Here is a 56,214-nt window from a genome sequence, read left to right as displayed (position 1 = left end):
CGGTTGGAGTAGCTCCTTGTCGCGATCACCCGGTCCGGGTGGATGCGGGGCCGGCCCGGCCCCGGCGGCCGGAACCGCACGGCTGTCAGCGCGGCCTCGACCATGGTGCGGTCGTTGACGTTGCGAGCGGTGGACACCACCGGTAGCGGCCGACCGTGGCCATCGCAGGCGATGTGATCGTCGTGCCGGGTCCACCGCCGAAGTGGCCGATGGCGTGATCAGTTGGCTCACCGTGCCCGCCGCCTGGTGCGTCCGCCCCCTGTGGGGCACGCGCAGGGGCCACGTCGGCGCGCGTGATCAAAGTGACCCGCGGGGAGTGCTCGCCGAGTTGGAGGTCGGTCCCGGTGACTGTCCAATGTGGACGTTTCGTCCCACGGGATCGGGTCCGCCACTGTTGTCGTCCCCAGGTTGCGCCGGCTGGCCATCCGGGAGGGGTTTCGCGCCGGCCACCTGCACCAGGACCGCGCCGGCGAGCAGTGTCGCCGCCCCGGCCACCTGCGTCGCGCCGAGTGCCTGGCCGAGCAGCAGCCAGGCCAGCACGGCGGCGACCACCGGCTCCACCAGGGCCAGCACACTGGCCACGGCCGAGGACAGATCACGCAGTGCCCGCAGCCCGGCGAGGTAGGGGAGCACGGTGCCGACCACGGCCAAAGCCAGCAGCACCAGCCACGCCGGGGCTCCCAGCCCGCCGAGGTTCGCGGGGGCGGTGAGCAGACCCGAGGGCAGAGCCCAGGGTGGGCTGACCGCGACCATCACCACCGCGCCGACCACGAGCCCGGCCGCGGTCAGACCGAACGAGTCATGCCTGCTCGCGCCGTGCTCGCCGAGCAGGAAGTACCCGGCGGAGCAGATCGCCGAGGCCAGCCCGGCCGCGATGCCGAGCACGTCCAGCCGGGTGCCCTGCCAGACTTCCGCGACCAGGGCCAGGCCGGACACGGCCAGCCCGATACCCAGCCACACCAGCCAGGGGAGCCGCGTGCGCCGCACCACTCGCACCCACAACGCCACCAGCACGGGCGCCAGGTTGACCAGCACCATGGCCACCCCGACCGGAACCCGCGCCACAGCGAGGAAGAAGAACATCTGCACCCCGGCGACGCCGAGCAGACCGTAGCCGAGCAGCAGCCACAGGTCGCCACGGCGGAACCGCAGCGCCCGGGGCCGCAGCACCGCGACCGCCGGCACCAGCAGCGCGGCGGCCAGCGCGATCCGCACCGAGGTCACCGTGGCCGGGGACCAGCCCGCCGCCATCACCGCCTTCGCCAGTGGACCCGAACCCGCGAACAGCACCCACGAGGTCAGGCTCAGCCCGGTCGCCCGCGCCCGGCTCGACGCCCACGCGCTCTTCTCCACTACGGCCACACTCGCAGTCTTCCTACGGGATCACCTGTCCGAACAGCGGTTTTCCGTTGGCGGGACTGACGGTGCGTGGGATCTCTCGCCCCCAGGGTGGAGGCGGGTGTCGGGGTGCCGGGTGTCGGGGTGCCGTCGGTGTCGTCAATGTCGGTGATGGCACCTGGCGCGATGCGGGCCCGGCCTGTGTCGCGGCCGATTCCGCGGCTTGGTGAAAGATGGACGCGTGGGAGGGGAAGACGGCGAGATCGCCCTGAGCAAGCAGGACCTTCGTGAGGTCACCGCATTCGCGGCCGAGTGCGCGGAGACGGTACTCGGGATCTTCGAGGCAGATCAGCCGGAGGACGCGCGGCCTCGCGCCGCGATCGACACCGCGTGGGAGTTCGCTCGGGGTGGTGAACGCGGGAAGCCTCTGCGGGACACGGCCTGGGCGGCGCTCAGGGCAGCCAAGAGCGCGGACAGCGCGGCCGCGCGTGAGGCGGCGTGGGCGGCGATGTCCGCCGCGGGCGCCGCCTACCTGCATCCGTTGGCCAAGGCCACCCAGGTCAAACACATCCTCGGGGCAGCCGCTCACGCGGCGAGAGCGGCCGAGCTGGCCGCTGATGATGACCGGTCTGTTGGCGTTCAACACCTTGAACGGGCGGCGCGTTGTGCGACACCCCTCGTCGTCGACGTTCTCCAGCGCTTCCCGGCGGCACCGGGTGGCGGCGGGCGGGTTGGCGAGTTGATCCGGATTCTGGACGCTGCCCTTCGTGGCCGCGGTTGAGGAATCGAGCGGTCACGGCCGGTCGGCGAACTCGTCGAGCGCCTTCCTGAGTTCGCGTCCGAACGCCGCGTTGCCGGTGTGCCCGGCGTCCTCGATCACGACCAGGCGCGCGTTCGGCCAGCGCCGCGCGAGTTCCCAGACCCGTTGAACTGGGCAGCCCATGTCCTGGCGGCCATGGATCAGGACGCCGGGAATGCCGGCGAGCTTTCCCGCGTCGCGGATCAGAGTGCCCTCCTCCAACCACCCTCGGTGCGCGAAGATGTGTGCGCAGATCCGGACAAAAGCGATCTGCTCGTCTCCCGCCCTGTTGGAATAGGCGCCGGGTGTGCCGTTCACCTCCATCGAGATGACGGCGTCTTCCCACCTCAACCAGTCGAGCGCCGCCCGGGACCGGACCTCGACGTCAGGGTTCTCCATGAGACGCGAGTACGCCATGACGAGGTCGCCGTCGCGCTCGCTGTCGGGCACGCCCTGACGGAACCTGTCCCAGGCCTCAGGAAAGAACTGCCCGACGCCCCGATACAGCCAATCCACGGCCGAGGGACTCGTCACCATGGCGCTGACCAGGAGGAGTTCCGACACGTGGTCCGGGTGTCGTTGGGCGTAGGCGAGGGCCAGCGTCGCGCCCCACGACCCGCCGAACATCAACCACCGCCCGACGCCCAGATGGGCACGGAGTCGCTCGATGTCGGCGAGCAGGTGCTCGGTGGTGTTGAGGCTCATGTCCGCAGCGGGGTCGCTCGCGTGCGGCGTGCTCCTGCCGCAGTTGCGCTGGTCGAACTGGATGATCCGGTAGCGCTGCGGATCGAAGCTGCGTTTGGTTCCCTTGGGCATCCCGGCGCCGGGACCGCCGTGCACGATGACAGCGGGCTTGCCGTCCGGGTTTCCGTAGACCTCGTAGTAGACCTGGTTGCCGTCGCCGGTGTCGAGGTATCCGGTGTCGTAGGGATCGGTGACGTCGTACCGGTCAGCCATGTCATCGCTTCCTCACGGCCAAGGGGCGAACGGCCAGACTAGACCGACCCGGCCACGCATCCTGCCGCCAGGCGCCGCCCTACCCTGGTTCCAGTGCCCACAAGGCCGCTTGACCAGGCATCTCACGGGTTCACGGATCTCCTTGCACGGCTGTGGCGCGAGCGTGGGTGGCGCACACCCCACCACACGGAATGATCTTCTCGTGCTACTCCCTCGGGAGACCCCTGATCGAGATCAGGGGGGCTCCTCCCTTGTAGACGAGAAGAACGGCTCTGAGTTGGCGATGAACAGCGTGGTCACGGTACGAGGGCTTGCTCACCGGTACGGCAGATACCCGGCGTTGGAGCGGCTGGATCTGGAGATCCGGCCGGGTGTGACGGCGGTGCTGGGACCGAACGGTGCCGGCAAGAGCACCCTCCTCGGGTTGCTGTCCACCGGGCTAACGGTGCAGTGCGGGCAAATCCGTCTCGATGAGCTGGACAGCCGACGGGACACCACGCGTTATCGGGCCGCGTTGGGGTTCCTGCCGCAGACCTTCACCCTGCCCACGAACCTCACCGTCGCCGAGTTCCTCACGCTGACCGCCTGGCACCGCCTCGTTCCCCGGGCGGAACGTGCCCTCGCGGTGCGGGCGGCGTTGGAGGCGGTCGACCTCCTCGACCGGGCCGACACGAAGATCTCCCGGCTGTCGGGCGGGATGCACCGGCGAGTCGGCATCGCGCAGGCGATCGTCAACCAGCCTCGGTTACTGGTCCTGGACGAACCGACCGTCGGGTTGGACCCGCGACACCGCCGCGAACTCCGCACCCTCGTCCGAACACTCTCCACGGACCGGGCGGTGGTGGTGAGCACCCACCTCACCGAGGACGTCGCCGCGATCGCCGACGACGTGGTCGTGCTCGACGAGGGAACGCTGCTGTTCGCGGGAAGTCTGACGGAACTCACCGGGGGCGGCATCGAGGCGGCGGACATCGACGCCGCCTACGACGCGCTGACGATGGGGGAGGTGCGCCGGTGAGCGTGCTGCGCGTCGCGCTGCTGCGAGGCAGCGCATTGTTCGGTGTGCCCGTGATGATCGTTCTCGGGATCATCGCGGGCCAGCGGGGCGCGGACTCGTGGTCGGTGGACTGGTTCTGGGCCACGGGCCAACTCCAACAGCACGGCGTGCTGTTGGTCCCGCTCACCACGGCGCTGGCGGCGTGGGACGCCTCCCGGAACCGCCGGCTGGGGACCGCCCTGCTGTATCGGACCTACCCACGGTCTCCGCTGGCATCCGCGCTGCTGGACGCCACAGGCGCCCTGCTCGCCGGGCTGGCGGGATGGGCCACCACGTTCCTGGTCATGGCCCTCAACGTGCGCGGAGGCGGACACCCCTACTGGTCCGTGGTGCTGCTCGGGGCGTTCGGTTTCATCCCCGCCGCCCTGGTCGGTGTGGTCGCCGGCCGGTACCTGCCCCGCTATCTGGCGCCCCCGGTGACCGCCGCGCTGGTCTGGCTCGGCCTGGCGTTCGGCTCGTCCAGCACCAAAGATGTCGTCGCCCGGCTGAGCACAGTGGACCGGCAGTGTTGCGACGTCTACACGGAGCCCGTTCCGACGACGATCGCGGGCCAGTGGCTCTGGCTGGCGGCGATCGGACTCGCCGCCGTCGCCGTGCTGTCCTGGCCCCGCCTGCCGCACCTCGTTCCCGGTGTTCTCGGCTCTGCCGCTGCCCTCGCCACCGCGCTCGTGCTCATCTCCTCCACCGGAGCCCAGTTGACCCGACCCCGCCCGCCACAGGGGGAGGCGTGCCGCACCGAAGGGGAGGTGACGGTCTGCATGTGGCCCGAGCACGCCCACGACGTGGACGCATGGGTCGCTGCGGCAGCTACGTTCCGCGCCCGGTTCGCCGACCTCGGGCAACTACCCACACTCTTCATCGAGAACGGACTCCGGTCACCGTCCTCTGGTGCGGTTTCGATCGGGCCGGTCCGGGCCTACCAGTCACCGGAGGACCTGGTCGCGTCCCTGGCGTACAGCCTGGTGCCGCCTGCGCCGGAATGCGCGGCCATCGGCAACGGCGGCTACGGCTTCTTTCCCGCCGCCACCACCAGATCCCTGCTCAACGGCTGGATCAGGTACCGGCTTCAGGCCACCGCGCCATCGGTCTCGCTGGTGCCACCCGAGGACGTCCCGGCCCTGGACCGTCTCCGGGCGCTCCCCGCTGACCAGCAGGCCCAGTGGTACCACGCCGTAGTCGAGGCTCACCGCGACTGCTCGACCAATCCGCCGAGGGTGCCGTGAACATCCTGTGGTTGTGGCTGCGTGCCCATCGCTGGCCCACCCTGCTCGCCGTGTGCCTCGGGGTCGCCGTGCTCAACGTCCTGGTGGGCGGTCAAGGCGTTCCCGTGCCGACCCTGACGAGCATCCGCCGGCTCGACCTTCCCCTGCGCCAGTTCCTCCCGCTGGTCATGGCTTGTGCGATCGGGCTCCACAGCCGGAATCCCAGCCAGACGTTCACGGTCACACCCCGCCCGGCGCTGGTGCTGCGGGCCGGGCTGGCGGTGGCCCTCCACGTCCCGGCGGTCGTCGCGTGCCTGGCGGTACTCCTCGGTGAGGGAATGCCGGAGACAGCGGGATCCCTGCGGAACACCCTCGCCCTGACCGGACTCGCACTGATGACCTCGGTCATCGCCGGAGCGACGAGAAGCTGGACAACACCCCTGTTCTTTCTGATGGTGTGCCTGCTGTTCGGCCCCCGCTACGACTACGCGCCCACCGGTGGGCCGTCGGCAGAGCTGTGGGCGATCGTTCTCGCCCCACCTCACGACCTCACCGCCGCAGTGCTCGCCGGCATCGTGTGGCTGCTCGGCACAGCGTTGTTCATTCTCCGAGGAGCACGCGCCGAGATCAGCACATGAACCCCACCCCCGCGTGCGCGGGGACCACGTCGACTTGCGAGTTCGGATCAGCTCGCCGATCGACTCACCCCCGCGTGCGCGGGGACCACCCTTCGCGACCTGCGTTCATGGAGGGACGTTACCGTTCCTTGATCTTGCGGGATGCATGGGGTGGGCCCTCCACGTCGCCGTCGGCTTCTCGTCGAATTCCTGACCCAGGCGACGCGCCAACAGTGTCTTCCGTGAGTGGGCCGTGCCGTGAGGGAGGGCACGGCGCACTCGCGGTCACGGCGTGACGACCACGCACTCTCGCCGCGCCCCGGCGTCGAGGGACGGCGAGGTGGTTCGGGCGAGGGAGGCCCCGACCAGGATGAGTCGCAGGGCGTGCTCGGCGGCGTCGGTGAGGAGTTCGGGTGCGCGTCGGATCGCCTCCGGCAGGGGGAGCGGGGCGTCGAGGATGCCGGTGTAGGCGTCGATCCCGCTGGCGTACGTGTTCTGGGCGCCGTCGCCGATCGTGCCGGCCAACGCGATCACGGGTTTCCCGTGGCGCTTGGCGAGGCGGGCGACCTCCGCGGGGACCTTGCCGCGCGGGGTCTGGGCGTCGATGGCCCCCTCGGCGGTGACGACGAGGTCGGCGTGGCGCAGCCGGCCCTCCAGGTCCAGGTGGGGGAGCAGGACCTCGAAGCGTGGCACCAGCCGGGCGCCGAGGGCCGCGGCCAGGCCCGCGCCCAGTCCCCCGGAGGCCCCGCCCCCGGGGACGCGGCGGAGGTCGGCCCCGAACCGCTGGTGGAGGACGGCCGCCCAGCGGTCCATCGCGGCCGACAGGTGCTCGACCTGTCGGGGCGTCGCCCCCTTCTGCGGGCCGAAGACCCTGGCGACGCCCCGTGGGCCGGTGAGGACGTTGTGCGGGTTGCACGCCACGAGGACCTCGACCTCCCTGAGGCGGGGGTCCAGCCCGCCGGGGTCGACGTCCGAGACGTCCAGGAGCGCGTGGCCACCGAGCCCGATCTCCCGGCCGTGGCTGTCGCGGACGTGCGCGCCGAGGGCCTGGAGCGCTCCGGCCCCGCCGTCGCAGGTGCCGGAGTCGCCGCAACCAACCAGAATCCGCCGCGCGCCCTCGTCGAGCGCGGCCCGGATGAGGTCGCCGACCCCGCGGGTGGTCGTGGCGCCGGGGTCCCTGGCGTCGGCGGGGACGAGGCGCAGGCCGGCGGCGGCGGCCATCTCGACGACGGCGGTTCGTGGTCCCGGGCCGCCCAGGAGCGCCAGATGGGCGGTGACGGGCCGACCGACCGGGCCGGTCACCGTGACCGGGACCAGGCGGCCCCCGGTCGCGGCGGCCATGGCGCGGGCCGTGCCCTCGCCGCCGTCGACCAGGGGAACCTCGTCGACGGTGGCGAGCGGGTCCACGCGCCGGATGCCGGCGGCGATCGCCGAGGCGACCTCCGGCGCCTCCAGGCACTCCTTGAAGCCGCTGGGCGCGACGATGACACGCATTGGTTCCTCCACAGTGGACGGTCAGTGCCACGGCAGGCCGAGCAGCGGCCAGACCGTGACGGCGAAGAGGACGACGAGCAGGGCCACCAGCGGGCCGAGGACCGCGGAGAGCCGCAGCAGGTCGGGGCGGCCGTAGGTGGGCGCGCCCTCGACCCTGGCGAACATCGCGACCGGCTTGGCCGCGGCGGGCATCGAGTGGCAGAAGCCGGCGGCGGCCGTGGACGCGAACGCCAGCGCCGTCGGGTTCAGGCCGGCCCCGACCGCGAGCGGGATCACCAGGGGCACCAGGACGGACGAGCGGGCCGACCGCGACTGGATGACGACGTGGGCCGCGGTGCTGACCAGCACCACCCCGGCCAGGACGGCGAGGGGGGACCCGGCCAGTGGGGCCAGCGCCTCCCCGGCGAGCCAGGCCGCCGCGCCGGACGAGGTCAGCGCGTCCGCCAGCGCGGTCGTGGCCGCCATGAAGACCAGCAGCGACCACGGGACCTGGGCCAGAGCCGCGCCGAGGTCCGTCGTGCCCGTGCGAGGGGCGGTGATCACCAACGCGCCGGCGAGCGCGACCAGGGCGGGCGGCAGGCCGTGCAGCGGCTCGGCGCACCACAGGACCACCACGGCCGCCAGGAGCCAGCACACCTTCTGTTCGTCCCGCCGCAGCGGGCCACGGGGGACGCCGGTCCGCTCGGCGAGCGCGGCCGGGTCGACCCGGAGCGGGCGCCCGCGCTCCTCCCGTGAGAGGAACAGCAGCAGCACGACCTCGGTCGCCAGGTGGGAGCTGACCAGTGCGAACGGCAGACCCCACAGCAGCCACGCGGCGAAGGAGACCGGGGCTCCGGTGGCGGTGGCGAGCATCTGGACGGTGATCAGGTGCGCGCCGGCCCCGATCAGGCTCGCCACGGCGGACAGCAGGATCACGGTCGGGAACAGGATCGCCAGCGCGCGGACGAGCGCTGGGCGATCGCGGAGCACGTGGGCCAGCGCCAGGAACACCGGCAACGCCAGCGCGGCCCGCCCCGCCGTGGCGGGGATGACGAGTGCGCTGACGACGACCGCGAGCGTCACGAGGTGTGCCAGCCCGCGCACGGACCGGGCCCGTCCCACCAGCAGGACGGCGCCCCTGGCGGGCAGCCCGGTGGCCGTGATCCCGGCGGCTAGGACGAACGCGGCCACGAGCAGCCAGATGGTCTGCTCGCCGAGGGCGGCGAACAGGCGGTCCGGGGGGAGCGCGCCGACCAGCACGGCGGCGACGGCCGCGGCGAGGGCGACGAAGGTGTCGTCGAGCTGGGTCAGCGTCCACGCGCTGACCGCGACCGCGAAGACGACGAGCGTGCGTTCGCCGACCGGGTTCAGCCCCGGGGCGAGCGCGGCGATCCACGCCGTGACCGCGCCCACCCCGACCACCGCGGCCGCCCGGCCGAGCCGTCGGAACCGTTGCCGGCCCCGCACCGGCAACGGCTCCGTCGCCAGGGCGCGGGTCGGCAGTGGTCGGGTGTGTGGCCGTGTCGCGTCGGATCGCGTCGCATCAGTCCGTGTCGCATCTGTCCGTGTCGCATCAGTCCGTGTCGCATCAGTCCGTGTCGTGTCGGGCCTGGCCGCACCTGGCCTGGTCGTGCCGTCCACCTGCATGTCCCCAGGCTGTCCAGCCCGCCTGAAATGATCATGAGGTTCGGATGAGGACGCCTTCATCCGGCGGGGGTGGCACAGTGACCACCAGTGCGGCACGAGTGGGCGTGCCGTCGCCGCTCACGGTGCCGCTGCTCACGGTGCCGCTGCTCACGGCGTCGCCGCTCGCCAGGCCTCGCATCGAAGCCGGGCGGTCGCCCACCCGCCCGACCCCAACGGAACCGACGGGACTTCCCGCCGACCCGCTGAAGGGACCGTCACCCGGACATGTCGCTCGGGCGCGTCTCACCGGGGAAGCAGCCCGGTCTGCTCGGTCGTCTGACTCCGACGATTCGTCCTGGGCTGGCGACTCTCAGTCCCTCAGGCGGTACCCCATGTTGCGCAGCGTCTCGATGCGCTCGGCGCCCAGCTTGCGGCGCAGCGCCCGGACGTAGACGTCGACGATGTTGGAGCCCGGGTCGAAGTCGTAGCCCCACACGTGCGACAGGATCTGCTCGCGGCTGAGGACCTGGCCGGGGTGCCGCAGGAACAGCTCCAGCAACGCGAACTCGCGCGCCGTGAGGTCCACGGTCCGGTCGCCGACGCCCGCCCGGCGGGTGCGCAGGTCGAGGGACAGGTCACCGTGGCGGAGCACCGTCAGCTCGGCGGCCCGCTCGGACGTCCGCAACCGCAGCCGCACCCGGGCCAGCAACTCCTCGAACCGGAACGGCTTGGTCATGTAGTCGTCGGCCCCGCCCTCCAGACCGGCCACCGTGTCGTGCACGGAGTCCCGCGCGGTGAGGATCACCACGGGAACGTCCACACCGGACTCGCGCATCTGGCGCAACACGGAGAACCCGTCGCGGTCGGGAAGCCCGAGGTCCAGCACCACCAGGTCGAACCCACCACCGCGCACGGAGGACAGCGCGCTGGCCCCGTCGCCGACCACGCTGGTGGCGAAGCCGTTGGCGCGCAGGCCCTTCTCCACGAAGGACGCGATCCGCGCCTCGTCCTCCACGATCAGGATCCTGGTCACGTCGTCCCTCCTGGCCGGTCCGGTAGGTCAAGTGCGAAGGTGGCGCCCTCGCCCGGTGTCGAGCGGACCCGGACCCGGCCGTGGTGGGCGTCGGCGATGGCCCGCACGATCGCCAGCCCGAGCCCGGCCCCGCCCCGGTCGCCGCGCGCGGCCGAGCCCCTGGCGAACCGGTCGAAGATCCGGTCCACCTCGTCGGGCTGGACACCCGGCCCGGTGTCGGTCACCCAGAACGACACGCGGTCGTCGACCCGCGCTGACCCGAGCCTGATCTCGTCGCCCTGGTTGGTGTGCTGCACCGCGTTCTGCGCGAGCTGCGCCATCGCCTGCGTCACGCGCTGCTCGTCCAGCCACACCTCGCCCTCGCCCATGGCCTCCAGCACCCACCTGCGGTCGGCGAGCGCGCGCACCTTGGCGTCGATGTCGCTGGTCAGCTCCGGCAGCGACACCGGGGCCAGGCGCACGAAGTCCGGGCGCTCGGCCTTGGCCAGCAACAACAGCTCCTCCACGATGCGGTTCATGCGGTCCAGCTCGTCGGTGCACAGCCGGACCACCTCGGCGCGCTCGGCCGGGTCGTCGCCCATCAGCTCCAGGTGCCCCCGCACGATCGTGATCGGGGTGCGCAGCTCGTGCCCGGCGTCGTCGACGAACCGGCGCTGCGTCGCGAACGCCTCCTCCAGCCGGTCCAGCATGGCGTTGAACTGCTCGGCCAACGCGGCGATGTCGTCACGGCCGCGCACGGGGATGCGGCGGGTGAGGTCGCGTTCGCCGATCTCGGCGGCGGCCTGCCGGACCGCGCGGACGGGCGCCAGGATCTCGCCGGCCACCACCCAGGCCACGGCTGCCGCCAGGAGCAGGCCGACGGCGCTGGCGACGACCAGCACGCGGACCGTGGCGAGGGCCGGCGCGCGCATCCCGTCGACGAAGAACCCGGTGACGAACCAGGTCGGGGTGGTGTCCGGCACGCCGGGCGGCGGCAGCGCCCGCACCTTCGCCCACCGGAACGGTCCGGCTGGCGTGTCCACCTGGCCGGTGGTGGCCTGGTCGTCCACGATCCGGCCGAGCAGGGCGGTGTCCCGGCCGACGTCGTGCGGTGGCTCGCCCTGGCGCACGCCGTACAGCCGGTCCGGCCGGCGGACCACGCCCAGGTGCACCTCGTGGGTCTCCGGGTACTGCGTCCGCAGGTGGCTGCGCACCACGTCGTACGGGTCGGTCAGGGCGAGGCCCGTGCGCGGGTCGACCGCGGCGACGGCGAAGTCGGCGAACTCCTCGGCCTCCTGCTGGAGCCCCGCGTCGACCCGGTGGTCCACCTCGGCCAGCAGGAACCCGCGCACGATCAGCACGACGCCGGTGAGGACCGCGCACATCACCACGAGCAGCCACAGCATGATGCGGGTGCGGGCGGTCACCCGACCCCGCTCAGTCATCGTCGTCCTCGTCGTCGTCCCCGACCGGCGGTGGCGGGGGGAGGCGCCCCGGCGTGCCGGGGGTCGAGGTCGTCGCCGGGCGCGACACCCCCACCCGCACCTCGACCGGCACCCGGGGCGGCTCGTCGCGGTCCACCAGGACCTGGCCGGCCACCGCGACCAGCACCGGCAGCACCAGTGCGACCAGCACGAGCACCGCACGCCGCCACGACCGCATGCCCAACACCATCGGCCCTACCCACGTGCCGGAGATGAACTGGAGATGAGAACGCCTTCATCTTCACCCGCGCCGGTGAGCCGCGCCGAGGGTGGGGCCACGCTGAGGGGTCACGCCGGGGGGGTGGGGCGCCGGGCCGGCCCCGGCGACGAAGGTCACGGCGGAAGGTCACGGCCGAAGGTCACGGTGGCCGGGCCGCCGTCGACGGTGTCCCGTGTCCCGTCGCTGACGCCCACCCCCACGATGCCGACGCGGGCGCACATCATGAGCACCAGATGAGCACCAGCAGGACAGCCCCCACCCGCCCTGGGGGGCGAGCCCTGCTCCAGCCTATCCGCCCCGAACCCCGCCCCCAAGCTGATCATTCGAGGCTGTGGACAACTGGCGCGCCTGTGGATAACTCTGTCCCCCGCACGAGCGAAAGCCTTGACAGGCAACAACAAGACACTGATCCCCAGAACGGGGACGTGCCCGCGACCCCGCCGTCACCACCGGCCTCGACTGTGATCACCGGGGCCGGTCGCGTTCGTCGCCCGATGCCGGGACCGCGACCGCCCAACCCTCGGCGACGGCATCGATCTCGATCAACATTCGCGGGTCGGACAGGGCGCTCACCTCGGCCAGCAGGCTGGTCGGCCGACACCCCAGGGCCGCGCGCTCGCCATCAGCACTCCGTAGTGGTCCAGGCCAGTTCTGACGAACCGCGCTCAGCCGTTCCCGCCGTCAGGCCCTCCTGCACGTCGCCCGGCGCCGCGGGGCCAGCGTCGTGGAGAACCTCGCCCGGGCAGGTCTGGACCCGCGTCCCGAGGCCGAACGCGTCGTGCCCCTCACCGCCGAGGACGCTTCCGCCTCACCCGGCGCGAACGGGCGCACCACCACGCGCGTTCGCGTGCCCTCGACGACTATCGACGTCTATCGATGGCTATCGATGTCTATCGACGTCGGTTCAGGAACCGTTGGAGCCCGTCGGCGACGCCCCTGGTCGGCACAGTCACGGCGAACCAGGAGGCTTCGACGGCGAGCCCCTCGTCGATGGGGAGGTTGATCCCGCGCGTCACCGCCGCCAGGCACGCGCGCACCGCTGTCGGCGCGTGCCGCAGGACGCGGTCGGCGAGGTCCCGTGCGGCGCCGATCAGGTCCGTGTGCGGGACGACGGCGTTGACCAGCCCGATCTCCTCCGCCCGGCGCGCGCTGATCGGGTCGCCGGTCAGGATCATCTCCAGCGCCCGCTTGCGGCCGACGTGCCGTGGCAGCCGCTGGGAGCCGCCGAAGGGCGGCGGGAACCCCAGGCTGATCTCAGGTTTGGCGAAGGTGGCGTGCTCGCTGGCGACGGCGAGCGGCGCGGCTTCGGTGATCTCGCAGCCACCGCCCCATGCCAGGCCGTTGACCGCGGCGATGACGGGTTTCGGGAACTGTTCGATGCGGCGGGTCAGGCCCTGTCCTCGGGCCACGATCTCGCGCAGGGCTCGGTCGACGCCGCCGGCGACGCTCGCGGCGAGGGAGGGGATGTCCGCGCCGGCGCTGAAGGCGCGGTCCCCGGCGCCGGTCAGGATGACGGCGCGGACCGTGTCGTCGTCCTCGATCTGGTCCAGTGCGGCGAGGAGGGCGTCGATCGTCGGGTAGTCGAGCGCGTTGAGCTTCTCGGGCCGGTCGAGGGTGATGGTCGCGACCGCGTCGGCCTGGTCGAGTCGGATGGCCATGGGGTGTGCTCCTGTTCGCTGCGAGGGTGGTGGTGGCTACGGCCGGGGCGCGCCGATCGGGTTGGGCACGGGGATCACGCCGGTGTCGATGAGGTGCCGGCTGAGCGGTGTGGCCAACCGGATGGCCTCCTCGATGCCGGTCTCGCCGAGGGCGGACACGGGGTCGGCCGCCAGACGGTCGGTGGTGTCCTCGATGTGCCGGCGGAGTTCTCCTCCGGTCCTGGTCAACCGGCCGGTGCGGTCGAGGAGGCCGCGTGCGGTGAGCCGGCGGCGGCTGTCCTCCCACTGCTCGTCCGTCCATCCCCGGTGGGGCTGGATGAGTTCACGGCTGATCGCGCCGGTCGCCACGTGGGTCAGCGTGGCGTCCAGTCCGCGCAGTCCCTCGTGGACGGCGGCGATCACGTGGCCGTCGCCGCGGTGTTCGCGGAGCACGGTCGCGGCCAGCCACACCCGTTCCGCCGCGTGCGCGGGGCGGCGGACATTCGCCCAGCCCGCCGCCAGGGGACGTCCGTCGAACCGGCAGGCCCGCACGGCGCGTTCGAGCAGGTCCGCCAGTGGCTCCATGGTGGCCGTGGCGGTCGGGGGCAGCAGACGGGTCAGGCTGGCCCGCACCGCGTCGAGTCGGGTGCTGAGCACGGCCTCGGGCGTGGTGTAGGCCCACGCGTCCGGCAGTGCCCGCTCGACCATGCCGGGTTCGAAGCCGTAGCACATCGAGGTCGTCGCGGGGGCGTCGAGCGGGCCGAGCGGCGCGACGCGCCCGGCGAAGTAGCCCATCCACCAGCTCGGCAGTCCCAGCATCCGTGCCGCCTCAGCGGGTTCCGGCGCGAAGTACGCGACGGCGTGCAGTGGCTCGACGGCCTCCCAGAACCGCCGCGCGAGTGTCGGTGATGGCTCCACGCGCACTCCACCTCTTTCCTGTCCGGTGCTCGGGTCGGACATCAGCCTGGTGGTTGCCGCAGGGCGGAAACAGTGCCAATTTGAGCCAATGGACCAGAATCTGGGGTGGTGGGTGCGGGTCGCGCTCGACGGGTGGCGTGATCGGCCCGGACCGCGTTACCGGCGCATCGCCGCCTCGGTGGTGAGCGCCGTCGAACGGGGCCTGGCCACCACGGGGGACCGCCTGCCGCCGGAGCGGTCGCTCGCGGACGCGTTGCGGGTCAGCCGCGGCACCGTCGTGCGCGCGTTCGAGGAGTTGACCGCGGCGGGGGTGGTCAACCGGGTGCAGGGCTCCGGCACCTTCGTCCGCGCCACGCCGGGATGGACGGACACCCCGAAGGAGAACCCGGCGTCGACACTCCTGCGCCGCCAGATGGACCTCGGTGGCGAGGCCATCGACCTGTCGCAGGCCGTGCCGGCGGGTGTGGACCACCTTCCCGCCGTGGCGGGCCTGGACCTGCTGGCAGGCGTCACCGGACACGGGCTGCACCCGGCGGGCATCCCGGAGCTGCGGACGGCGATCGCCGAGTACCTGGGCGAACACCTCCGGCTGCCCACCGTGCCGGAGCAGGTGATCGTGACCTCCGGCGTCCAGCACGCCCTCGCGCTCGTGGCCACCGCCGTGGTCGCCGCGGGCCGCACCGTGATCACCGGTTGTCCCACGCACGGGGGCCTGGCCGGGGCGCTCGCCGGGCGCGGCGGCCGGATCCTGGGGGTGCCCGCCGACGAGTTGGGCATTGACGCGCACGCGGCCCGGCACGCCGCCGCACACGTGCCCGCGCCGGTCCTCTACGTCGAGCCGGGCGGCAGCGACCCGACCGGCGCCGTGCTCAGCCGTTCCCGTCGTCAGGCCCTCCTGCACGTCGCCCGGCGCAGCGGGGCCAGCGTCGTGGAGAACCTCGCCCAGGCGAATCTGGACCTGCGTCCCGGGGCGGAGGCCGTCGTGCCCCTCGCCGCCGAGGACGAGTCGGTGATCGTGGTTGGCTCGCTGTCGAAGGTGCTGTGGGCGGGGCTGCGCGTCGGCTGGGTTCGCTCTCCCGCCCCGCTCTGTGGCCACCTGCTGCGACTGCGCTCCGCCCACGACCGCGCGCCCAGCGTCCCCGCCCAGATCCTGGCCACCCGGCTGCTGCGGGCCGTCGACGACCGGTGGCTGAACGGTCTCCGCGCCGCGCTGCGTGAGCGCCGCGACCTCCTTCTCGCCCTGCTCCAGCGACACCTGCCCGCCTGGCACGTCGAACCACCGGCCAGCGGCCTCGCGCTGTGGGCCACGTTGCCGGTGACCGACAGCGAGACCTACGCCCACCTCGCCGCCCGCTACGGCGCCATCGTCGCGCCCGGGGCGACCCACTGCGTCGACCGACGCCACCACAACGGCGTCCGGCTGTCGTTCGCCGAGTCCCCGCACGTCCTGGAAGCCGCCGTCGACCGCCTCGCGGCCGCGTGGGAGCACCACACGCGCGACCTCGCGGCCAGCCGATGACCCCGCTCGGGGGGTGAGAGATCCTCACCTTGCTCCGAGCGGGGGATGACGGCGCGGCTGTCCGGACGAGCTACATGATCAGCGGCTTGTCCTGTGCGTGTGGCCTGGCACACTGTCGCCGATGACAGAGTTAGTGCCTCAGCTCCGTCGGTGGTTCGAGACGCTGGACGACCGGAGCCTCACCGTCGTCCTCCAGGTGAACGACGTGTTGCGGCTCGCGGCGAACCTGCCGTCCGCGCCCAGGAAACGCAGTCGTCCGGCCTTGAAACGCGAGCTGCGCGCGGTGCGGGTGTGGGCGGCCAGGGCCTCGACCGCGGAACTGGCCCACATGGCCACGCACGTCCTCCAGAAGGCCAGGCACCAACTCAAATGCCACCTGGGGTTCGACCCCGAGATCGTCGACGCCCCCAACGCGGAACAGTTGGGCGCCATGCTGGTCGCGTTGGGGAGGCCGATCGGACAACTCGTGTTGTTCGGTCTGTTGCTCGGTGACGTCCCGGTCAGTCCCTTGGCGAGGGCGCACCAGGCCGAGCTGGCGGACCGGTTGGCCAACGCCCCGGACAGCGTGGTCGTGGAGCGCCGATGGCACGAACACGGCGGCCACGGCGGGAACCACGACGTGACGGGCGCCGAGAAGCGACCGGACGACGCGCCACCACGTGAGGAGCATGTCGCTGAGGAGCAGTCGCCGCTCACCACACTCGCGACGCTGGAGACCGATCTCGCGGCGCTCCGCGACGACGCGCACGCCCTGGCCGCCGAGCTTCGGGCGCTCGCCACGCGAGTCGCGGAGGGCGAAGCCCCCGACGACGACACGACGCGCCGGCTGGCCGAGTACCAGCAGGCCCGTCGCGCCTTCCTCGCCCGATGCGCGGACCATCTCGGAGACCTGGAGCCGAACACGTCCTTCGACGCCCTGGCAACGAAACTCGGCCAGGCCCGCGAGCGGTGGGAACAGGAGCAGCGGCAACGGACGCGGCGGGTCGCCGAACTGCGGCTGAAGATCTCGCAGCTCCGCCAGGTGATCGCGGGCGAACAGGACGCCACCGTGCGGGATCCCCTGACACAGGCTCTCGCGCACTACCTCGACGATTGGAAGACACTCGTCCACGACGAACCGCCGCCGGGCGAGGAGGAAGACACACCCCCGGCCGCCGGGAACGCCGGGAACACAGTCGCCGATGGGAACACGGTGTCCGCCGGGAACGCGGGGAACACAGTCGCCGCCGGGAGCACAGTGCCTGCCGGGGACGCCCGGAACGCGTCGAAAGACACCGGCCAGAACGAGCACCACGAATCGTCGGACCCCGAGATCACCGTCGTCTCCGAGCACCGCGAGGACAGTCCCGACGACACCGACGTCCCTGAGGAGCGGGCAACGCCGGTCGTGGATGAGGGCGGCCCCGAGAACGCGGACGCCACGCCGACCGACGCGGTGGTCCGGGTCGACGACGCGCCCCGCGCCGAACCAGCCGAACTCGCCGAACCAGCCGAATCTCCCGAGGACATGACGGCGGCGTTTCCCTGGGAGGAGGGCGACCCGCCGCCGGCCGTCCAACTCGTGCGCGAAGGGCGGCTCGCCGAGGCGTACTGGGTGACCGCGGCCTCCGAACCGGGTCGGCGCGCGGACGTCCTGCGGCTGGCCGCCGCCGCGTACCGCGCCCAGAACGCCACGGACGCCAGCGCCGTGCAGACCGCCCTCGACCTCGACCCCCAGAGCCTGGCGGCGGACCACGACGCGTCCGTCCTCGCGGCCACCGCCGTGCTCCGGTCCGGCCTGGTCGCCGGATGGGGGCACCCGGTCCTCGGCCAGCTCTGGCCGGGGCCGAGCCTGCCTCCGGCGTGGGAGGCGTTGCTGGAGGCCGCGGTCGACGCCGTCCGGCGCGGCCACCGGATCGACCCCGCCGCGGACGGTCCGCACCGGGAGTCCACTGTGGACGCCGGAGGGGCCGCGGGCGCCGCGGGTGGCGTGGTCGCCGAGCTGGGCGAGCGGGCCCGGCGGCTCGCCGAGGAGCTGCCCAACCGGACCATCAGCTACCAGCGGGGAACCCGGGTCCTCCAGCGTCTCGCGCGGGAGGACCAGCCGCTCGGGCGCGCCCTGCGCGCGGTCAGGGAGTGGGCGGAGGGCGCGGCCAGCCACCAGGACCTCACCGCCGTGGCCCAGGGACTGCACGGCGCCCACGTGGCGGAGGACCTGATCGAGGAGGCCGACGAGGCGACGCGGACCCCGAAGCAGGCCAAGGTCCCGATCGTGGCCGGCGCGCGCCGCGCGTTACGCCGCTCCATCGAGGAGGTCGCCGCGCTCGTCACCGAGGCGGAGATGGCGGGTCGCGGCCTCGCGGCCGGGGAACCGGGCGCCGACGCCGCGGGCGCCGCCCTGGCCAGGATCGCCGCCGACCTGGAGGGCGTCCCCGCGCCGCCCGGGATGGCGGGCGCCGCGCTGGCGTTGTTCCGCCGCTGGTTGCGCTCCCCCGACAGGGTCCGGACGTCCCCGCTGGTCGAGACCCCCGCACCCGACGCCCAGGACCTGGCCCGCCCGACCGAGGACGTGCTCCTGGTCCTGCCGGACCTGCCCAGGACGGCCGACGGCCACCCCGACCTGTCCGACCCCAGGACCCCCGGCGTCCTCGCGCGCCTGCTGGAACCCGTGGACGAGCCCCAGGTCCTGGCGACGTACTGCGAGCGCGGCGACCTGCGCAGCGCCCGTCGCCTCCTCGACGTGGTCCGGGCGCGGGGCGCGGACTCCGAGGAGTCCGACCTGTTCGACCGCATGCGGGAGAGCCTGGCCGACGCGCACGCGCGCTGGGAACGCCGACACCGCGCCGCCCTGAACGCCGCCCGCGAACTGCTCGCCCGCGTCCGGACCCAGAACCGGCTGCCCGCCGCCGACGAGGTGGTGGCCATCGGCCGCCTCGAATCGCTGGAGACGGTGCCGGACGGCGCGTACGACGTTGCCGCCCGCGAACTCGACGAGCTGACCGCGGACCTGCGCGCGCGACAGGAGGAGTACGTCACCCGCCTGCGGGAGGAGCTGGCGCGGCTCAGGATCGGGCAGAAGGATCGCGACCGGATCGGCGCGCTCCTCGACGCCGGCGACACGGTGACCGCCGACGAGTTTCTGGCGTTCCTGCGCGAGGGCAAGACCCTGCCGGAGGCGGACCCGGTCGTCGGCGGGGACCTCTCGGGGTTCGTCAGCCTCCTGCGCGGGGGCGCGGGCCGCCCGTCCTCCCGGCCGACCACCGCGCGGGCCTGGGCCAACCTCGCCGTCCGGCAGCGGGAGCTCACGGCGCTGACGCAGCTCGCCGAGGCGGGCGTGACCGCGTGGGACGCCCTCGCCGAGTCCTGCGCGCGTGCCCCGCACCGGACCGCCGCGCTGGTGCGCACGGTCCTCGGCCTGCTCGGCCTTGAGGACGGCCGCATCCGCGAGGTCAGCCGGAACAAGCGGGGGATCCGACAGTTCCGGTGCGTCGTGGACACCCTGGTCGAACGGTCCTACGTGGCCGCGCTCGGCTCCGCGGCGCGGAACGAGTACACGGTCTTCCTCGCGGTGGACGAGCGCCGGGGTCGCGGGGTGCTCGACATGCTCGGCGACGCCGTCCACCGTGGGGCCGCCATCGTGCTCTACCTGCACGTCATGGATCTCGCCGCGCGCCGGTCCCTGACGGCGGAGTCCCGGGGCGGCCGGGCCCAGGCGCTCGTGGTGGACCCGGCCGTGGTCGGGTGGGTCGCGGCCAACGCCCCCGGGTCGTGGCGGGCGACCCAACGCATCACCCTGCCCTGGACCGGGCTCAACCCCTACACGCCGTTCGTCGCCGGGCTGGTGCCGCCGGAGGTGTTCTTCGGCCGGGACCGGGAACTGGAGGAGGTGGCCAGCGAGCGCGGCGGCCTGTTCGTCTACGGCGGCCGGCAGCTCGGCAAGTCCGCGCTGCTGCGCCGGGTCCAGGCGAGCTTCGACAACCGCGTGACCCAGCACGCGGTCTACCTGGACCTGAAGGCGGCGGGGATCGGCGAGCAGGACCCGGCGTCGGTCATCTGGCGGGCGCTCACCGCTGAGCTGAAGGCCCGGGGCGTGCTGGGACCCCGGGTTTCGGACGAGGCGGACGCGGCGACGGTGGTGACCCAGGTGCGGGCCTGGCTCCTCGCCAACCCCGCCAGGAGGGTGCTGCTCCTGGCCGACGAGGCCGACGCGTTCCTCAACGCCGACTCGCGCGGGGTGCCGGGGCCGGGAGGGGTCTCCCACTTCCCCAACGTGCTGCGGCTGAAGGAGTTGATGGAGTCCACCGAGCGGCGGTTCAAGGTGGTCTTCGCGGGGCTGCACCAGGTGCAGCGTTTTGGTCACCTGTCCAACGTCCCGTTGGCCCACGGCGGACCCGACATCCTGGTCGGCCCGCTCCAGCCGGGGGACGCCCAACGGCTCGTCGTGACGCCGATGGCCGCGCTGGGGTACCGGTTCCAGCGGCCGGAGCTGGTCTGGCGCCTGCTCGCCGCCACGAACTACCAGCCGGCGCTGATCCAGATCTTCTGCGACGAGCTGGTGCGCGCCCTGCACCGCAGGACCCCCGGCCAGGACGCGCCGCCGTGCGTCGTGACGGAGGAGGACGTGGAGGCCGTCGCGGCGAACGACCGCGTGCGGGCGCGGATCGCCGAACGCCTCCGCTTCACGATCAACCTGGAGGACCGCTACCGGGTCCTGACCCTGGTGATCGCGTTGCGGGGGCTGGACGACTCCTTCCGCGAGGCCTACGCCCCCGAGGAGCTGCTGGAGGCGGCCAAGGAGGCGTGGCCGGCCGGCTTCGACCAGCTCACGGTCTCCCAGGTGCGGATCTACCTGGAGGAGATGGTGGGCCTCGGGCTGCTCACCAGGACCAGCCAGCGACGCTACGCCGTGCGCGGCCCCAACGTGGTCAACATGCTGGGCACGCGGGCTGATCTGGAGCGGGAACTCGTCGAGACCGACTTCGACCTGCCCTACGAGTACAACCCGAGGTTCGCCCGCCGCCTGCTCAAGCAGCAGGGTGGGCGTGAGTGGCGCAGTCCGCTCACCGAGGGCGAGCTGGCCCAGCTCCTCGCCGTGGGTGAGGAGGACGCGGGTGTCTCGGTGGTGGCCGGCACCCCCGCCCTCGGCATCGACCGGGTCCCCGTGGTCATCCGCGCGTACGCGGAGCTGCGGGAGATCAGGGTGCGGACGGCGACCGCCGCCGACGTGTCGAAGGTCGTCGCCGACGCGACGCGGGCCAAGACGCCGACCGTCGTCGTGGTGGACCTGCGCGGTGTCGCCGAGAGCGACGCCGCGTCCGTCGTGAAGCGGCTGTCCACCCCGGTCGCCGCGCGCCGGTTGCGCGCCGCGGTCGTCCTGGTCGACCCGGACAGCGCGTCCTCGGTGGCCGCGTGCGCGGCCACCGAGCCGGTCCTGCCGACGCGGTGGAGCGAGGACAGCATCCGCGGTTGGCCGGAGTGCCCGTTCAACACTCCCGCGCAGCGCCGGGAGCTGATCGAGGCGACCGGCGGCTGGCCGGACCTGGTGGAGAATGTCATCGAGTGGACCAGCCAGGGCGCCACGATGCCCCAGGCCCTGGCCATGATCCGACGCGTCGCGGAGCAGCCCGCTCGCGCCGAGTCCCACCTGGGCAAGGTGGGGTTGGGGCCCGACCTGCGGCCTCGGCTCGACGGGTGGGTCGACTACTTCGAGCCGGGCGAGGTGGTGCCTCCCGCCGACGTGGCGGCCGCGTTGGACGTGGAGCGGCCCCAGGTCAAGGAGTTGATCGACGCGCTGGACGTGCGCGGCCTGCTGGACCAGCGGGAGGACGGGCTGGCGCTGGACCGGGTCGTCCACCGCTGTCTGCACACCCTCCGGCAGGCGGGATGAGACACGTCCCCTGGCGGTGGGACGCCCTGCCCGGTGTGGTGGCGCATCTCGCCCGGGTCGGCGCGGACCTCGACGCGGGCCTCACCGTCGTCTGGTGGCTGCCCGACCACCTCAGCCGACAGTCCGAAGTGGACGATCTACTGGCCGAGGTCGTGGCCGACCAGGACCGCGTCCTGGTGCCGGGCGCGGAGCGCGAGGCGTGGTGGGCGACGCCGTCGGTGACTCCGCGGCCGGCGCTCGTGGCGTCCGGCCAGGACGGGGAGGTCCCGGACTGGGACGTTCCGGACTGGGCACGGGACGGGCTGGACCTGCGCGGGTTGTTCGCGGAGCTGGACCTGGCGCCGGAGAGCCAGGACCCCGGACCGTTCGCGCCGCACGTGGACTCCCTGCCGGAACGGATCGCCGAGGCGGTCGGCGACCCGCCGGACTTGGGGGACGACCCGGTCGCCGCGCTCGCCGCCTGGCCGGCGCTGCGGGGGAAGGTCGTCGTGGTGCGCGCGTGGTGCGAGCCCGACCGGGACGGGTTGCGTGCGGTGCTTGGCCGGCTGCCGGCCGTGGGCAAGGAACACGGACTCGGACCGGCGGAGCGCCCGCGCCTCCTGGTCGCCGCGCGCGCCGACGACCTCCCGGACGTGCGGGGACGCATCGACCCGGTGACGACCAGGGAGCACTGGTGGTGGGGCGTCCTCGGGCGGCTCGACACCGCCGTCGTCGTCGCCTCGGTGCGTCCGCGTGCCGCCGGCGCGGGGCTGACGGGGCTTCGGGAGCTGGTCGCGCGGGAGGTCATCACCGAGGTCGCCGGGCCGGACCTCGGTCTCGCCGAGCATCTCGCGTCGACGTGGGGCGGCCGGATGGCCGAGCTGTCGGACGCTGTGCGCGCCTTCGCCGGGGAGCCGACGGCGCGGTGGGCCGAACCGGGTCGGGGCCGGGACCGGCCCCCGGAGGAGACGCGTCCCGCGTGGAACGAGGGCGTGGCGGACCTGTGGGAGCGCCAGATTCGGGTGAGCCCGGCCGTCCTGCGTGATCCGCCCCTGGAGACCCTGGTGTGGCGGGGGCAGCACCGGGCGCTGGTGCCCGTGATCGATGAGGAACGGGCCGCGCTGGAGGGGGTCTTCCGGGCGCGGGCGAGCATGGCGGTGCTCGCCGAGGTCGTGCAACAGCGGGACCGAGGGGCGAGAAGAGCCCTCACGCGGGCCACCCTCGAACTGGGGCCGATGTGCTGGGCGGTGGAGACGAGTCGTGTCCGACTGTCCTCCTGGGACAGGGAGCGGTTGTTCCGGCTGCGGGACGCGCGGAACGCCCTCGCCCATCTGCGCCCACTGAACGACGACGAGCTGGACCACCTGGCGGCGGTGGTGCGCTGACCGGCGACCATCAGGGACAACCGTGTCATCGTCGCCTGTGGGTAGTCCCTCGCCTGGCGCCACCGCGTCCGCGGAGCTGGACTCCGGCCTCGATGAGGATGCGGTGCACGAATCCGTAGGAGCGGCCGGTGGACCTGGCCAGGGAACGGATGCTGGCTCCTTTCTCGTACTTCTTCTTCAGGTCGGCGGCGACCTGTTGGCGGAGCCGGCCGGTGATCCGGGCGGCCGGTTTGATCTTCAACGTGTGCTCCTCGTGGTCTGCGGCTTGTCCCTGTGTTGTCGTCGTTCGTGGTTCCAGCGGCGGAGGTCCCGGCGGACCCGGCGGAACAACTGCGCGGCCCGGCGGAACACGGGTGGCAGCAGCACGCAGGACATGATGATGACGTCGACGGCGATCGCGGCCAGGTTGATCACGAACGTGGTCACCGGCCTCGCCTCCACCATCGGCGTCGAGCCTGGCCGTGTTTGCGCTGGCTGACGTTTTCCTGTCGGAGTTCGCGCTGGCGGAGTTCGTAGGCCAGTAGCGCCCGGGGTGGGGTGGGCAGGACGACCCGGACCCGGCGGCGACGCAGCGGGACCATCGAGGCCTCCCACTCCGCCGCCTCCCCCGGGGTGGGGTGGTGCAGGATCCGAAGGTTCGGCATCAGCATCCGAGGGTCCACAGTGGACGGCTTCCGGCGGAGGATCTTCCACAGTTTCCGAAGGATTTTCGTGGGGCGTCGCATCAGGGATCGGGGCTTTCGGTGCTGGTCGGGTCGGCTTAGAGGTCGTAGCCGCGTCGGCAGGGTGGGCGGTCGCCGTAGGCGTGCGGGGTGGGTTGCGGGGTGGTGCGTTCGGCGTGGGTGGCGGTGTGTGCGGTGTGGGTGGCCTGCCAGCCGGCGATGACGTGGGCGAGGTTTTGGCATTCCTCGCACCGGGGGAACGGGGTGTCGGGTTGAGGCTCGGTGATGAGGAGGGCGAGGCCGCAGAAGGTGGTGACGGTGATGGGGTGGGGTCGGGTGGTGCGGGGGTAGGCGTGGAGCTGGCCGGCGTGGGCGACCCACGGGAGGCCTGAGGGGACGGGGGGCTGGTGCGCGGTGGTGGTCACGGGAAGCCTCCGGAGTGGACGGGACTTGGCGGGGTGTGGGAGGGGGTGGTGGGGTCGGGTGGGGAGCGGAAGATCCCGACCCCACCAGCCCCCTCTGGGGGAGGCCCAGCGCGTGGGGTGCGGTCGGGGCGCGTCACGCTGGGCCAGGCCGGGGTTAGGGGGTGCGGAGGAGGTAGCTGAGGATCGGCTGGGGTGGGCCGATGCGTTTCTCGGCGATGTCGTCCTCGGGTGGGACGGCGAGGTGCACCTCGCACAACCGCTGCGGGCTGTCGCCCTGCCTGGTGGGGAGGACGTCGACGACGATGATCCAGCGTTGTCCGGCGGGGATGTGGTGTTTGAGGAAGTAGGCGTGGGCGTAGCCGACGGCGTAGTGGGCGGGGCCGCCGGGGGCGATCTGCCAGTAGTCGTCTTCGTCGATGTCCTCAAAGCGCAGGACGCGTTGGCCGCGTTCGATGCGGAACAGCCGCACGAGGTGTCGGGTGGAGTTCAACGGCTGCGGGGGACGCCATTTCACGGCCATGGCGAGGCCCCGTCGAGTGCGGGTAGGGGTGTGGTGGCCTCCGGGTCGACCCCGGGGGCGGGTATCGGGGTGGGGCCGAGGCGGTGGAGCCGGTCCAGGGTGCGTTCGATCAGGCGTTGAGTCTCGGCCGAGGCCTCGGTGTTGTCGCTTCTGGCGCGGCGAGTCCGGAGTGGACGGGTCCACTGGTGACGGCGGAGAAGGTCGGAGGCGGGCACACCACCCCCGTGGGGCCGGAGGGCGTGGCGGGGCAGGGATGAGGGCGTGCCGACGGGTTGGGCCGGTGCGGGTCGGGCCATGGCGAAGATCAGCCCGCCGAGGAGTGCTGCAAGACTGCCGCAGGTGACGATCTGGATCACGGGAAGACCTCCACGACTCAACGAAGGGGTCCGAGATCAGAGCGGGAGAGGCTGATGTGAGAGGAGAGAGGCGTGACTCGGTGCCTCCAACCCCGAGTCAGCGCTGGCGTCTCGACTTCCTGAGATGTGGTGCGCACCACGCCGTGCACCAGAGAGAGTGGCGGAAACTTGTTTCCAAGGGAATCTAGTTGCCCGAAGATCACCTGCTTGGGTTAGTGACAGTCGGCGGAGGCTGCTGGTGCACAAGCAAAGGCGTCGAGAGGTCACGAAGCAGATGGCAGACTTCGCGCCATGACCTCTACGGCCCGGACCCGCACGCTCGGCGCACGCCTCGGCCGCCTTCGCAAGGCGGCAGGTCTCACCGTCTACGACGCGGCGGAACACCTCCGGTGCACGTCCGGGAAGATCAGCAAGATCGAGAACGGGCACGTCGGGGTCAAGCACCAGGAACTCCTCGCGCTGCTGGACCTGTACAAGGTGACGGGGCCGGCGCGCGCACGGCTGGTGTATCTCTCGGAACAACGCGGGGACGGTTACTGGTGGACGCCCTACTCGTCGCTACTCTCCGACGACTTCAGCGACTACCTCTACCTTGAGCAGGCGGCGATGAGACTGCAAAAGTACGAGGCCCAGTTGATCCCGGGACTCCTCCAAACTCCTGGATACGCCACCGAGCTGATGCGACAGTCACACACTCCGCCAGACGATGACCGCATCGGGACGCTCGTCAGCGTGCGCATGCGACGCGCCGAACTCCTGCGGGAAGACGCGACCAGATTGGACGTGATTATCGATGAGGCGGTGCTGCACCGCCGTCCGTCGTCGGCCGAGGTCTGGCGCGATCAACTCGACCACCTGATGGAAGCGGCGAACTGGCCCGCTGTCACACTGCGAGTGATCCCGTTCGGAAGCCTCCACGCAGGGGTCGACGGTCCATACACGATCATCACCTTCGATACTGGTGATCATGTGGCCTACCTGGAGAGCGCGGTGGGCGGGATGATCGTGGAGGACGAGGTTGACATAGCACGGTGCAACGAGGTGTGGCACCGCATCAGTTCCGCATCGCTAACCACGGGCGAGACGATCAATTTCATTCGGAAAATGAGGGATCACGCATCATGACTCTGACCGTTTCTAACTGGCGCAAGAGTAGCCGGTCTGACTCCAAGGGAAACGACTGCGTGGAGGTGGCCGGCGGCAACGAACTCGCTGCGGTGCGGGACTCGAAGAATCCGAGCGGCCCGGCGTTGGTGTTCGCGCCGGCTGCGTTCGCGGCGTTCGTCCACTCGGTGAAGGCCGGTCGGCTCGACTTGAGCTGACTGTGAGCATGCACTGAGGGCGGGGGCTGTTGGCCCCCGCCCTCGTTCGTTTGGTCCCTCGTTCGGCAACCTGTCGTGGGGAACCATCGGGTCTGACTCGGGTCGAGGGGAGTGGTTGCGATGTGGGAGTCAGCAGCTTCAGCGGCCACGGGGTGGCGGAAGTCCAGCCGCAGCGGTGGTACTGGAGGCAACTGCGTCGAGGTGGCGTCCGTTGCGGACGTCGCTGCGGTGCGGGATTCGAAGAACCCGTCGGGGCCGGCGTTGGTGTTCGCGCCGGCCGTGTTCACGGCGTTCGTCGGGGCCGTGAAGGAGGGCCGGCTCGACCTGGGCTGACTGTGAGTGTGCACCGAGGGCGGGGGCGGTCGGTCCCCGCCCTCGTTCGTTTGGTCCCTCGTTCGGCAACCTGTCGTGGGGAACCATCAGGTCTGACTCGGTTCGAGGGGAGCAGTTGTGATGCGGGAGTCAGCAACTTCAGCAGTCACGCGGTGGCGCAAGTCAAGCCGCACGGCGGGCAATGCTAACTGCGTGGAGGTTGCCTCGCTCCGTGGGCAGGTTGCCATTCGGGATACGAAAAACCGGCGCAGTGGATACCTGCTCACGAGTACGGCAGCGTTCGCCGCGTTCGTCAACACCGTGAAGGCTGGGCGGCTCGACCTGGGCTGACTGTGAGTGTGCACCGAGGGCGGGGGCCGTTGGCCCCCGCCCTCGTTCGTTTGGTCCCTCGTTCGGCAACCTGTCGTGGGGAACCATCAGGTCTGACTCGGTTCGAGGGGAGCAGTTGTGATGCGGGAGTCAGCAACTTCAGCAGTCACGCGGTGGCGCAAGTCAAGCCGCACGGCGGGCAATGCTAACTGCGTGGAGGTTGCCTCGCTCCGTGGGCAGGTTGCCATTCGGGATACGAAAAACCGGCGCAGTGGATACCTGCTCACGAGTACGGCAGCGTTCGCCGCGTTCGTCAACACCGTGAAGGAGGGCCGGCTCGACCTGGGCTGACTGTGAGTGTGCACCGAGGGCGGGGGCGGTCGGTCCCCGCCCTCGTTCGTTTGGTCCCTCGTTCGGCAACCTGTCGTGGGGAACCATCAGGTCTGACTCGGTTCGAGGGGAGCAGTTGTGATGCGGGAGTCAGCAACTTCAGCAGTCACGAGGTGGCGCAAGTCGCGTCGCAGCAGCGGGAACGGCGGAGAGTGCGTCGAGGTGGCTGCGGTGGAGAACGTTGCTGCGGTGCGGGATTCGAAGAACCCGGCCGGCCCGGCGCTGGTGTTCGCGCCGTCCGTGTTCACGGCGTTCGTCGGGGCCGTGAAGGAGGGCCGGCTCGACCTGAGCTGACCATGGGTGTCCGTTGAGGGCGGGGGCCGGCGGCCCCCCTCGTTCGTTTGACCCCCTCGTTCGACAACCTGCCGTGGGGCACCATCAGGTCTGACTCGAATCGAGGGGAGCAGTTGCGATGCGGGAGTCAGCAACTTCAGCAGTCACGAGGTGGCGCAAGAGCAGCCGTAGCAACGGCAGCTCCGGCAACTGCGTCGAGGTGGCGTCTGTCGAAGACGTTGCTGCGGTGCGAGATTCGAAGAACCCGGCCGGTGCGGCGTTGGTGTTCGCTCCGTCCGCGTTCACGGCGTTCATCGGGGCCGTGAAGGAGGGTCGGCTCGACCTGGGCTGACCCAGACAGACCGGCGGCGGGGGCCAGGCTTGGTGGCCCCCGCCGCCGTCTTTCAACGTATCGTCTTGGCTCGGTGTCGTCGTCAGGGTTGGTGCTGTCAGGGGGCAGACCTGCACGTCGCTGTCAGTAGCCTGCCCTTGAGCCCCAGTCCTGGTGCGAAGGGGAGAGCGCTCCAGCGTCACAGTCGGTGTGGTGGTCGTCATGGGCGCCTATCCCTGATGGTCTGGCGCGGGGACCGAGGAATGGGCGACTGGTGGCGGCTACTCGCGTTCCGGCGAGGGCGTCGCTCGCAGTCGGTTCAGGTGGTACTTGAGTAGCTGCCGGATACGGGCCGGCGGCATCCGCTCGGGATCGGTGACCGCGTGCACGGCGATCCCGTCGAACAGCGCTTGGAGCAGGCTGGCTTCGAGATCGAGGTCGACGTCCGGGGAGATCTGCCCCGCCGAGGACATGGTGTCGAGCACCTCCCGGCACAGGCAGGCCACCCGGAGGTTGTCCGCCGAGTGGAGCGCCCTGGCCTCGGGGTCGACGAGGACCAGGGACAGGAACGCCACCCAGATCTCGGTCGCCACCTGCGCGTCCGGGTCGAGGGGGAGCAGGCGTTCGAGCTGGGCCAGGCCGCGGGCCCGGGGGTCGGTGGGCAGGTCGGGCGAGCACACGCGTCTCTCGCCCGCCTCGGAGATCGCCCGCAGGGCGAACAGCAGGAGTTCCGCCTGGGTGGAGAAGTAGTACTGGACCGAGCTGGCCGACCAGCCGGCCTGGCGGGCCACGGCGCGGACCGACGCGCCGTGCACACCCCGCTCGCGGATCACCGCCCACGTCGCCCTGACCAGCTCCCAGCGACGTTCCTCATGGTCAACGATCTTCGGCACGGCCACTCCTCACCCGACGTTTGTACCCGATGGCCAACCCGCCGGATTTTTTCTGTACAGTTGACCGAAATAAAGCTGGGGAGGGGAGCGGGATGGCCGTCACGGGGGTACCGGCTGGTCTGGGCGTGCCCGGTGCGCCGACGGGAACCACTCGGACCAGGGCTGTCGTGAAAGCTGTGTTGGGCGCGTGCGTGCTGCCCGTCGCGCTCGGCACCGCCGGCGCGATCGGACAGGCGGTGCACAGCCGCACCGGCCTGAGCGGCACCGCGAGGCAGGCGCTGGTCGCGGTGATCTGTCTGGCGATCGCTGTGTCGTTGGTCGTGGTGCTCCGTCGGCGCGTGGACCGCCGACCGCTGTCCCGCCTCGGGCTCGCGAACGGTGCCACGGCGCTGCGGACCTTCGGGCTGGGCCTGGCGGTCACCGCAGGCTCGGCCGCGGTGCTGCTGGGCGTCGGCACGTGGGCGGGCTGGTTGGCGTGGGGGCCGCTCGACGTGCCGAAGCTCCTCGGGTTCCTCGTGGTGAACGCGCTGATCGCTGTCGCCCTGGAGGCGTTCCCCGAGGAACTGGTCTTCCGGGGCTACGTCTACACCACGCTCAACCAGGCGCTGCGACGGTGGACGGCGTTCCTCACCACCGTTCTGTTGTTCACCTTCGCCGGAGCCGGGTCATCCGTCGTCTACGCCGTGGTGGGCACGCTGCTGGGCGAGGACGTGCCAGCGCCGGGCTTCGCGCCGGCGGGCGAGGACCCGTTCGCCTACGCCGTCCTCTACCCGATCTTCGGTTCGGTGCTGCTCATCGCCAGGATCACCACCGGTTCCCTGTGGACGTCCGTCGCCCTGCACCTGACCTACCTGACCGTGGCCCGCGTGACCCTTGAGGGCGAGGCCAGGGGAGCTGGCTGGTCCATGTCGTTGACCACACCGGACGCCCTGGTCCTGATGCCGGGGCTCTTGCTGTTGGCCGCGCTGGTGTTCCTCCTGATCGCACGTCTGCGAGGCCGTCGCCTGGGTTGGCGGGAGCGCGCTTCCGAATAGGCCGGCCGGCGCCGCCGTGCTCCACAGTGGATAGACACCGGGCGTGGGTGGGGAGATCCCCAGGAAAAGCCGGGGGTTCTCCCCAGCGCGCGGCAGGAGAGTCCCAGATGACGATTGTCCCCGGTCGCACGACGACAGAGGGAGTGACGGCATGGCCGGGGACAGGAAACGCATCAGCCGCAGGGGACTGCTCGTGGCGTCGGTGATCGCGACGGGAGCTGCCCTCGCCCCCGTGACGGCCCAGGCGGCCCCGCCGACGCCACCGGGGACGCCCGGGCCAGCGGGGCCGACCGAGGCGGCCGGCGGGTGGCGGGACCCGGTGCGGGCGCTGGCGCGGGCGGCCCGCCCGCTGCGCTCGACCGAGCCCGGCGGGAACACCGCCGACCTCAGGGCCATGGGGGCGATGATCGGCGACGCCAGGGTGGTCGGCCTCGGAGAGGCCACCCACGGCTCCCACGAGTTCTTCGCGATGAAGGAGCGGTTGTTCCGCTACCTCGTGGAGGAGAAGGGGTTCACCACCTTCGCCCTGGAGATGGGCTGGCCCGCCGGTCTCCGGATTGACGAGTACCTCCAGACCGGCAGGGGCGACGCCCGGCAGATCACCAGGGAGGCGCTGGCCAACTCCCCGTGGGACCGCGAGGAGTTCGTCAGCCTCGTCGAGTGGATGCGGGACCACAACCGCCGCCACCCCGGCCGCGCCGTGCACTTCATGGGCGACGACATCGCCGCTCCCAGCCTCGACGACGCGTTCTTCGCCCGGGTGACCGACTACGTGCGGCGGAACCACCCGGAGTCGCTGGCGCGCCTCAACGAGCTCTACACCGGCCTGCGGCCCATCGATGACGTCTACGTCTACATCCGCAAGCCGCTTGCGGAGCGGCAGCGACTCGCCGCCAACGCGCAACAGGCCCTGAAACTGGTCAGCGGCCAGAAGAACGCCGGCGGGGACGCGTTCGAATGGACCGAGCAGCACGCCCGGTCCATCGCCCAGACCGCGCGCTTCCTGGCCGTCGACGTCAACGATCCTCAGTCGGTGGCCTCCGCGCAGCGCTTCCGGGACGAGGTCATGGCCCAGAACGTCACCTGGTGGCAGCAGCGCACCGGCCACAAGATGCTTCTCTCGGCCCACAACGACCACGTGGCCTACGTCTCCAGCGAACCCGAGATGTACCCGAAGACGCAGGGATCGTTCCTGCGCGACACCATGGGCCGCGGGTACCTCCCCATCGGCTTCACCTTCTACCGGGGCTCCTTCCTGTCCAAGGACCAGGCCCTCGGGGGCGAGTGGAAGAAGTTCACGGTCGGGTCGGCCGAGCCTGGAACCAACGAGCACACCCTCGACCAGGTCCACCACCGGGACTACTACCTCGACGTCCGCACCGCCCCGGCCGCCGCGCGCGCCTGGCTCCACGTCACACGGCCGACACGCAACATCGGCACGCAGTACCCCTCTGAACCCGGCATGAGCGCGATCGCCCGCTCCTTCGACGTCCTCATCCACCTCCACGACGTGCGGGAGGCCGAGATGCCGAAGCGGTGACGTTCGCCGCGGCCTCCGTCACGAGGTTCCCGATCCACGGGGAGGGCGGCCGCGAGGCCAGGCCCCGTTCGCGCCACGGCCACGACTCCGCGCTTCACCCCATCAAGTGGCCGCGGTCCCCTGTGGGCACACGAACGCCGCGCCCGAGCGCATGATCTCTGACGGAGGGCGGACACGACGACGGGACCGCAGCGCGTGATCAGGGAGGCGAGCATGAGTCCTCCGCACCGGGACGAGGGCGACGCCGGGGCCGAACAGGCCTTCGCCACCCCCGGCGTCGCCCCGATGGGACGGCCGACCCTCTGGAACCGGGCGTTGATGCGGGTCGTCGCGGCGGTGGAACGCCTCAACGTCGCCCGCGCGAAACTGGGCAACCGGACGGTGTACGACACGGCGCTCTTCCCGTGGGCGCGGGACCTGGAGCGGGAGTGGCCGGCCATCCGCGCCGAGCTGGACGCGGTCCTCGCCGACCGCGAGAGGCTGCCCGCGTTCCAGGACATCCTCGCCGACGTCCGCACGATCACCAGGGACGACGCCTGGAAGGTGTTCCCGCTCGGCGGCTACGGGGTCGTCTCGTCCCGCAACATCGCCCGCTGCCCGCGCACCTGGCGGGCCGTCCGCCGCATCCCCGGTTTCCGGTCGGCGACGTTCTCGATCTTCGAGCCGGGCAAGCACCTGCCTCCGCACCGGGGCGCCTACAACGGGGTGCTGCGCCTGCACCTCGGCCTCGTGGTGCCCCGGGAGCGGGACAAGGTGGCCATCCGCGTCGGCGACGCCGTCCGTCACTGGGAGGAGGGCAGGGTCCTCATCTTCGACGACGCCTACGAACACGAGGCCTGGAACCACTCCCAGGAGATCCGGGTCGTGTTGTTCGTCGACTTTGTCAAGCCACTGCGCTTCCCCGCCAACATCGTCAACCGGCTGCTCCTGAGCCTCGCGGTGTTCACCCCCTTCGTCCGGGAGGGAGCCGAGAACCTCCAGGAGTGGGAGCGGCGCCATTACCCACGGCCCTAGGTGTATTGACCCGAGAGGTGAGGAACGCGGCTGGCAGGCCGGTTGGCCTGCGAGTGTGGTGTGGCCGCGGTGGTGACTGTAGGTGTGCAGCCACCGTGGTAGCTCGGCTCGTCGTTCGGCCTTGGTGCGGTAGGGCGGGCGTAGGCCCATTCATCGAGCAGGGCGCGGTGGAACCGCTCTCCTTCGCCGTTCGTTTCCGGGTGCCACGGGCCGGTGAAGCGCCGTGGGATGCCGAGGTGGTCGCAGGTGTCGCGCCAGATGTCGTGGGCGTAGGGCCAGGCGTTGTCGATGAGCACCCGCTCGATGACGATGCCGTGGGTGTTGAACCACGTCATCCAGCGCGGCGTGCAGGAACACGGAGCCACCGCCCTGGGCGCGTTCCTGGTTGGCCCGGCCGGCCGCACGCCCGAGAACCTCGTGGCCGCCGCCGACGGGGATGCGGCCCCGTTTCGTCACCTCGACATGGACCAGCTCGCCCGGCCGGTTGCGTTCGTCGCGGCGGATCGGTTCCGCGGTGGAACACCTCACACGCGGCCAGCGGCGGCAGGCCATGGCGGCGTAGGACCTGGTGCACGGTCGAGACGGCGACCGGGACCCGGGCGGCGACACGCAGCGGAGGCGCTCTCGTGTTCCCGCCGCGGTCGCACGATCCGCTCCTCGACCCCAGTCGGTGTCCGGCCGGGGCTGTGGTGCGGACGGCCCGAGCGATCGACCACCGCCGCCCCACCCACGGACCGAGAGCGGTTGGCCCAGCGGACCACGGTCGCGTGCGAGACCCGGAACCGTTCCGCCGCCCGCCGCAGCGGCCAACCCCGCTCCACGACACACCGCGCCGGACGCAGCGGGCACGTCGGGGTCAACGGGGCATTGCGGTGGACCGTCGAGGACCTCCCGGGTTGCGGTGCGGGTTGTGGTGGTCCACACCGAACCCGCAGGTCCTCACCTTGATCACCATCATCAACCGCGTGTCAGCCTGTCACCAACGTTCCCGAACAGCACCTAGAGTCCTGTCCCTCCTGGTAGATGCAGAACAGTCAGCAGTGCCTAGGAGATGCGGCACGCCACGCACGGGTTGAAAGAACTCGTCGATCAACTAAAGTCCTAAGCGGTCGATGTCGGACAGCGCTGAACCAGCGGGCGTCGAGGCGAGCGGGAGCGATGACATGAGATCTGGACGACGGTCCGGTCGGACGTTTGACGCCTTCGGTGAGCGCGTCGACGTCTTGTGCGAGCGGATCCCCGCCGTGCTCCCTAACGCACACACGCGGGCGGGCGCCAGCGACGTTGCGGCGCGGTCGATGAAGCTCTGGGTGATGGGTTGAGCAGAATCGTGCGAAGCGTCACGGGACCGCGTTTCGGTGCACACGTGGACTTCACAGTGCTAGCGCGCCTGTTGACCGTGTGCCGTGCGCCGATGAAGTCGTTCTCGCATCGCTGTTGCGAGCTGGACCTGTTTCGGCGACCACAGCCAACCGCGCCCATCAACGGCTCAACCAGTTGAGAGCGCAGAACTTGTTCGCTGGTGAGCCGATCGCGCGCTACCCCGTCGAGAAACCGGTGCTGTTGGCCCGAGCCTGCGAGCTGGTGACCCAGTATCGGGGCGTCCCACACAGGACTTGTCGCCGAACTCGGCTGGCCGGCCGAACAGGTCGAGGAGCTTCTGGGTCTGCGTTCCGGTCGGCCCATGCTGCGGCTGGTGCCGTATCAGGGCATTATCACTCTCCGTTTCGCGAAACCCGATGACGATCCGACGAGTCGTCCGGATGTCTACTCACACCAAGTCACCTGTAACGAAGGTGGGACATGCACATCTCGCAGGTACACGCGAGTAACTACCGGTCATGCCGTGACGTTACTGTCACGCTTCGGCCTGACCTCACTGTGCTGGCAGGGGAAAACAACGCTGGCAAGAGTACCGTGGTGGATGCTTTGCGAGTGCTGACCGAGCCGTTGGGAAACGGCCGAATTCCATGGCCAACCGATGCCGAGGTCACCGCCGGGGAAATCGCTACCCGTCTTAGCGTCACCCTCGCGGATATCGCGAGTGGACAGTCGGGAACCTACATCGAGGGAAGGGTGCCCGCTCCTAACTCACCCGGCATGTTCCAGGCGCGTTGGGGTCTGGAGTATCAGCGGTCTGCTGAGGGGCAGCGACGCGGCACGACGGGATGGTTTCGGGGTGCAGACATCCCTTGCGCGGATCCTGCTCTGCGCGGCGGAATCCGGCACGTGTATCTCAAGCCGTTGCGAGATGCCGTACATGATCTGGGTGGCTCTTCTGCCGGGAGGATCCGCGCGATCCTCAGTGGGCTGCTGGGAGGGCCAGATGCTACGGCAGTGTTTCTCGACCAGGCCCAGGAGGCGCTCAACGGCATCATCGACAACGACGTCATCATCCGGTTGCAAAAGGAGATCAACCAACCGCTGGAGGAGTTCACCGCCGGCGCCCATCCGCAAGAAGCGGGGTTTCAGATCACGGACCCCAGCCTGGCCTCGATTGCTCGTACCCTGCAGATGATGCTGGGCGACGCGTCTGGAGTCCTGGGGCCACTCAGTTCGTCGGGTTTGGGCTATGCGAACGCCTTGTACATCGCCACCGTCCTGGCCGAGCTGCGCGCGTTGAAAGATACTGACCTGACCGTCCTGCTGGTTGAAGAACCGGAAGCCCATCTGCACCCCCAACTGCAGACACTCCTGTTGCGACACCTCCAGCAACGAGCCCGTGACTCCCGGCTCCCGGTTCAGGAGGACGGCGGCGCGCCAGGGAACCCTGTCGCTCCGGCTGGGCATCTCCAGGTTGTGGTGACCACACACTCGCCTGTGCTGTCCGCCGCGGTTAGCGTCCGCGACATCGTCGTGATGACGCGGCGCCGCAACACGGACACGCGACGGTGGGAAGGGCGAGCGATCGCCGTCAGTGCCCTGGGCTTGACAGACAAGGAAATCCGGCAGATCGATCGCCTTCTCGACGTGACGCGAAATGCACTGCTGTACGCACCACGGGCAATCCTCGTTGAGGGCCTGTCGGAAGCCTTGCTGCTCCCTGCGCTCGCCGAGCGGGTTCTTGCCGCGCCTGATGGGGCGAAACCGGAAGACGCACGCATCGCCCGCCTCGCGCTGGAACGCTTCCACGGCACCACCATGCTCCTGGTGGACGGCGTCGGGTTCCCGACCTACCTGAAGCTTTTGCTGACACCCGTGGGCGACGCGCGCATCGCCCAGCGCATCGCATTGATCACCGACACCGATCAGGCCACAGAGGAGGGCAACCCGCAAAGGGTTCTCAACTACGATGTGGAAGTTGAACGGCACGGGCGGGAACGACTCGGAATCTTCGCCGGTGCGCGCTCACTCGAACCACAACTATGGCAACCCGGCAACGAGGACGTTCTGCGGGATGCCTTTCTCGCCTGCCATCCACAGTCACAGCACCGCTGGGACGCGGTTCTGGAATCCGACGACCCGTCACGCGCATTCTGGGGTCTGTTCGATCCAGACAAGAACCCTGATGAAGATGGCAAGCCGGCGAAGGGAACAAAGGTGTCCAAGCCCTATTTTGCGCAGGAACTGGCAGACATCCTCACCCAGCAGCCGCACCGCCCCTTCAACATCCCCCAATACCTACGAGACGCGATCGAGTACATCGCGGCCGCTGGCGAACAGGTGCCGACAGAGTGAGTCAGGACATCGAACATGCGCAAACCCAACAGCAGCAAGCGGTTGTCGCTGACGCTCCGGTGTTCGTGCAAGCCTGCCCCGGCGCCGGCAAGACGCATGTGATCGTCTCCCGCCATTTGCAACGACCCACGGGCTCGCTCCGCGGTGGACGGGCCTTGGTGTCGTTCACGCGTACGGCGCGGGACCAGATGAAGACCAGATGCATCACCGAAGGGCGACCCGACCTGGCTCAGTTCCCTCACTACATCGGTACTCTAGATGGGTTCATATGGCAGTTCCTCGTCTCCCCTCATCTCCAGACGCCGCAATCAGCGCAGCTGCTGGAGTCCTGGGCACAGCTGCCCAAGGCCAAGGTTGCCTTGGGCAAGGGAACCATTGCCCTGTCCGCCTTCACCTTTACCTTCGATCCTGACACTGAGCGTGAAGACGTCGCCGCGCCACGCGAAAACAGCAGCGCCGCCACAGCCGTGTCCAAGTCGATGTACTCGTGGGCTCGGTGGAAGCAGGCTGTACTTGAGTGTCGAGACCAGTGGCGCGAACGCGGATACTTCACCGGCCACGAGGCTCGTCTCGAGGCCTTGCGCAATGTGCGCACCGATCCCGTTGGCACCGTCGTTCCGCTGCGCTCACGCTTTACTGAGGTGATCGTCGACGAGGCGCAGGACTGCTCGATCACCGATCTTGCTATCCTCGACGAACTCAGAATCAACGGCATTCCCCTCGTAGTCGTCGCTGACCCTGACCAAGCGATTTACGGCTGGAGACAAGCAGATCCTGCCCGACTGCTCAGCTTTCGGGGCACTTTCGGCACCCGGATCACCCTGACAGGTAACCGGCGCAGCGCACCTCCGATCTGTGCGCTAGCTGCGACCCTCCGTACCAGTAACCGCCGGCCGGATATCAGTGTGGTGCGCAGCAGCGGACCCGCGGTCCACCTCATCCCCACCAAGTTCGGCAAGGCTGGGAAGACGACACACAGCAGCACTGGACAAGACCTCCTTGACCTGGTCCTCGGGCTGGCTGATCATCACCGTGAGCCAGAGAACCCGAACCCATCTGTGCTCGTACTGGCGCGGAAACATGCCCTCCTCCCGCCAGCGCTCCGTCGTGGTGAGCCGGACAGCAACACGATTACCCGGCTCGCTCGTGCTCACCAGTGCCTCCAGTCGAGTTCGACGAAGGTGACCGAGCTCGAGCAGGCGTGCCTGCTGGCAGAACAAGTTCTTCTAGGCTACTGGTATCCGGGGCAGGTAGGCAGCGTCACGCGGATCTGTCGTGCGGTCGGCTTGTCACCTGCCGTGCTTCGCCGCCACGCCTACGCCTTCCTGCAGGCACTCCCTGAGCCCTCCAGGGAATGGGCAGGCGAGGTGAACGCCCGCCTGAAGGGCTGGCGGCCGCCAGTGGGTGCCGCACCAAGCCGGGGAAAGGGTCTGCTGCGCGGGAAGGTTGCTTCCGTCGGGCAGCAGCAACAACGGCAATCCGCTGCGCGTCTCACCACCGTGCACCAAGCAAAAGGCGACGAAGCTGACGCCGTATGCGTGCTCCTGTCCGACAATGAGTTGATCGACGGGTGGATAACCGGAAGCGCCACAAGCGCCGAGGCGCAAGAGGAGCTTCGCGTCCTCTATGTCGCGGTTACCCGAGCGCGCAGACTCCTCATTCTCGCAGCACCCGAATACCGTATTGATGCTATACGAGACTTTCTCGTCAGAAACCAGGTGCCGACACGCGTCACCTGATATAAGTCCGCTGACGATCAGTACCGCCCTGCTGCTCGTCTCCTGAGGAGACTTCGCGGACTTGGGCGTAGCAGTACAAGCGCCGTCCTCATAGGACTGAACATTCTGCTCCTCTTGACCGAGATAGGTGGGGCGCTCTGACTATGTCTCCGCGCCGCTCCTGTCAACCCCTCGACATGGAACGTGGGGACTGGTGGTGGAGATGAGCCTCGCGGCGCCACGGCGCGGCGCGGTGCGGGGGCTGCTCGGCAACTTCAACGGCAGGCCCGAGGACGACCTGGACATCCCCGGCTCCGGCCCGCTGGCCCAACCACCCGCATTCGAGCCGCTCCACCGCGCCTTCGCCGACGCCTGGCGGGTGACCGCCACCAGTTCGCTGTTCACCTACGAACCGGGCACCAGCACCGAGACGTTCACCGACCGCGCCCTCCCCGAACGGGAGGTGCGGGCGGAGGACCTGCCGAACCGCGCGTCGGCGGAGGCGCTGTGCCGCCGACTGGGGATCACCGACGAGGTGACGCTCGACGCGTGCACCCTCGACGTCGGCCTCACCGGGGAAGCGCGGTTCGCCCTCGCCGACGCGGCCCCGAGGGGGCCCTGGTGACCGGCACGGACAGGAGGCTGCGCGACGGCGACGTCGTGGTCGGACGGATCGACCGACCGGGCCAGGTCGTGCGTTACGACCTCGACCTGGGCGGCGCCACGGTGTTCCGGCTCCATGACGTGACCGGGGCCGAACAGGGCCTGGACGTCGACCTCGCCGGCCCCGTCGCCGGCGACGCGCCGGGGTTCACGGTGACGAGCGCCTACCAGTACCGGGTCAGGCCCTCCGCCCCCTACCGATTGGAGGTCACGCGCAGGAGCGGCGCCACCGGGCCGTTCGGGTTCCGGGTCGTCACCGGCAAGGACCGGCGGCTCACCGCGAAACTCGGCGACCGCATCTCCGGGCGGCTCGACGTGTCCGGCCGCGTGGACCTGTACGCGTTCCAGCCGGACAGCCCGACGACCGTGCGCCTGGCCAACGGAAGCCCATGCCAGGGGATCGTCGTCGCGTTGGTGGAGGACGGCCCCGCGCCCCATGCCTACACGCCGAGCAACCCCTGCTGGGACATCGCGCTGGGCGCTGTCGAACCGGGCAGGCGCTACCTGCTCGCGGTGTGGTCCGACGCGGGGAAGACCGGAACCTACACCTTCGACCTCGGTCCGCGCTGACCGGCGACCTGCCCGGCCCTTCCCTGTGGTCAGCCCCCACCCGCCCTGGGGGCGAGCCCTGCTCCAGCCTATCCAGGCTCTGCCCCCCGACCAAGGCGACATCACTGGCCTGTGGACAACTCGCGCCCCTGTGGATAACCAGGGGCTGAACAGCAAAAATGGGTTGCGGGCATCGCCGTTCAGGAGTAGCGGGCCTCAGTCGCTCACCTTGAGGATGGTCCTGCCGACCTCCTGAGGTCCTTGCCCCTCTCCCATGGTGTGAAAAGGATGTCGTCTCGGCGTCGCAACCCTCGGGAGTCCGAAGTGGACCATCCTTGAGAGAGAACACCGGTCACCAGGGTCCGGCAAGGCATCGAGTGGCGAGGGTCAGAAGCGCAGTTCGGGGATCGTGTTGAGGTCGATGCCGTAGCGGGCGTAGACCTTGATCGTGTTCTCGCCGGTCAAGTCGGTCTCGGCATAGCCGAGCAGTCCGGCGACCCTGATCACCTCGTCCTTGGATCCGGCTTCGATCTCCAGGTACGGAGGGATCCGGGGCCAGGTGTCGATCTCGACCTGCGCGCCGTCGAGCAGGAAGCTCGTGCGCTTGGTCTCCTGGTACGACTTCGCGGTGAACCCGAGCACGCCGAGCAGGGCGTTGGTCGCGTCGAAGTCGCTCACGGTCACTTCGGTCTCGTGGGTGCCGTCGATGGCGTCGCTGGCGATTTCCTTGACGGTCAGGGTGACCTCGTCGCCGGTGTCGCGCAGCCTGATCCACTTGGACTGGTCGCCGGGGGTGAGGTCGTAGACGTAGCGCCGCATGAACCGTTCACCGAGCTTCTGACCGCCCTTGTCCAGGATCAGCCGTTCCATGGCGTCGGGGTCGATGTCGAGGATCTTGGCTTCGTGCTCGATGGGCACTACCGGGCTCCTTCCGGAAGGTGATCAGCGGTGGACGTTATCCGCAGAGGCGGGCAGTGAGCCGCTGGTACTCCGCTTCGCGCAGGGCGAGGATCTCGGCGGGCTTCGGGCTGGTCACGATCTCGTCCAGCGGCATGCACAGGTCCATGCGCTGGATGCACACGCCGACTTGGTAGCGGCCGGTGCGGTCGTAGTAGAGCCGCACGCCGTAGAAGCCTTCCTGACAGTCGGTGCTGTTGTTGAACCGACACCCTGCGCACGTGACGGGCAGTCGCACGGGCCGGATCTGCTTGAAGAACACCCGCCGTCCGTCCGGCAGCCGGTAGGCGGTGCACGGGTGGGGCGTGGCTGTGGTCAAGCACCACGTTGTTGGCGCTGGCCTTGATTCTCTGCGTCTCGCACGAGCAGGGCGACGGCCAGAACACGGGAGGGTGCGTCGACGTGGAAGAGCTGGCTGGTCCTGGCCGAACCGGCAGGTGGCGCACTCAGTGCGACCACCTGCCGGGCGGGATCTCGACCTGGTGATCCAGATGGCCGGGCTGGTGTCAGCCGTTGACGAAGGTGAGGCTGGCTGCGTCGTAGCGGGTGCCCGCGACCTGCTCGGGCGGGACGGCGGCCTCGATGGCGGCGAGGTCCTCGGCGGACAGCTCGATGGTCAGGGCCGCGAGGTTCTCCTCCAGGTACCGCTGCCGCCGGGTGCCGGGGATCGGCACCACGTCCTCGCCGCGGTGCTGCACCCAGGCCAGGGCGAGCTGCCCTGGGGTGACGCCCTTCGCCGCGGCCAGCTCGTCCAGCCGCGCCACGATCGCCAGGTTCCGTTCGAGGTTGCCCTCGGCGAACCGCGGCTGGTTCCGTCGCATGTCGGTCTCGGCCAGCGCCTCCACCGACCTGTACCGGCCGGTCAGGAATCCGCGCCCGAGCGGGGAGAAGGGGACCAGCCCGATGCCCAGCTCGCGGCAGACCGGAAGGATCTCCGCCTCCAGGTCGCGGGTCCACAGGGACCACTCGCTCTGGAGCGCGGCGATCGGGTGCACGGCGTGCGCGCGTCGGAGGGCGGCCGCGCTGGCCTCGGACAGGCCGAGGTGGCGGACCTTCCCCTCGCGCACCAGTTCGGCCATGGCGCCGACGGTCTCCTCGATCGGCACCCGAGGGTCGACCCGGTGCTGGTAGTAGAGGTCGATGTGGTCGACGCCGAGTCGGCGCAGCGACGCCTCGCACGCCTGCCGCACGTACGCGGCGTCGCCCCGGATGACGGTGGGCTCGCCCAGCCGGTTGACCAAGCCGAACTTGGTGGCCAGCACGACCTCGTCGCGGCGCCCGGCGATGGCCCGCCCGACCAGCTCCTCGTTCCGCCCCGCGCCGTAGAAGTCGGCGGTGTCCAGGAGGGTCACCCCGAGGTCGAGGGCGCGGTGCAGCGTCGCGATCGACTGCTCGTCGTCGGCGGCCCCGTAGGCGTGGCTCATGCCCATGCAGCCCAGCCCCTGCGCGGAGACCGCCAGTTCGCCGAGGTGCCGGGTGGGGACGTTGATCATGCCGCTGCCTCCTGTGGTTTTGCGGGAGCCGGTGGCCGCGACGCTACGGGTTGGAGCGCACTCCAGGTCAACACGCTGAACGCGTCGCTCGGCGACGGCGTCGGCAGCGCGGAGTGTGAACAGTGGACAGTCAACAACGTGGCGTGCTCGTGGCAGTGCTTTCCGGATTCGCCGAGACACGCGAGGGCGTCGCGGCAGATCGTCCACTTTAGACACTGTCGGGTTGACCGCGTCGCGCTCGTTCTTCGGCGGCGTCGAGCGCGGGTGTGAGTGGCGCGAGCGTGCTGCGGATCAGGTCGGGCAGTGAGCCGGACGGCACGACGAGCCCACTGGCGGCAGGTGACGTGGAGACGGGGCGCACCCATTGTTCGAGTGCGACGCGAACCGCGGCGGCCACGCTCGCCGCGAGCACCCGCGCGGTGTGCGGGCCGGAGTCGCCGAGGCGCTGGGAGATCGCGTCGGCGAGAGGGTGTTCGATCGCGGCGGCGGTGTCGAGGAACGCCTCGCGCAGCGCGGGCCGGGTGGTGATCAGCAGCATCGCGTCGCGGTGAGGCTCGCCCGGATCGGTGTACTGCTCCACGATCGCGTCGACCACGGCGTCGGCGAGGCGGACCTGGTCGGGCTGGGCCGCCACCGCCTCGGCGACCCGGGACTCCCGCTCGGCGGTGACGGCGGCGACGATCGCCTGTTCCCGACTGGAGAAGTAGTTGTTGTAGGTCCTCGGCGAGACGCCGGCGGCCTCGGCGATGTCGTCGACGCGCACGTTGTCCGGCCCGCGTTCCAGCGCGAGTCGCAGTGCCGCCTCGCGCAGCGCCTCCCTGGTGGCTCGCTTCTTCTGCTCGCGCAGTCCCGTCCGCCTCGTCGTCACCGTCCCAGCATCCCAGTTTGGGTGCGTGCACGCAAACTTGCGTGCACGCACTTTTTGCTTCTAGCCTCGGGCTCCCACACCCCGACAGGAAGGACGTGGCCCGTGCGAGCCAGGGGAATCACCTACGACACCGGCCTCCTCGGCACCGGAGGAAGCTCCCGTGAGCACTTCGACCCCGACGTGGTCAGGCGGGAGCTGGCCATCATCCGCGACGACCTGCACTGCACGGCCGTGCGCGTCATCGGCGGCGATCCGGAGCGGCTGGAGGTGGCCGCGACCTGCGCCGCCGACCTCGGCATGGAGGTCTGGTTCTCGCCCTACCCGCTCGAACTGACCGCCGACGAGATGCTCTCGCTGTTCGCCGACTGCGCCGAGCGGGCGGAGCGGGTGCGGCGGCGGGGAGCCGAGGTCGTCTTCGTCACCGGCGCCGAGCTGAGCCTGATGAACAGGGGTTTCCTGCCCGGCGACACCCAGGAGGACCGCCTCGACGTGTTGCTCGGACACCGGGACCAGGAACGCCTGCGCAAGCTGGTCGGCGAGGCGAGCGGACGCGTGAACGACTTCCTCGGCAGGGCCGTGTCGCTCGTCCGCGAACGGTTCGGCGGCAGGGTCACCTACGCCGCGATCCCGCTGGAGCGCGTCGACTGGGAGCCCTTCGACATCGTGGGAGTGGATCTCTACCGCTCGGCCGAGGTCGCCGACCAGTTCCGTGAGGGCGTCCGCTCTCTCGTCGCGCTGGGGAAGCCGGTCGCGATCACCGAGTTCGGCACCTGCGCCTACCGCGGCGCGGGCGATCATGGCGCCCGGTGCATGGAGATCGTCGAGTACGACGGGGACACCGGCGTTCCGGCTCGGCTGGACGGCGAGTACGTCCGCGACGAGGCCGGCCAGGCCGCCTACGTGCGCGAGCTGCTGGAGATCTTCGACGCGGAAGGGGTGGACAGCGCCTTCGTGTTCCTGTTCGCGCTCCACAACTTCCCTCATCGCCCCGACGGCGACCCGCGCGACGACCTGGATCTGGCCAGCCCCGGCATCGTCAGAGTCCTCGTCAACCGCCTCGGGGACACCTACCCCGACATGCCCTGGGAACCCAAGGCCGCCTTCACCGCCCTCGCCGAGTACTACGGCGGCTGACTGTCCGCCAGCGGCACATGACTGCGTGGTCGACGACAACGGATCGTCAACGGTGACCGCCCCTACCAATGGCGATCGGGGGGCGGTCGCCGACCGGGGCCTCGCCACGCCTCGCTCCCTTGCCATGTCCGACAAGTCGGGGCATGCGCAGAAGTAGGGATGACTGACTATTAGCGCCTACCTATGCCTTTCGTTCGCAGGGGCGTGCTGCCGTTCGTCTCAAGGATTGGGCGCGCGCGGGGGAGTCCGCGCGGTCCGGGGCGGGGGAGCACGCCGCTGAGCTGGGCGGACGGGCTGAGCGTCAGGGTGACTGGGGCGACGACGACAGGGGTCCACGCCGTCCGTCCGGCGAACACCGCGTCCGCGTTATGACGATGTGATATATCCCTTTTCACTCGATCGAGTGGTAAGAACCTCGTGTCCCAAGACACCCCCTGTACGCGAGAAATCGCGTGTCTTCGGAATCGAGGAACCGTGCGAATCACCAGGTTGATCCCTGCGCTCGCAGCCGCGTTGTTCACCGTCCTCGCCATGGCCCCGACCGCGTCGGCGGCGGCGCCCGAGGCGGAGGGCGGCGCCACGCCGTTCATCATCGGCGGTGGGCAGGCGAGCAACGCTCCGTGGGCGGCGCGACTGTTCTCCAACGGCCGGCAGACCTGTACCGCGACGATCATCGCGCCGACGTGGATCCTGACCGCGAAGCACTGTGTGAGCGGCGGCAATCTCTCGTTCCGCATCGGCAGCCTCGACCAGACCAGCGGCGGCACGGTCGCCAACGGCGTGCAGGTCCACAACCACTCGTCGGACCTCTCGCTGGTCCGGCTCGACCGTTCGGTGTCGGCGACCTACGCCCGGCTGGGCTCGCCCGGCTCGGTCTCGGCGGGCCAGTCCGTGCAGGTCTACGGCTGGGGTGCCACGTCCCAGTGCGGCTCGGAGATCAACTGCCAGTCGCGGTACCTGAAGGTCGCCAACGTGACGGTGACGGGCGGCTGCACCGACGCCTACGGTGGCTCGGCCATCTGTGCCCGTCGCGGCAACGGCATCACGGCCGGTGGTGACTCCGGCGGCCCGATGATGGCCAACGGCGTGCAGGTCGGCGTGGCCTCCACCAGCGACCGGCAGACCACCACCGCGTACACCAACGTGACGCAGTACCGGTCCTGGATCCAGTCGATCGCCGGCGTCTGACTCCGGTGATCAGCGGGGCCGCGCGAACCTCGACCCGCCCGGCCCATCCCGACCTGGCCCGCTCGCGCGACGACGCTCCCTCCCGTCGCGCGAGCGGGCCTTTGGCCTGGTGGAGCCAAGTCCGTCGCGGGGCGACCTTCGCTCCGCGACGCGGCGACAGCCTCGCGCGGCCGAGCATGCCGAGCATGCCGAGCACTCGGCGATCAGGCGTTGGCGTCGGCCGGTCGGCGCGAGGCGGTGTCGGCGAGGAGGTCGGCGAGCGCGGACCGGGCGTGCTGGAGCGTGCTGATCTTGTCGTCGAGGGTCCTGAGCTGGTCCCGCAGGATCCCCGCCGCGCAGTGCTCCAGTTCGGGGCCGGGACCCTCCACGCAGGGCAGCACCTCGCGGATGACGCTGGTCGGCAGGCCGGCGGCCAGCAGTGTCCTGATGTGCGAGACCACGGCGGGAGCGTCGTCGTCATAACGACGGTGGCCGGCGCCCACGCGGTGCGACGTGAGCAGGCCCTGCTCCTCGTAGTAGCGCAGCAGGCGCGGACTCACACCGGTCCTGCGGGCCAGCTCCCCGATCCTCACCGTGATCTCCCTCATCCGCGGTTGAATCTCACATCGATGTGAGATTCTACGGTGGCGACATGACCTCGTTCGTCGTTCACCGCAATGGCCGGCCAGCGTCCGTCGAGGACCTGACACCACTCGCCTTCGCCGGCTACGCCCACTTCACGGCCCTCCAGGTGCGCGGGGGCCGGGTCCGGGGGCTGGACATCCACCTGGAGCGGCTGCGGGTCGCCTCGCTGGAGCTGTTCGGACAGGCCCTGCCCGACGACCGGGTGCGCGCCCACCTGCGCGCGGCGGTGGAGGCGGGGCCGGCCGACATGTCTCTGCGGGCCACGGTGTACTCGCCGGCGGGGGAGTTCACCGCGACCGGGGAGGGGGCGGAACCCGAGGTGCTGGTCCGCACCGGCCCGCCCTCGTCCGGCCCCGACGGGCCGCTCGCGCTCGCCACGGTGGAGCACGAGCGGTTCCTGCCGGCGGTGAAGCACGTCGGCGAGTCCGCCAAGACCTACTTCCTCCGCCAGGCCGTCGGCCAGGGTTTCGACGACGCCGCCTTCCTTGACCGCCGTGGGCGGCTGAGCGAGGCGACGATCTGGAACCTGGCCTTCTGGGACGGCACGGCGGTGGTGTGGCCCGAGGCGGAGATGCTCATCGGGAGCACGATGTCCATCCTCCGTCGGCAGTTGGACCGCCTCGGCGTTCCCCAGCGCGTGCGGGAGGTCACCCCCGACGACCTGCCCGCGCTGGCCGGGGCCGTGGTCATGAACTCCTGGACGCCCGGGGTGGCCGTGCGCCGCATCGGTTCGGTGTCCCTGCCCGAGGCGTCGTCGTTCGTGGAGCTGCTCCACCGCGCCTACGAGGCCGAACCACTGGTCGCGCCCTGAGCGCGGCCCGTCCTCGTCCCAGGCGGTGATGCTCCGGGGTCGGTCCTCCTTCTCTCACGGACTTCTCTCACGGAGGAGGATCGACCCCTGGGCTCGTCGGAGTGGCGACGGTCAGCGCCGCCGTCGAGCGCACCAGCGTCCGTCCGCGCTCGCTCGCGGACGCCGTCGCGCGGAGACCACACCAATCCAGAACGCGGGCAGCCTGCCCTCGCTACCTGCGCCAGGTGACCGAGCGCGAAGAGGAGTCCTCGTAGGGAGCCTTCGAGTACGAGAACGAGAACGAGACGATCGGGTCCGACGCGGTCCCGAACATCAGCTCACATGTCTTGTACTCCGCGCCCTTCGCCGAGAAACTCGGGGGCGCGAACGTCTGCTTCTGGCGGCCCGTGGCGTCGACCGAGCGGCCGATCGCGAGCACCCATCCGGGGAAACCGTCGCTCCTGGTGGTGGCGTGCAGCGAAGGAGCCTGGATTCCGGTGAGGTTGGCGCCCTCGACGTTCGTCAGCTTCTTGTGGACGAAGAAGAACGTCTTACCTCGGATTTTCTCCTTGTCCTCGTCCTTCAGCGGCAGCTTGCCGATCTCGGCTTCCTTGGCCGGCGCCGTGTCGACGGTGACCGAGACTCCGAGCAGTCCCTTCGCGTAGCGGCTGTAGTACGGGATGACCGCCTGCTCGCCGAACTTCACCGTGGTGCCGGGGCGGGCCGTGTTCTCGTTCAGCTCCAACATGGGAGTCACGGTCAGGTAAGGCTCTTCCGGAGGCTTCGAGGCGCTCGTCGAAGGGACCGGGGTGGTCGGAGTGGTCTTTGCTGGTGCTGCTGAGGGTGTTTCCGCTGCGCTCGTGCAGGCGCTGACGGCGAAGGTGAGCGCGGCGACGGCGACAGGAAGGCGTCTCGTTCTCGTGAAATCCTTTGTTCCCCTCGTTTCGGCGGTATTTGGAGATGATCTTAAAGGCCTTGTCTTCGGTGTTCGCTCCGAGCCCACATCCGTCCGGAGTATTGACCCAAATGTCGCGCGGATTTTCCTTCGCGCTACTCGAAACCACGATGTGACGGTCCGAACCGTGACGGTCAGGAAGGCGCTCGTGAATCGTCCCCAGTCGGTTCTCGCGCCCACCTCGCCCCAGCGGCTCGCCGGCCTCCTGGCTGCTGCGACCCCAGACGCCCAGGGACCCCGGTCAGCACCGGCCGCCCGTCACCGTGATGTGGCACGATTTCGCAGGTGACCAGCAGAACCGCCGCCGCGCAGAACCTGCGCGACCTCGCTCTCCTGCGCCGCGTCCGCGACCGGATCGACCGGGAGTACGCGCAGCCGCTGAACGTCGAGGCGCTCGCCCGCGGTGTGAACATGTCGGCCGGGCACCTCAGCCGACAGTTTCGGCTCGCATACGGTGAGTCACCGTATTCCTATCTGATGACGCGGCGCATCGAACGCGCGATGGCGTTGCTGCGCCGGGGCGACCTCAGCGTCACCGAGATCTGTTTCGCGGTCGGTTGCTCCTCGCTGGGCACCTTCAGCACCCGCTTCACCGAGCTGGTCGGTGTGCCGCCGAGCGTCTACCGGCAGCAGGCGGCGCGCGCCACGGAAGGAATGCCGGCCTGCGTCGCGAAACAGGTGACCAGGCCGATCAGGAATCGAGAAGCGCGGTCGACGGGCGGGACATAGCGTGACCGCCATGGACCTCACCATTCACCAGACCTTCCTCCCGCACGACGACGCGGACGCCGCCCTGGCCTTCTACCGCGACACCCTCGGCTTCGAGGTGCGCAACGAGGTCGCGTACCAGGGGATGCGCTGGATCACGGTCGGCCCCGTCAACCAGCCCGGCACGTCCATCGTCCTCCACCCGCCGGCCGCGACCCCCGGCATCACCGACGAGGAGCGCCGCACCATCGCCGAGATGATGGCCAAGGGCACGTACGCCGCCATCAACCTGGCCACGAAGGACCTCGACGGCACGTTCGAGCGGCTGGAGGCCAGCGGCGCTGAGGTCGTCCAGGAGCCGACCGAGCAGCCGTACGGCGTGCGCGACTGCGCCTTCCGCGACCCGGCCGGCAACCTGATCCGCATCCAGGAGCTGCGCTGATCCGTCCGACCAACGCCGCGACGACCCGCGCCGTCGGCGCCGTGAAGGTGCCGGCGCGCGGTGTCGGCGGCCACCCGGCCGGGCCGCCGCAGGCCGCGAGGGCGGCCGGAGCCCCACGACTGGAGTCACAGCCACGATGAGCGAGAGCATGAGGATGGACCCGCAGCCGCTGACGCCGCGCGTCGCCGACACCCACGACCTGATCCGCGTGCACGGCGCGCGCGTGAACAACCTCAAGGACGTCAGCGTCGAGATCCCGAAGCGCCGGCTGACGGTGTTCACCGGCGTGTCCGGCTCGGGCAAGAGCTCGCTGGTCTTCGACACGGTCGCCGCGGAGTCGCAGCGGCTGATCAACGAGACCTACAGCGCCTTCGTCCAGGGCTTCATGCCGACGCTGGCGCGGCCCGAGGTCGACGTGCTCGAAGGGCTGACGACCGCGATCATCGTCGACCAGCAGCGGCTGGGCGCCGACCCCCGCTCGACCGTCGGCACCGTCACCGACGCCAACGCGATGCTGCGCATCCTCTTCAGCCGGCTCGGGCAGCCGCACATCGGCCCGCCCGGCGCGTACGCGTTCAACGTCCCCTCGGTCAGGGCGAGCGGCGCGATCACGGTCGAGCGCGGCGCGAAGAAGGCGGTCAAGGCGACCTTCAGCCGCACCGGCGGCATGTGCCCGCGCTGCGAGGGCCGGGGCTCGGTCAACGACATCGACCTGTCCGCGCTGTACGACGACTCCAAGTCGCTCAACGAGGGCGCGCTCACGATCCCCGGCTACAGCATGGACGGCTGGTACGGCCGCATCTTCACCGGCTGCGGGTTCTTCGATCCGGACAAGCCGATCCGCGAGTTCACCAAGAGGGAGCTGCACGACCTGCTCCACAGGGAGCCGACCAAGATCAAGGTCGACGGGGTCAACCTCACCTACGAGGGCCTGATCCCCAGGATCAGGAAGTCGATGCTGTCCAAGGACGTCGACTCCCTCCAGCCGCACGTCCGCGCGTTCGTGGAGCGGGCGGTCACCTTCGCCACGTGCCCCGAGTGCGACGGCACCCGGCTCAGCGAGGCGGCGCGGTCGTCGAAGATCAGGGGGATCAGCATCGCCGACGCCTGCGCGATGGAGATCCGCGACCTCGCCGACTGGGTCCGCGACCTCGACGAGCCGTCGGTGGCCCCGCTGCTCGCCGCGCTGCGGCGGACCCTCGACTCGTTCGACGAGATCGGGCTCGGCTACCTCAGCCTCGACCGGCCGTCGGGCACGCTGTCCGGCGGCGAGGCGCAGCGCGTCAAGATGATCCGCCACCTCGGGTCGTCGCTGACCGACGTCACCTACGTCTTCGACGAGCCGACCGTCGGGCTGCACCCGCACGACGTCCAGCGGATGAACGACCTGCTGCTGCGGCTGCGGGACAAGGGCAACACCGTGCTGGTCGTGGAGCACAAGCCGGAGGCGATCGCGATCGCCGACCACGTCGTCGACCTCGGCCCCGGCGCGGGGACCGCCGGCGGCGAGGTCGTGTTCGAGGGCACCGTCGAGGGGCTGCGGGCCAGCGGCACCCTCACCGGGCGGCACCTGGACGACCGCGCCCGCCTGAAGCCGTCGGTGCGCACGCCGTCGGGTGTGTTGGAGGTGCGCGGCGCCAACACCCACAACCTGCGGGACGTCGACGTCGACATCCCGCTCGGCGTGCTGGTCGTCGTCACCGGGGTGGCGGGCTCGGGCAAGAGCTCGCTGATCCACGGCTCGGTGTCGGGGCGGGACGGGGTGGTCTCGGTCGACCAGACCCCGATCCGCGGCTCGCGGCGGAGCAACCCGGCGACCTACACCGGGCTGCTCGACCCGATCCGCAAGGCGTTCGCCAAGGCCAACGGCGTGAAGCCGGCGCTGTTCAGCGCCAACTCCGAGGGCGCCTGCCCCACCTGCAACGGCGCCGGCGTCATCTACACCGACCTGGCGATGATGGCCGGCGTCGCCGCCCCCTGCGAGGAGTGCGAGGGGAAGCGGTTCCAGGCGTCGGTGCTGGAGTACCACCTGGGCGGCCGCGACATCAGCGAGGTGCTCGCGATGTCGGTGACCGAGGCCGAGGAGTTCTTCGGCGACGGCGAGGCCCGCACGCCGGCGGCCCACCGGATCCTGCGGCGGATGGTCGACGTGGGGCTGGGCTACCTCAGCCTCGGCCAGCCGCTCACCACGCTGTCCGGCGGCGAGCGGCAGCGGCTGAAGCTGGCCACCCACATGGACGAGAAGGGCGGCGTCTACGTCCTCGACGAGCCGACCAGCGGTCTGCACCTCGCCGACGTCGAGCAGTTGCTCGGCCTGCTCGACCGGCTGGTCGACTCCGGCAGGTCGGTCATCGTCATCGAGCACCACCAGGCGGTGATGGCGCACGCGGACTGGATCATCGACCTCGGTCCCGGAGCCGGCCACGACGGCGGCCGGATCGTCTTCGAGGGCACGCCCGCCGACCTCGTCGCCGCCCGCTCCACCCTCACCGGAGAACACCTCGCGACCTACGTCGAAGCCTGACCGGCCCTCGGCTTTCGCCAGGCGACGGCGGCAGGGGCGTGCTCGTCTCGGTGGCGCGTGAGTCCTTCCGGGAGCGGGCGCAGTCCACAGAGGCGTGAGGCAATGTCCATAGAGGAGCGATGTGGGGTCCACACAGGACAATCGTGTGGACCCCACCGCTGTTCTTCGCTGCCTCGGCACGGTCAGTAGGGGCGGTACAGCTCCTTGACCGACCCGGGCTCCTGCTCTGCTCTCCTGCTCTGCGGCCTTCAGCGATCGCTTGACCCCCAGGGTCCGCCCGGCTGGGGGAGAAGCGGACTTGCCGGGCTTGAAGGTCCACGTCTGGAACAGCTCGCCCAGCTCCCGGCCGGAGACCTCCTCCACCAGCGCGACGAACTCCTCCGTGCCCGCATTGACATGGGCCTCCCTCATCTCGTGGTCGGCCGGGTACCGCTGGTAGAACCAGTTCGCCAACTGCTCAGGGCTGCCCTTGTCCTGGTAGCCCGACCACCGTCACTGCACGTGGGTGGCGAAGCCCTCGTTGAGCCGGATGTCCTTCTACTGCCTCATCGACACCGAGTTGCCGAGCCACTGGTGCGCCATCTCGTGGGCGAGGAGGAAGGAGTTCGGGCCGTTCCTGAAGTACGACCCCAGCAACGCCGGGCGGGTATGGGTTTCCACGGGGCGACCGACGGCGTGCCGGCTGAGCGCACGGGCAGCGCGAAGCCGAAGTTGACTGACGACAACTCCTGCGTCGTCTTCGGACGGATCGTGGCGGTGCCGGTCAGCCAGTCGTTCCACGCCCGTACTCCAGGCGCAGGTCGTAGGGGCTGACGTCGTAGCCGCCGTTGCCCGCGCCGGGGTGGTAGGGGTCGCCCAGACCTGACGAACCGGGTTCGGCCGCGTGCGTGGGCGCGGCCGCGCCCAGGAGCGACGCGATGACCAGGCCGGCCGGCCGTTGCCTTCACGGTGTGTCCTTCCTCGGCGAGGAGCGAGTGCGCCCCCACCGAGGAAGGACATCGTGAACACGATCGTGGCGTGACCTCCCGTGGATCGCTCCGCTGGCCCGACCGGCCCGCGGGGTGGCGGGGAGGGCGCTGTCAGTCAAGGCAGAACTCGTTGCCCTCGGGGTCGGCCATCACGAGGTGACCGGCGCCGAGCGGGGGAGCGGGCTCGTGACGCCGCAGCCGGGTCGCGCCGAGGGAGACGAGCCGCTCGGCCTCCGCCTCCAGCGCCGCCATCCGCTCGTCACCCTGAAGCCCCGGTGCGGCGCGCACATCGAGGTGCACGCGGTTCTTGACCTGCTTGGGCTCCGGAACCCGCTGGAAGAACAGCCGCGGCCCGGAGCCGTCGGGGTCGACCACCGCCGAGGCGTCGTTGCGGTTCTCGGGCGGCACCCCCATCGCGTCCAAAGCCTGCTCCCACGACTCGAAGCCCCGCGGCGGTCCCTGCACCTGGTAGCCGAGGGCCTCGGCCCAGAACGCCGCGAGCCTGGCGGGGTCGGCGCAGTCGATGGTGATCTGAACGTGGCGGGCCATCTCAGTTCGTCTCCTGAGTCTTCCGGTGGGTGTGGAGGTGGAGGTCGCGGAGCAGGCACACCTCGGCCAGGTGGTGGATCAGCTCGCGGTTGACGTGCAGCACCAGCGCGGCCAGGGGATGGTCGGCGTACGGTCCCTCAGCCGGCCCGCAGGGGCGGGCGAGGCCGGTTTCGCCGAGCGACTCGACGCCCGCCATCCACGTGGCGTACTCCGCGTCGAGCTGGGCCAGCGCGTCGCCGGCCGTCTCGGCGTACTCGAACGACTGGTAGTCGGTGGGCGCGCGGCCGAAGTGCGCTGCGTTGCGCGCCGCGAGCACGCCCACGATCACGTGCCCGAGGCGCCACGCGATCGTCGTGAACGGGGGCGGGTCGGGCTGCGGCATCGCGAAGTCGATGGTCATCGCGCCGGACCCGACCCGGACCGGCGCCGTGCCGGTGCCGCGCGGTCGCACGCTCCAGCAGCCGGCCACCGGCTCCCAGAAGTACTCGTCGTCGGTGAGGCCGTCGAGCCGGTCGCGAAGCTGGTGGGTCCAGTGCCAGGCGATCTGGTCTCGGAGCAGGGGGTTCCAGGGCTGGTCGCTCACGGCTCCAGCGTCTCGCGGATAGCGGACAGGGTCGTTCCGCGATCCGTGGAACGATGAGCACGTGACTGTCGAGGCGACGACCGAACGGGTGCTGCGGCTGCTGGCGCTGCTGCAACGACGGCCGTCCTGGACCGCCTCCGAGCTGGCCGCGGAGCTGGGGGTCACCGACCGCTCGGTGCGCCGCGACGTGGAGCGGCTGCGTGCGATCGGCTACCCCGTGCACGCGGCGGCCGGCGTGGGCGGCGGCTACCAGCTCGGCGCGGGCGCCCGGCTGCCGCCGCTGCTCCTCGACGACGAGGAGGCGATCGCGACGGCGGTGTCCCTGCGGCTGGCGTCCGGGGGTACGGTCGCCGGGGCGGGTGAGGCGGCGCTGCGGGCGCTGGCGAAGCTCGACCAGGTGATGCCGCCCCGGCTGCGCGCCGAGGTGCGGGCGGTGCACGGCGCCACCGAGACCCTCGTCGGCGCCGGGGTCGAGATCGACGCGGAGCTGTTGGTGACCCTCGCGCGGGCCTGCCGCGACGCCGTGCGGGTGCGGTTCCGGTACACCGGCCGCGACGGCGCGGAACACGAGCGCACCGTCGAGCCGGTGCGGATGGTCGCCACCAGCCGCCGCTGGTACCTGATGGCCTGGGACGTCGACCGGGACGACTGGCGCACCTTCCGGCTGGACCGGATGCGCGACGCCGTGGCGACGACCTGGCGCTTCCGGGTGAGGGAGCACCCCGACCCCGTCGCCTACGTGCGGCGCTCCGTGACCGAGGCGCCGTACCGGTACGTCGCCCGGGTCCGGCTGCACGCGCGGCCCGAGCAGGTGCGGGAGCTCGTGCCGCCCCAGGTGGGGCACGTGGAGGACGATCGCGACGGGTGGTGCGTGCTCGTCGTGGGCGGGGACGACCTGGACTGGCTCGCCGTCCACGTGATCCGGCTCGGCTTCGAGGCCGAGGTGCTGGAGCCCCCGGAGCTGCGGGAGGCCGCCGCCCAGCTCGCCCGCCGCCTCGCGGCCATGGCCAGGACCACCTGACCGACGTTCCCTGACTGATCGTCAGGGCTGCGGCTGCGTGAGCCCGTATGACGGGCTTCGCGCTCCTTCGGATGATTCTCGGTTTCGGGTGGACGGGGCTGGCCCGGCCCGGACCGGGTGGTCCTGGGCCGGGCCGGGGCACGGCCGCTGGTCAGTTCACCATGTGGGCGAACATGCCGGCCTCGTAGGAACCCGCCGGGTTGCGCACGATCACGTTGATCCGGTTGGCCGCGTTGATGAGGGCGATCAGGCAGACCAGCGCGCCGATCTGCTCGTCGTCGTAGTGCTCGCGCACCCGTGCCCAGGTCTCGTCGGACACGCCGTGGTGGCTGTCGGCGAGCCGGGTCCCCTCCTCCGCGAGCGCCAGCGCGGCGCGCTCGGCCTCGGTGAACACGGTGGCCTCGGGCCAGGCGGCGACCAGGTTGAGCCGGACCGCCGTCTCGCCCGCGGCCGCGGCCTCCTTGGTGTGCATGTCGATGCAGACGGCACAGCCGTTGATCTGGCTCGCCCGGATCTTGACGAGCTCCTGGGTGGCCCTGGGCAGCGTCGACTGCTCGATCACCAGGCCCGCGTTGGCGAACCTCTTGCCGAACTTGGCGCTGGTCTCCTGGGCGAACAGGTCGATACGGGGTTCCATGTTCTCGTCCTCACTCGTGGTGTTGGTGCTGCCTCATCGGGACGACCACGAGATGCCGGCGGGCCGAGCTGTGTGACAGCACGTGTCGCGCGTCACATGAAGGCGGCACATCGGTGATGCCGAGGCGGCCGCTGCGGGCGTCGCCTCGGCGTCGCGCGGATGAGAGGCGGACCACAACGATCGATGAGCGTCTTGCTGTCACAAAGCGGCGGCACCTGGTGTCTTGTGGGTGACACAGGTCGAGTGAAGAGGAGTCACCCATGGTGGGCACGGCGCGGACCGCACCCGGAGAGCGCGGCGAGAGCACGGCGGAGGACGACCGCCCGGACCCCGCCACCACGGCGTTCCTCGCCCACCGCAACCTGCTGTTCACCGTCGCCTACGAGATGCTCGGCTCGGCCGCCGACGCGGAGGACGTCCTCCAGGAGACCTGGCTGCGGTGGGCGGGCGTCGACCTCGACACCGTGCGGGACCAGCGCGCCTACCTGGTCCGGATCACCACCCGCCAGGCGCTTCTCCGGCTGCGCGCGCTCGGCCGTCGCAAGGAGTCCTACGTCGGCTCCTGGTTGCCTGAGCCGCTGCTCACCGCGCCCGACGTGGCCGAGGACGTGGAGCTGGCCGACAGCGTCTCGATGGCGATGCTGCTCGTGTTGGAGACGCTCACACCGACCGAGCGCGCGGTGTTCGTGCTGCGGGAGGTGTTCGACCTGGCCTACGAGGAGATCGCGGAGGCCGTCGAGAAGAGCCCGGCGGCGGTCCGCCAGATCGCGCATCGCGCGCGGGCGCACGTCGCCGCGCGCCGCCCGCGCGGGGTCGTGTCTCCGGCGGAGGCCCGCGGCGCGCTTGAGGCGTTCCAGCGGGCGATCGAGACGGGGGACCTGCAACGCCTGCTCGACATCCTGGCGCCGGACGTCGTCCTCGTGGGCGACGGCGGCGGTGTCGTCCGTGCCGTGTTGGCGCCTGTCGTGGGTGCTTCCAAGGTGGCCCGCCTGATGACCGCCGGTCTGGGCAGGGTCGCCGGCATGGTGTCGTTCGAGCCGGCACAGGTCAACGGCTACCCGGCACTCATTCTCCGGCTCAACGGCGAGATCGACACCGTCATGGCGATGCGCATCGAGGACGGTCTCATCACCGGGCTCTACGGCGTGCGCAATCCGGAGAAGCTGTCGCGCATGGCGCAGGAGACCACTCTGCGTCGTTGAGCCCGGGGGCCTCGAACCGGACCCCGCCTTCGGGGCGACATCGACACCCCAGTGGTCCCAAGGACACACAGACATCCATCGACTGGATGCGCACTGTGTCGGTTTCGTCGCGCATAGCGAGCTAGACGAGTAATGCGTAACTGGGGTTAGTGGTCGTAGGCGGTCAGGGAGCGGGTGACGGGCTGGCCGGTGGCGCGGTTGTGCCAGATGGCGGCCGTTAAGGCCAGGAGTCGTTGGGCGATGCGAACACCGACGCCCTCGATGGTGCGCCCGCCGTGTTGTTCCAGGTCGAGTTGGCCTTTCAACGTGTCGTTGACCGACTCGATCAGCTGGCGGACGGCCTTGAGCAGCGGCTCGCCGGGATGCGGGGTCCGGTTGCGGTAGGACGGTCGGATCAACCGGACCCCGCGCTCGGCGAGGAAGTGGTCGAGTTCGCGGGAGACGTAGCCCTTGTCGGCGATGATCAGCAGGC

55 protein-coding genes and 2 pseudogenes (1 of these 57 only partly in view) are annotated in these 56,214 nt (G+C 70.6%); 29 read left to right on the top strand and 28 right to left on the bottom strand.

Annotated elements, in window-relative coordinates:
• Positions 1–173 (bottom strand): annotated as a pseudogene (locus LX15_RS33565) (IS5 family transposase) (its annotated part extends 160 nt beyond the left edge of the window); the annotation flags it as partial.
• A gap of 124 nt (positions 174–297) precedes the next feature.
• Entirely contained in the window at positions 298–1,362 is a 1,065-nt protein-coding gene (locus tag LX15_RS14900; RefSeq protein ID WP_253670179.1) for an EamA family transporter, read from the bottom strand.
• Between the two features lie 217 nt (positions 1,363–1,579).
• Here LX15_RS14900 and LX15_RS14895 point away from each other — a divergent pair, with 217 nt between their 5' ends.
• Positions 1,580–2,119 (top strand): putative immunity protein, encoded by a 540-nt coding sequence (locus LX15_RS14895; RefSeq protein ID WP_253670178.1) that lies wholly within the window; start codon positions 1,580–1,582, stop codon positions 2,117–2,119.
• Between the two features lie 12 nt (positions 2,120–2,131).
• On the opposite strand, the gene pip is transcribed toward LX15_RS14895, so the two are convergent.
• A complete protein-coding gene (pip, locus tag LX15_RS14890; protein WP_253670177.1) occupies positions 2,132–3,094 on the bottom strand; it encodes a prolyl aminopeptidase in 963 nt (320 codons plus the stop codon).
• A gap of 283 nt (positions 3,095–3,377) precedes the next feature.
• On the opposite strand from pip, the gene LX15_RS14885 reads away from it, so the two are divergent.
• From LX15_RS14885 to LX15_RS14875, 3 genes are read left to right on the top strand one after another with little or no spacing between them, the layout of a single operon-like run.
• Positions 3,378–4,112, top strand: coding sequence for an ABC transporter ATP-binding protein (locus tag LX15_RS14885; RefSeq protein ID WP_253670176.1), 735 nt, complete (start codon positions 3,378–3,380; stop codon positions 4,110–4,112).
• Positions 4,109–5,374, top strand: a complete 1,266-nt coding sequence (locus LX15_RS14880) for a DUF7224 domain-containing protein (RefSeq protein ID WP_253670175.1) — start codon at positions 4,109–4,111, stop codon at positions 5,372–5,374. The genes LX15_RS14885 and LX15_RS14880 overlap by 4 nt, the downstream gene beginning before the upstream one ends.
• Positions 5,371–5,991 carry a hypothetical protein gene (locus tag LX15_RS14875; RefSeq protein ID WP_253670174.1) on the top strand — a complete coding sequence of 207 codons (621 nt, stop codon included), beginning with the start codon at positions 5,371–5,373 and terminating at the stop codon, positions 5,989–5,991. Before LX15_RS14880 ends, LX15_RS14875 begins: the two co-directional genes overlap by 4 nt.
• A gap of 264 nt (positions 5,992–6,255) precedes the next feature.
• On the opposite strand, the gene LX15_RS14870 is transcribed toward LX15_RS14875, so the two are convergent.
• The 7 genes from LX15_RS14870 to LX15_RS14840 form a co-directional block, all read right to left on the bottom strand.
• Positions 6,256–7,464, bottom strand: a complete 1,209-nt coding sequence (locus tag LX15_RS14870) for a glycerate kinase family protein (protein WP_253670173.1) — start codon at positions 7,462–7,464, stop codon at positions 6,256–6,258.
• Positions 7,465–7,485: 21 nt separating this feature from the next.
• On the bottom strand, positions 7,486–8,910 hold the full coding sequence (locus tag LX15_RS14865) for an SLC13 family permease (protein WP_253670172.1): 1,425 nt from the start codon (positions 8,908–8,910) through the stop codon (positions 7,486–7,488).
• A gap of 529 nt (positions 8,911–9,439) precedes the next feature.
• A complete protein-coding gene (locus LX15_RS14860) occupies positions 9,440–10,102 on the bottom strand; it encodes a response regulator transcription factor (protein ID WP_253670171.1) in 663 nt (220 codons plus the stop codon).
• Positions 10,099–11,526, bottom strand: a complete 1,428-nt coding sequence (locus tag LX15_RS14855) for a sensor histidine kinase (protein WP_253670170.1) — start codon at positions 11,524–11,526, stop codon at positions 10,099–10,101. Before LX15_RS14855 ends, LX15_RS14860 begins: the two co-directional genes overlap by 4 nt.
• Positions 11,519–11,743 carry a hypothetical protein gene (locus LX15_RS14850; RefSeq protein ID WP_253670169.1) on the bottom strand — a complete coding sequence of 75 codons (225 nt, stop codon included), beginning with the start codon at positions 11,741–11,743 and terminating at the stop codon, positions 11,519–11,521. The genes LX15_RS14855 and LX15_RS14850 overlap by 8 nt, the downstream gene beginning before the upstream one ends.
• Before the next feature lie 932 nt (positions 11,744–12,675).
• Entirely contained in the window at positions 12,676–13,443 is a 768-nt protein-coding gene (locus LX15_RS14845; protein WP_253670168.1) for a crotonase/enoyl-CoA hydratase family protein, read from the bottom strand.
• Between the two features lie 36 nt (positions 13,444–13,479).
• Positions 13,480–14,340, bottom strand: a complete 861-nt coding sequence (locus LX15_RS14840; RefSeq protein ID WP_253670167.1) for an SCO6745 family protein — start codon at positions 14,338–14,340, stop codon at positions 13,480–13,482.
• Positions 14,341–14,428: 88 nt separating this feature from the next.
• Between LX15_RS14840 and LX15_RS14835 the strand changes: the two genes are divergently transcribed.
• From LX15_RS14835 to LX15_RS14825, 3 genes are all read left to right on the top strand, one after another.
• A complete protein-coding gene (locus LX15_RS14835; RefSeq protein ID WP_253670166.1) occupies positions 14,429–15,859 on the top strand; it encodes an aminotransferase-like domain-containing protein in 1,431 nt (476 codons plus the stop codon).
• 121 nt (positions 15,860–15,980) lie between these two features.
• The gene (locus LX15_RS14830) at positions 15,981–21,725 is read left to right on the top strand and encodes an AAA family ATPase (protein WP_253670165.1); all 5,745 of its coding nucleotides are present in this window, start codon (positions 15,981–15,983) and stop codon (positions 21,723–21,725) included.
• Positions 21,722–23,089 (top strand): hypothetical protein, encoded by a 1,368-nt coding sequence (locus LX15_RS14825; protein WP_253670164.1) that lies wholly within the window; start codon positions 21,722–21,724, stop codon positions 23,087–23,089. The genes LX15_RS14830 and LX15_RS14825 overlap by 4 nt, the downstream gene beginning before the upstream one ends.
• A gap of 25 nt (positions 23,090–23,114) precedes the next feature.
• Here the strand turns inward: LX15_RS14825 and LX15_RS14820 are convergent, their stop codons facing one another.
• The 5 genes from LX15_RS14820 to LX15_RS14800 all read right to left on the bottom strand — a co-directional run bounded on the left by LX15_RS14820 (position 23,115) and on the right by LX15_RS14800 (position 24,696).
• Positions 23,115–23,330, bottom strand: coding sequence for a helix-turn-helix domain-containing protein (locus LX15_RS14820; protein WP_253670163.1), 216 nt, complete (start codon positions 23,328–23,330; stop codon positions 23,115–23,117).
• Positions 23,327–23,515: a hypothetical protein gene (locus LX15_RS14815; protein ID WP_253670162.1), complete on the bottom strand. Its 189-nt coding sequence runs from the start codon at positions 23,513–23,515 to the stop codon at positions 23,327–23,329. The genes LX15_RS14820 and LX15_RS14815 overlap by 4 nt, the downstream gene beginning before the upstream one ends.
• The gene (locus tag LX15_RS14810; RefSeq protein ID WP_253670161.1) at positions 23,512–23,733 is read right to left on the bottom strand and encodes a hypothetical protein; all 222 of its coding nucleotides are present in this window, start codon (positions 23,731–23,733) and stop codon (positions 23,512–23,514) included. Before LX15_RS14810 ends, LX15_RS14815 begins: the two co-directional genes overlap by 4 nt.
• A gap of 116 nt (positions 23,734–23,849) precedes the next feature.
• On the bottom strand, positions 23,850–24,176 hold the full coding sequence (locus tag LX15_RS14805) for a hypothetical protein (RefSeq protein WP_253670160.1): 327 nt from the start codon (positions 24,174–24,176) through the stop codon (positions 23,850–23,852).
• Positions 24,177–24,330: 154 nt separating this feature from the next.
• Complete coding sequence (locus tag LX15_RS14800) at positions 24,331–24,696, bottom strand: hypothetical protein (RefSeq protein WP_253670159.1); 366 nt, start codon at positions 24,694–24,696, stop codon at positions 24,331–24,333.
• Between the two features lie 647 nt (positions 24,697–25,343).
• On the opposite strand from LX15_RS14800, the gene LX15_RS14795 reads away from it, so the two are divergent.
• From LX15_RS14795 to LX15_RS14765, 7 genes are all read left to right on the top strand, one after another.
• Positions 25,344–26,177 (top strand): helix-turn-helix domain-containing protein, encoded by an 834-nt coding sequence (locus LX15_RS14795; protein ID WP_253670158.1) that lies wholly within the window; start codon positions 25,344–25,346, stop codon positions 26,175–26,177.
• Positions 26,174–26,374: a DUF397 domain-containing protein gene (locus LX15_RS14790; protein ID WP_253670157.1), complete on the top strand. Its 201-nt coding sequence runs from the start codon at positions 26,174–26,176 to the stop codon at positions 26,372–26,374. Before LX15_RS14795 ends, LX15_RS14790 begins: the two co-directional genes overlap by 4 nt.
• A 120-nt stretch (positions 26,375–26,494) precedes the next feature.
• A complete protein-coding gene (locus tag LX15_RS14785; protein ID WP_253670156.1) occupies positions 26,495–26,707 on the top strand; it encodes a DUF397 domain-containing protein in 213 nt (70 codons plus the stop codon).
• A 120-nt stretch (positions 26,708–26,827) separates the two neighbouring features.
• Positions 26,828–27,037 carry a DUF397 domain-containing protein gene (locus tag LX15_RS14780; protein WP_253670155.1) on the top strand — a complete coding sequence of 70 codons (210 nt, stop codon included), beginning with the start codon at positions 26,828–26,830 and terminating at the stop codon, positions 27,035–27,037.
• A gap of 120 nt (positions 27,038–27,157) precedes the next feature.
• Entirely contained in the window at positions 27,158–27,367 is a 210-nt protein-coding gene (locus tag LX15_RS14775) for a DUF397 domain-containing protein (RefSeq protein ID WP_253670154.1), read from the top strand.
• Positions 27,368–27,487: 120 nt separating this feature from the next.
• A complete protein-coding gene (locus LX15_RS14770; RefSeq protein ID WP_253670153.1) occupies positions 27,488–27,700 on the top strand; it encodes a DUF397 domain-containing protein in 213 nt (70 codons plus the stop codon).
• Between the two features lie 118 nt (positions 27,701–27,818).
• Positions 27,819–28,031: a DUF397 domain-containing protein gene (locus tag LX15_RS14765; RefSeq protein WP_253670152.1), complete on the top strand. Its 213-nt coding sequence runs from the start codon at positions 27,819–27,821 to the stop codon at positions 28,029–28,031.
• Between the two features lie 260 nt (positions 28,032–28,291).
• On the opposite strand, the gene LX15_RS14760 is transcribed toward LX15_RS14765, so the two are convergent.
• Positions 28,292–28,903 carry a TetR/AcrR family transcriptional regulator gene (locus LX15_RS14760; RefSeq protein ID WP_253670151.1) on the bottom strand — a complete coding sequence of 204 codons (612 nt, stop codon included), beginning with the start codon at positions 28,901–28,903 and terminating at the stop codon, positions 28,292–28,294.
• 167 nt (positions 28,904–29,070) lie between these two features.
• Here LX15_RS14760 and LX15_RS14755 point away from each other — a divergent pair, with 167 nt between their 5' ends.
• From LX15_RS14755 to LX15_RS14745, 3 genes are all read left to right on the top strand, one after another.
• Positions 29,071–29,937, top strand: coding sequence for a CPBP family glutamic-type intramembrane protease (locus LX15_RS14755; protein WP_253670150.1), 867 nt, complete (start codon positions 29,071–29,073; stop codon positions 29,935–29,937).
• A gap of 151 nt (positions 29,938–30,088) precedes the next feature.
• Positions 30,089–31,477 (top strand): erythromycin esterase family protein, encoded by a 1,389-nt coding sequence (locus tag LX15_RS14750; protein WP_253670149.1) that lies wholly within the window; start codon positions 30,089–30,091, stop codon positions 31,475–31,477.
• Positions 31,478–31,690: 213 nt separating this feature from the next.
• A complete protein-coding gene (locus LX15_RS14745) occupies positions 31,691–32,491 on the top strand; it encodes an aspartyl/asparaginyl beta-hydroxylase domain-containing protein (protein ID WP_253670148.1) in 801 nt (266 codons plus the stop codon).
• Here the strand turns inward: LX15_RS14745 and LX15_RS14740 are convergent.
• Positions 32,488–33,426, bottom strand: a pseudogene (locus LX15_RS14740) (integrase core domain-containing protein). The gene LX15_RS14745 and the pseudogene LX15_RS14740 sit on opposite strands and share 4 nt — an antisense overlap.
• A gap of 868 nt (positions 33,427–34,294) precedes the next feature.
• Between LX15_RS14740 and LX15_RS14735 the strand changes: the two are divergent.
• From LX15_RS14735 to LX15_RS14720, 4 genes are all read left to right on the top strand, one after another.
• Entirely contained in the window at positions 34,295–36,169 is a 1,875-nt protein-coding gene (locus tag LX15_RS14735; protein WP_253670147.1) for an ATP-dependent nuclease, read from the top strand.
• The gene (locus tag LX15_RS33125; protein WP_253670146.1) at positions 36,166–37,908 is read left to right on the top strand and encodes a UvrD-helicase domain-containing protein; all 1,743 of its coding nucleotides are present in this window, start codon (positions 36,166–36,168) and stop codon (positions 37,906–37,908) included. Before LX15_RS14735 ends, LX15_RS33125 begins: the two co-directional genes overlap by 4 nt.
• A 193-nt stretch (positions 37,909–38,101) precedes the next feature.
• On the top strand, positions 38,102–38,512 hold the full coding sequence (locus tag LX15_RS14725; protein ID WP_253670145.1) for a hypothetical protein: 411 nt from the start codon (positions 38,102–38,104) through the stop codon (positions 38,510–38,512).
• Complete coding sequence (locus LX15_RS14720) at positions 38,509–39,120, top strand: hypothetical protein (RefSeq protein WP_253670144.1); 612 nt, start codon at positions 38,509–38,511, stop codon at positions 39,118–39,120. Before LX15_RS14725 ends, LX15_RS14720 begins: the two co-directional genes overlap by 4 nt.
• Before the next feature lie 366 nt (positions 39,121–39,486).
• Here LX15_RS14720 and LX15_RS14715 read toward each other — a convergent pair whose 3' ends face one another.
• The 4 genes from LX15_RS14715 to LX15_RS14700 all read right to left on the bottom strand — a co-directional run bounded on the left by LX15_RS14715 (position 39,487) and on the right by LX15_RS14700 (position 42,417).
• Positions 39,487–40,017: a class IV adenylate cyclase gene (locus LX15_RS14715; RefSeq protein WP_253670143.1), complete on the bottom strand. Its 531-nt coding sequence runs from the start codon at positions 40,015–40,017 to the stop codon at positions 39,487–39,489.
• Positions 40,018–40,054: 37 nt separating this feature from the next.
• Entirely contained in the window at positions 40,055–40,375 is a 321-nt protein-coding gene (locus LX15_RS14710; RefSeq protein WP_253670142.1) for a hypothetical protein, read from the bottom strand.
• Between the two features lie 187 nt (positions 40,376–40,562).
• Positions 40,563–41,549: an aldo/keto reductase gene (locus tag LX15_RS14705; RefSeq protein WP_253670141.1), complete on the bottom strand. Its 987-nt coding sequence runs from the start codon at positions 41,547–41,549 to the stop codon at positions 40,563–40,565.
• A 208-nt stretch (positions 41,550–41,757) separates the two neighbouring features.
• Positions 41,758–42,417, bottom strand: a complete 660-nt coding sequence (locus LX15_RS14700) for a TetR/AcrR family transcriptional regulator (RefSeq protein ID WP_253670140.1) — start codon at positions 42,415–42,417, stop codon at positions 41,758–41,760.
• Between the two features lie 102 nt (positions 42,418–42,519).
• Here LX15_RS14700 and LX15_RS14695 point away from each other — a divergent pair, with 102 nt between their 5' ends.
• Together LX15_RS14695 and LX15_RS14690 are read left to right on the top strand one after the other, a co-directional pair.
• Positions 42,520–43,551 carry a glycoside hydrolase family 113 protein gene (locus tag LX15_RS14695; RefSeq protein ID WP_253670139.1) on the top strand — a complete coding sequence of 344 codons (1,032 nt, stop codon included), beginning with the start codon at positions 42,520–42,522 and terminating at the stop codon, positions 43,549–43,551.
• 474 nt (positions 43,552–44,025) lie between these two features.
• Positions 44,026–44,739, top strand: a complete 714-nt coding sequence (locus LX15_RS14690) for a S1 family peptidase (protein ID WP_372502722.1) — start codon at positions 44,026–44,028, stop codon at positions 44,737–44,739.
• Positions 44,740–44,942: 203 nt separating this feature from the next.
• Here LX15_RS14690 and LX15_RS14685 read toward each other — a convergent pair whose 3' ends face one another.
• Positions 44,943–45,311, bottom strand: a complete 369-nt coding sequence (locus tag LX15_RS14685; RefSeq protein ID WP_253670138.1) for a MerR family transcriptional regulator — start codon at positions 45,309–45,311, stop codon at positions 44,943–44,945.
• Positions 45,312–45,370: 59 nt separating this feature from the next.
• Here LX15_RS14685 and LX15_RS14680 point away from each other — a divergent pair, with 59 nt between their 5' ends.
• On the top strand, positions 45,371–46,174 hold the full coding sequence (locus LX15_RS14680) for an aminotransferase class IV family protein (RefSeq protein WP_253670137.1): 804 nt from the start codon (positions 45,371–45,373) through the stop codon (positions 46,172–46,174).
• Between the two features lie 211 nt (positions 46,175–46,385).
• Here the strand turns inward: LX15_RS14680 and LX15_RS14675 are convergent, their stop codons facing one another.
• On the bottom strand, positions 46,386–46,901 hold the full coding sequence (locus LX15_RS14675) for a hypothetical protein (protein ID WP_253670136.1): 516 nt from the start codon (positions 46,899–46,901) through the stop codon (positions 46,386–46,388).
• Between the two features lie 492 nt (positions 46,902–47,393).
• Here LX15_RS14675 and LX15_RS14670 point away from each other — a divergent pair, with 492 nt between their 5' ends.
• The 3 genes from LX15_RS14670 to LX15_RS14660 all read left to right on the top strand — a co-directional run bounded on the left by LX15_RS14670 (position 47,394) and on the right by LX15_RS14660 (position 50,782).
• Positions 47,394–47,837: a helix-turn-helix transcriptional regulator gene (locus LX15_RS14670; RefSeq protein WP_253670135.1), complete on the top strand. Its 444-nt coding sequence runs from the start codon at positions 47,394–47,396 to the stop codon at positions 47,835–47,837.
• 10 nt (positions 47,838–47,847) lie between these two features.
• Entirely contained in the window at positions 47,848–48,258 is a 411-nt protein-coding gene (locus LX15_RS14665; protein ID WP_253670134.1) for a VOC family protein, read from the top strand.
• A 136-nt stretch (positions 48,259–48,394) separates the two neighbouring features.
• The gene (locus LX15_RS14660; protein ID WP_253670133.1) at positions 48,395–50,782 is read left to right on the top strand and encodes an ATP-binding cassette domain-containing protein; all 2,388 of its coding nucleotides are present in this window, start codon (positions 48,395–48,397) and stop codon (positions 50,780–50,782) included.
• 537 nt (positions 50,783–51,319) lie between these two features.
• Here LX15_RS14660 and LX15_RS32490 read toward each other — a convergent pair.
• From LX15_RS32490 to LX15_RS14650, 3 genes are all read right to left on the bottom strand, one after another.
• On the bottom strand, positions 51,320–51,442 hold the full coding sequence (locus LX15_RS32490) for a hypothetical protein (protein ID WP_301304617.1): 123 nt from the start codon (positions 51,440–51,442) through the stop codon (positions 51,320–51,322).
• A 419-nt stretch (positions 51,443–51,861) separates the two neighbouring features.
• Entirely contained in the window at positions 51,862–52,299 is a 438-nt protein-coding gene (locus tag LX15_RS14655) for a VOC family protein (protein WP_253670132.1), read from the bottom strand.
• A 1-nt stretch (position 52,300) separates the two neighbouring features.
• Positions 52,301–52,882: a DinB family protein gene (locus LX15_RS14650; protein WP_253670131.1), complete on the bottom strand. Its 582-nt coding sequence runs from the start codon at positions 52,880–52,882 to the stop codon at positions 52,301–52,303.
• A 61-nt stretch (positions 52,883–52,943) separates the two neighbouring features.
• Between LX15_RS14650 and LX15_RS14645 the strand changes: the two genes are divergently transcribed.
• A complete protein-coding gene (locus LX15_RS14645) occupies positions 52,944–53,903 on the top strand; it encodes a helix-turn-helix transcriptional regulator (RefSeq protein ID WP_253670130.1) in 960 nt (319 codons plus the stop codon).
• Between the two features lie 151 nt (positions 53,904–54,054).
• Here the strand turns inward: LX15_RS14645 and LX15_RS14640 are convergent, their stop codons facing one another.
• Positions 54,055–54,540, bottom strand: coding sequence for a carboxymuconolactone decarboxylase family protein (locus LX15_RS14640; RefSeq protein WP_253670129.1), 486 nt, complete (start codon positions 54,538–54,540; stop codon positions 54,055–54,057).
• Between the two features lie 260 nt (positions 54,541–54,800).
• Here LX15_RS14640 and LX15_RS14635 point away from each other — a divergent pair, with 260 nt between their 5' ends.
• On the top strand, positions 54,801–55,742 hold the full coding sequence (locus LX15_RS14635) for an RNA polymerase sigma-70 factor (RefSeq protein ID WP_253670128.1): 942 nt from the start codon (positions 54,801–54,803) through the stop codon (positions 55,740–55,742).
• A 146-nt stretch (positions 55,743–55,888) separates the two neighbouring features.
• Here LX15_RS14635 and LX15_RS14630 read toward each other — a convergent pair.
• A partial coding sequence (locus LX15_RS14630) for a transposase (protein WP_301304616.1) occupies positions 55,889–56,214 on the bottom strand: 326 nt, incomplete at its 5' end.

The organism is Streptoalloteichus tenebrarius (assembly GCF_024171885.1).
GTDB lineage: Bacteria > Actinomycetota > Actinomycetes > Mycobacteriales > Pseudonocardiaceae > Streptoalloteichus > Streptoalloteichus tenebrarius.
The sequence above is the reverse complement of the archived record's forward strand: the minus strand, read 5'-3'. Positions and strand labels throughout refer to the sequence as shown.

What these genes read in the sequence shown, in the direction of transcription:
- pip (WP_253670177.1), bottom strand. Translation starts at nt 3,094, where the DNA reads ATGGCTGACCGGTACGACGTCACCGATCCCTACGACACCGGATACCTC.
- LX15_RS14885 (WP_253670176.1), top strand. Translation starts at nt 3,378, where the DNA reads ATGAACAGCGTGGTCACGGTACGAGGGCTTGCTCACCGGTACGGCAGA.
- LX15_RS14870 (WP_253670173.1), bottom strand. Translation starts at nt 7,464, where the DNA reads ATGCGTGTCATCGTCGCGCCCAGCGGCTTCAAGGAGTGCCTGGAGGCG.
- LX15_RS14855 (WP_253670170.1), bottom strand. Translation starts at nt 11,526, where the DNA reads ATGACTGAGCGGGGTCGGGTGACCGCCCGCACCCGCATCATGCTGTGG.
- LX15_RS14850 (WP_253670169.1), bottom strand. Translation starts at nt 11,743, where the DNA reads ATGCGGTCGTGGCGGCGTGCGGTGCTCGTGCTGGTCGCACTGGTGCTG.
- LX15_RS14845 (WP_253670168.1), bottom strand. Translation starts at nt 13,443, where the DNA reads ATGGCCATCCGACTCGACCAGGCCGACGCGGTCGCGACCATCACCCTC.
- LX15_RS14835 (WP_253670166.1), top strand. Translation starts at nt 14,429, where the DNA reads ATGGACCAGAATCTGGGGTGGTGGGTGCGGGTCGCGCTCGACGGGTGG.
- LX15_RS14830 (WP_253670165.1), top strand. Translation starts at nt 15,981, where the DNA reads ATGACAGAGTTAGTGCCTCAGCTCCGTCGGTGGTTCGAGACGCTGGAC.
- LX15_RS14825 (WP_253670164.1), top strand. Translation starts at nt 21,722, where the DNA reads ATGAGACACGTCCCCTGGCGGTGGGACGCCCTGCCCGGTGTGGTGGCG.
- LX15_RS14810 (WP_253670161.1), bottom strand. Translation starts at nt 23,733, where the DNA reads ATGCCGAACCTTCGGATCCTGCACCACCCCACCCCGGGGGAGGCGGCG.
- LX15_RS14800 (WP_253670159.1), bottom strand. Translation starts at nt 24,696, where the DNA reads ATGGCCGTGAAATGGCGTCCCCCGCAGCCGTTGAACTCCACCCGACAC.
- LX15_RS14795 (WP_253670158.1), top strand. Translation starts at nt 25,344, where the DNA reads ATGACCTCTACGGCCCGGACCCGCACGCTCGGCGCACGCCTCGGCCGC.
- LX15_RS14790 (WP_253670157.1), top strand. Translation starts at nt 26,174, where the DNA reads ATGACTCTGACCGTTTCTAACTGGCGCAAGAGTAGCCGGTCTGACTCC.
- LX15_RS14785 (WP_253670156.1), top strand. Translation starts at nt 26,495, where the DNA reads ATGTGGGAGTCAGCAGCTTCAGCGGCCACGGGGTGGCGGAAGTCCAGC.
- LX15_RS14780 (WP_253670155.1), top strand. Translation starts at nt 26,828, where the DNA reads ATGCGGGAGTCAGCAACTTCAGCAGTCACGCGGTGGCGCAAGTCAAGC.
- LX15_RS14775 (WP_253670154.1), top strand. Translation starts at nt 27,158, where the DNA reads ATGCGGGAGTCAGCAACTTCAGCAGTCACGCGGTGGCGCAAGTCAAGC.
- LX15_RS14770 (WP_253670153.1), top strand. Translation starts at nt 27,488, where the DNA reads ATGCGGGAGTCAGCAACTTCAGCAGTCACGAGGTGGCGCAAGTCGCGT.
- LX15_RS14765 (WP_253670152.1), top strand. Translation starts at nt 27,819, where the DNA reads ATGCGGGAGTCAGCAACTTCAGCAGTCACGAGGTGGCGCAAGAGCAGC.
- LX15_RS14750 (WP_253670149.1), top strand. Translation starts at nt 30,089, where the DNA reads ATGGCCGGGGACAGGAAACGCATCAGCCGCAGGGGACTGCTCGTGGCG.
- LX15_RS14745 (WP_253670148.1), top strand. Translation starts at nt 31,691, where the DNA reads ATGAGTCCTCCGCACCGGGACGAGGGCGACGCCGGGGCCGAACAGGCC.
- LX15_RS14735 (WP_253670147.1), top strand. Translation starts at nt 34,295, where the DNA reads ATGCACATCTCGCAGGTACACGCGAGTAACTACCGGTCATGCCGTGAC.
- LX15_RS14705 (WP_253670141.1), bottom strand. Translation starts at nt 41,549, where the DNA reads ATGATCAACGTCCCCACCCGGCACCTCGGCGAACTGGCGGTCTCCGCG.
- LX15_RS14680 (WP_253670137.1), top strand. Translation starts at nt 45,371, where the DNA reads ATGACCTCGTTCGTCGTTCACCGCAATGGCCGGCCAGCGTCCGTCGAG.
- LX15_RS14675 (WP_253670136.1), bottom strand. Translation starts at nt 46,901, where the DNA reads ATGTTGGAGCTGAACGAGAACACGGCCCGCCCCGGCACCACGGTGAAG.
- LX15_RS14665 (WP_253670134.1), top strand. Translation starts at nt 47,848, where the DNA reads ATGGACCTCACCATTCACCAGACCTTCCTCCCGCACGACGACGCGGAC.
- LX15_RS14660 (WP_253670133.1), top strand. Translation starts at nt 48,395, where the DNA reads ATGAGCGAGAGCATGAGGATGGACCCGCAGCCGCTGACGCCGCGCGTC.
- LX15_RS14655 (WP_253670132.1), bottom strand. Translation starts at nt 52,299, where the DNA reads ATGGCCCGCCACGTTCAGATCACCATCGACTGCGCCGACCCCGCCAGG.
- LX15_RS14640 (WP_253670129.1), bottom strand. Translation starts at nt 54,540, where the DNA reads ATGGAACCCCGTATCGACCTGTTCGCCCAGGAGACCAGCGCCAAGTTC.
- LX15_RS14635 (WP_253670128.1), top strand. Translation starts at nt 54,801, where the DNA reads ATGGTGGGCACGGCGCGGACCGCACCCGGAGAGCGCGGCGAGAGCACG.